The 55,624-nt window shown below is 66.0% G+C and carries 54 protein-coding genes and 2 riboswitches (1 of these 56 cut by a window edge); of the genes, 23 read left to right on the forward strand and 31 right to left on the reverse strand.

The genetic code is table 11. The features are described 5' to 3' along the window. Positions 1–125 precede the first annotated feature (125 nt). Both J7I84_RS15590 and J7I84_RS15595 read left to right on the forward strand, forming a co-directional pair. Complete coding sequence (locus tag J7I84_RS15590; RefSeq protein ID WP_214945461.1) at positions 126–1,355, forward strand: YhjD/YihY/BrkB family envelope integrity protein; 1,230 nt, start codon at positions 126–128, stop codon at positions 1,353–1,355. Positions 1,356–1,738: 383 nt separating this feature from the next. Then, positions 1,739–1,996 carry a hypothetical protein gene (locus J7I84_RS15595; RefSeq protein ID WP_214945462.1) on the forward strand — a complete coding sequence of 86 codons (258 nt, stop codon included), beginning with the start codon at positions 1,739–1,741 and terminating at the stop codon, positions 1,994–1,996. 169 nt (positions 1,997–2,165) lie between these two features. Here the strand turns inward: J7I84_RS15595 and J7I84_RS15600 are convergent, their stop codons facing one another. Both J7I84_RS15600 and J7I84_RS15605 read right to left on the reverse strand, forming a co-directional pair. Next, entirely contained in the window at positions 2,166–2,846 is a 681-nt protein-coding gene (locus tag J7I84_RS15600; RefSeq protein ID WP_214945463.1) for an O-methyltransferase, read from the reverse strand. Positions 2,847–2,906: 60 nt separating this feature from the next. Further along, entirely contained in the window at positions 2,907–3,230 is a 324-nt protein-coding gene (locus J7I84_RS15605) for a thiamine-binding protein (protein WP_214945464.1), read from the reverse strand. 123 nt (positions 3,231–3,353) lie between these two features. Here J7I84_RS15605 and J7I84_RS15610 point away from each other — a divergent pair, with 123 nt between their 5' ends. After that, a complete protein-coding gene (locus J7I84_RS15610) occupies positions 3,354–4,010 on the forward strand; it encodes a TetR/AcrR family transcriptional regulator (protein ID WP_214945465.1) in 657 nt (218 codons plus the stop codon). A 165-nt stretch (positions 4,011–4,175) separates the two neighbouring features. After that, a complete protein-coding gene (locus tag J7I84_RS15615; RefSeq protein ID WP_214945466.1) occupies positions 4,176–4,400 on the forward strand; it encodes a hypothetical protein in 225 nt (74 codons plus the stop codon). A 104-nt stretch (positions 4,401–4,504) separates the two neighbouring features. Here the strand turns inward: J7I84_RS15615 and J7I84_RS15620 are convergent, their stop codons facing one another. The 7 genes from J7I84_RS15620 to J7I84_RS15650 form a co-directional block, all read right to left on the reverse strand. Beyond that, a complete protein-coding gene (locus J7I84_RS15620) occupies positions 4,505–4,939 on the reverse strand; it encodes a hypothetical protein (protein WP_214945467.1) in 435 nt (144 codons plus the stop codon). Positions 4,940–5,022: 83 nt separating this feature from the next. Further along, positions 5,023–5,280, reverse strand: a complete 258-nt coding sequence (locus J7I84_RS15625) for a hypothetical protein (RefSeq protein WP_214945468.1) — start codon at positions 5,278–5,280, stop codon at positions 5,023–5,025. Between the two features lie 116 nt (positions 5,281–5,396). Continuing rightward, positions 5,397–5,708, reverse strand: a complete 312-nt coding sequence (locus J7I84_RS15630) for an AzlD domain-containing protein (RefSeq protein ID WP_214945469.1) — start codon at positions 5,706–5,708, stop codon at positions 5,397–5,399. Continuing rightward, positions 5,705–6,520 carry an AzlC family ABC transporter permease gene (locus J7I84_RS15635; protein ID WP_311381151.1) on the reverse strand — a complete coding sequence of 272 codons (816 nt, stop codon included), beginning with the start codon at positions 6,518–6,520 and terminating at the stop codon, positions 5,705–5,707. Before J7I84_RS15635 ends, J7I84_RS15630 begins: the two co-directional genes overlap by 4 nt. Next, complete coding sequence (locus J7I84_RS15640) at positions 6,517–6,963, reverse strand: hypothetical protein (protein ID WP_214945608.1); 447 nt, start codon at positions 6,961–6,963, stop codon at positions 6,517–6,519. Before J7I84_RS15640 ends, J7I84_RS15635 begins: the two co-directional genes overlap by 4 nt. A gap of 180 nt (positions 6,964–7,143) precedes the next feature. After that, positions 7,144–8,532: a CoA transferase gene (locus J7I84_RS15645; protein ID WP_214945470.1), complete on the reverse strand. Its 1,389-nt coding sequence runs from the start codon at positions 8,530–8,532 to the stop codon at positions 7,144–7,146. Between the two features lie 8 nt (positions 8,533–8,540). Further along, positions 8,541–9,440, reverse strand: coding sequence for a glycerophosphodiester phosphodiesterase family protein (locus J7I84_RS15650; protein ID WP_214945471.1), 900 nt, complete (start codon positions 9,438–9,440; stop codon positions 8,541–8,543). A gap of 49 nt (positions 9,441–9,489) precedes the next feature. Between J7I84_RS15650 and J7I84_RS15655 the strand changes: the two genes are divergently transcribed. Then, positions 9,490–10,851: a DUF445 domain-containing protein gene (locus J7I84_RS15655; RefSeq protein WP_214945472.1), complete on the forward strand. Its 1,362-nt coding sequence runs from the start codon at positions 9,490–9,492 to the stop codon at positions 10,849–10,851. Positions 10,852–10,974: 123 nt separating this feature from the next. On the opposite strand, the gene J7I84_RS15660 is transcribed toward J7I84_RS15655, so the two are convergent. The 4 genes from J7I84_RS15660 to cycA all read right to left on the reverse strand — a co-directional run bounded on the left by J7I84_RS15660 (position 10,975) and on the right by cycA (position 15,194). After that, positions 10,975–11,724, reverse strand: coding sequence for a LamB/YcsF family protein (locus J7I84_RS15660; RefSeq protein ID WP_214945473.1), 750 nt, complete (start codon positions 11,722–11,724; stop codon positions 10,975–10,977). Beyond that, positions 11,708–12,511, reverse strand: coding sequence for a hypothetical protein (locus tag J7I84_RS15665; protein ID WP_214945474.1), 804 nt, complete (start codon positions 12,509–12,511; stop codon positions 11,708–11,710). Before J7I84_RS15665 ends, J7I84_RS15660 begins: the two co-directional genes overlap by 17 nt. 233 nt (positions 12,512–12,744) lie before the next feature. After that, positions 12,745–13,608 (reverse strand): formyltetrahydrofolate deformylase, encoded by an 864-nt coding sequence (gene purU / locus J7I84_RS15670; RefSeq protein ID WP_214945609.1) that lies wholly within the window; start codon positions 13,606–13,608, stop codon positions 12,745–12,747. 74 nt (positions 13,609–13,682) lie between these two features. Then, the gene (gene cycA / locus J7I84_RS15675) at positions 13,683–15,194 is read right to left on the reverse strand and encodes a D-serine/D-alanine/glycine transporter (RefSeq protein ID WP_214945475.1); all 1,512 of its coding nucleotides are present in this window, start codon (positions 15,192–15,194) and stop codon (positions 13,683–13,685) included. Positions 15,195–15,347: 153 nt separating this feature from the next. After that, positions 15,348–15,445: riboswitch (glycine riboswitch) on the reverse strand. A gap of 313 nt (positions 15,446–15,758) precedes the next feature. Continuing rightward, positions 15,759–15,858, forward strand: a riboswitch (glycine riboswitch). A 153-nt stretch (positions 15,859–16,011) separates the two neighbouring features. Here cycA and gcvP point away from each other — a divergent pair. The 6 genes from gcvP (at position 16,012) to lipA (ending at position 24,639) form a co-directional block, all read left to right on the forward strand. Continuing rightward, a complete protein-coding gene (gene gcvP / locus J7I84_RS15680; RefSeq protein WP_214945476.1) occupies positions 16,012–18,864 on the forward strand; it encodes an aminomethyl-transferring glycine dehydrogenase in 2,853 nt (950 codons plus the stop codon). Positions 18,865–18,873: 9 nt separating this feature from the next. Then, positions 18,874–19,986, forward strand: coding sequence for a glycine cleavage system aminomethyltransferase GcvT (gene gcvT, locus J7I84_RS15685; protein ID WP_214945477.1), 1,113 nt, complete (start codon positions 18,874–18,876; stop codon positions 19,984–19,986). 125 nt (positions 19,987–20,111) lie between these two features. Beyond that, positions 20,112–20,495, forward strand: coding sequence for a glycine cleavage system protein GcvH (gene gcvH / locus J7I84_RS15690; RefSeq protein WP_214945478.1), 384 nt, complete (start codon positions 20,112–20,114; stop codon positions 20,493–20,495). Next, positions 20,492–21,823 (forward strand): serine hydroxymethyltransferase, encoded by a 1,332-nt coding sequence (glyA, locus tag J7I84_RS15695; RefSeq protein ID WP_311381152.1) that lies wholly within the window; start codon positions 20,492–20,494, stop codon positions 21,821–21,823. The genes gcvH and glyA overlap by 4 nt, the downstream gene beginning before the upstream one ends. A gap of 316 nt (positions 21,824–22,139) precedes the next feature. After that, positions 22,140–23,579: an L-serine ammonia-lyase gene (locus tag J7I84_RS15700; protein ID WP_214945479.1), complete on the forward strand. Its 1,440-nt coding sequence runs from the start codon at positions 22,140–22,142 to the stop codon at positions 23,577–23,579. 46 nt (positions 23,580–23,625) lie between these two features. Further along, positions 23,626–24,639, forward strand: coding sequence for a lipoyl synthase (lipA, locus tag J7I84_RS15705; protein WP_214945480.1), 1,014 nt, complete (start codon positions 23,626–23,628; stop codon positions 24,637–24,639). 13 nt (positions 24,640–24,652) lie between these two features. Here the strand turns inward: lipA and J7I84_RS15710 are convergent, their stop codons facing one another. The 3 genes from J7I84_RS15710 to J7I84_RS15720 form a co-directional block, all read right to left on the reverse strand. Next, on the reverse strand, positions 24,653–26,998 hold the full coding sequence (locus J7I84_RS15710) for a glycoside hydrolase family 65 protein (RefSeq protein WP_214945481.1): 2,346 nt from the start codon (positions 26,996–26,998) through the stop codon (positions 24,653–24,655). 143 nt (positions 26,999–27,141) lie between these two features. Then, positions 27,142–27,879: an HAD family phosphatase gene (locus tag J7I84_RS15715; protein ID WP_214945611.1), complete on the reverse strand. Its 738-nt coding sequence runs from the start codon at positions 27,877–27,879 to the stop codon at positions 27,142–27,144. 201 nt (positions 27,880–28,080) lie between these two features. Next, entirely contained in the window at positions 28,081–28,698 is a 618-nt protein-coding gene (locus J7I84_RS15720) for an alpha/beta hydrolase (RefSeq protein ID WP_214945482.1), read from the reverse strand. A gap of 173 nt (positions 28,699–28,871) precedes the next feature. On the opposite strand from J7I84_RS15720, the gene J7I84_RS15725 reads away from it, so the two are divergent. From J7I84_RS15725 to J7I84_RS15745, 5 genes are all read left to right on the forward strand, one after another. Further along, complete coding sequence (locus J7I84_RS15725; RefSeq protein WP_141158415.1) at positions 28,872–29,129, forward strand: DUF6458 family protein; 258 nt, start codon at positions 28,872–28,874, stop codon at positions 29,127–29,129. Between the two features lie 262 nt (positions 29,130–29,391). After that, entirely contained in the window at positions 29,392–30,198 is an 807-nt protein-coding gene (locus J7I84_RS15730; protein ID WP_214945483.1) for a DeoR/GlpR family DNA-binding transcription regulator, read from the forward strand. Next, positions 30,195–31,232 carry a 1-phosphofructokinase family hexose kinase gene (locus J7I84_RS15735; protein WP_214945484.1) on the forward strand — a complete coding sequence of 346 codons (1,038 nt, stop codon included), beginning with the start codon at positions 30,195–30,197 and terminating at the stop codon, positions 31,230–31,232. Before J7I84_RS15730 ends, J7I84_RS15735 begins: the two co-directional genes overlap by 4 nt. 2 nt (positions 31,233–31,234) lie before the next feature. Further along, entirely contained in the window at positions 31,235–33,343 is a 2,109-nt protein-coding gene (locus tag J7I84_RS15740) for a fructose-specific PTS transporter subunit EIIC (RefSeq protein ID WP_214945485.1), read from the forward strand. A gap of 65 nt (positions 33,344–33,408) precedes the next feature. Beyond that, the gene (locus J7I84_RS15745) at positions 33,409–33,687 is read left to right on the forward strand and encodes an HPr family phosphocarrier protein (protein ID WP_015935750.1); all 279 of its coding nucleotides are present in this window, start codon (positions 33,409–33,411) and stop codon (positions 33,685–33,687) included. A 126-nt stretch (positions 33,688–33,813) separates the two neighbouring features. Here the strand turns inward: J7I84_RS15745 and J7I84_RS15750 are convergent, their stop codons facing one another. The 3 genes from J7I84_RS15750 to J7I84_RS15760 form a co-directional block, all read right to left on the reverse strand. Further along, positions 33,814–34,245, reverse strand: coding sequence for an SRPBCC domain-containing protein (locus J7I84_RS15750; RefSeq protein ID WP_214945486.1), 432 nt, complete (start codon positions 34,243–34,245; stop codon positions 33,814–33,816). Positions 34,246–34,248: 3 nt separating this feature from the next. Beyond that, complete coding sequence (locus J7I84_RS15755; RefSeq protein ID WP_214945487.1) at positions 34,249–35,091, reverse strand: class I SAM-dependent methyltransferase; 843 nt, start codon at positions 35,089–35,091, stop codon at positions 34,249–34,251. A 187-nt stretch (positions 35,092–35,278) separates the two neighbouring features. After that, entirely contained in the window at positions 35,279–36,373 is a 1,095-nt protein-coding gene (locus J7I84_RS15760) for a Ku protein (protein WP_214945488.1), read from the reverse strand. A 40-nt stretch (positions 36,374–36,413) separates the two neighbouring features. Between J7I84_RS15760 and J7I84_RS15765 the strand changes: the two genes are divergently transcribed. Then, entirely contained in the window at positions 36,414–38,966 is a 2,553-nt protein-coding gene (locus tag J7I84_RS15765; protein ID WP_214945489.1) for an ATP-dependent DNA ligase, read from the forward strand. Between the two features lie 134 nt (positions 38,967–39,100). Here the strand turns inward: J7I84_RS15765 and J7I84_RS15770 are convergent, their stop codons facing one another. After that, entirely contained in the window at positions 39,101–39,358 is a 258-nt protein-coding gene (locus J7I84_RS15770) for a hypothetical protein (protein WP_214945490.1), read from the reverse strand. 433 nt (positions 39,359–39,791) lie between these two features. On the opposite strand from J7I84_RS15770, the gene J7I84_RS15775 reads away from it, so the two are divergent. Together J7I84_RS15775 and J7I84_RS15780 are read left to right on the forward strand one after the other, a co-directional pair. Further along, complete coding sequence (locus J7I84_RS15775) at positions 39,792–41,381, forward strand: MFS transporter (protein ID WP_214945491.1); 1,590 nt, start codon at positions 39,792–39,794, stop codon at positions 41,379–41,381. A gap of 205 nt (positions 41,382–41,586) precedes the next feature. Next, entirely contained in the window at positions 41,587–42,723 is a 1,137-nt protein-coding gene (locus J7I84_RS15780) for an FUSC family protein (protein ID WP_214945492.1), read from the forward strand. Here J7I84_RS15780 and J7I84_RS15785 read toward each other — a convergent pair. Continuing rightward, positions 42,691–43,464, reverse strand: coding sequence for an SDR family oxidoreductase (locus J7I84_RS15785; protein ID WP_214945493.1), 774 nt, complete (start codon positions 43,462–43,464; stop codon positions 42,691–42,693). The genes J7I84_RS15780 and J7I84_RS15785 overlap by 33 nt on opposite strands. A gap of 205 nt (positions 43,465–43,669) precedes the next feature. Between J7I84_RS15785 and J7I84_RS15790 the strand changes: the two genes are divergently transcribed. After that, positions 43,670–43,993, forward strand: a complete 324-nt coding sequence (locus J7I84_RS15790; protein ID WP_214945494.1) for a hypothetical protein — start codon at positions 43,670–43,672, stop codon at positions 43,991–43,993. A gap of 114 nt (positions 43,994–44,107) precedes the next feature. On the opposite strand, the gene J7I84_RS15795 is transcribed toward J7I84_RS15790, so the two are convergent. From J7I84_RS15795 to J7I84_RS15830, 8 genes are all read right to left on the reverse strand, one after another. Further along, complete coding sequence (locus J7I84_RS15795) at positions 44,108–45,073, reverse strand: NAD(P)/FAD-dependent oxidoreductase (RefSeq protein WP_214945495.1); 966 nt, start codon at positions 45,071–45,073, stop codon at positions 44,108–44,110. 72 nt (positions 45,074–45,145) lie between these two features. Continuing rightward, positions 45,146–45,475 carry a GNAT family N-acetyltransferase gene (locus J7I84_RS15800; protein ID WP_214945496.1) on the reverse strand — a complete coding sequence of 110 codons (330 nt, stop codon included), beginning with the start codon at positions 45,473–45,475 and terminating at the stop codon, positions 45,146–45,148. 15 nt (positions 45,476–45,490) lie between these two features. Further along, on the reverse strand, positions 45,491–46,810 hold the full coding sequence (locus J7I84_RS15805; RefSeq protein ID WP_214945497.1) for an acyltransferase: 1,320 nt from the start codon (positions 46,808–46,810) through the stop codon (positions 45,491–45,493). A gap of 90 nt (positions 46,811–46,900) precedes the next feature. Then, positions 46,901–47,305 (reverse strand): DUF1304 domain-containing protein, encoded by a 405-nt coding sequence (locus J7I84_RS15810; RefSeq protein ID WP_214945498.1) that lies wholly within the window; start codon positions 47,303–47,305, stop codon positions 46,901–46,903. A 46-nt stretch (positions 47,306–47,351) separates the two neighbouring features. Next, positions 47,352–48,215, reverse strand: a complete 864-nt coding sequence (locus J7I84_RS15815) for a class II fructose-bisphosphate aldolase (protein ID WP_214945499.1) — start codon at positions 48,213–48,215, stop codon at positions 47,352–47,354. After that, positions 48,215–49,681: a GntP family transporter gene (locus J7I84_RS15820; protein WP_214945500.1), complete on the reverse strand. Its 1,467-nt coding sequence runs from the start codon at positions 49,679–49,681 to the stop codon at positions 48,215–48,217. Before J7I84_RS15820 ends, J7I84_RS15815 begins: the two co-directional genes overlap by 1 nt. 168 nt (positions 49,682–49,849) lie before the next feature. Next, positions 49,850–50,749, reverse strand: coding sequence for an NAD(P)-dependent oxidoreductase (locus J7I84_RS15825; RefSeq protein WP_214945501.1), 900 nt, complete (start codon positions 50,747–50,749; stop codon positions 49,850–49,852). Between the two features lie 103 nt (positions 50,750–50,852). Continuing rightward, positions 50,853–52,337 (reverse strand): four-carbon acid sugar kinase family protein, encoded by a 1,485-nt coding sequence (locus tag J7I84_RS15830; RefSeq protein WP_214945502.1) that lies wholly within the window; start codon positions 52,335–52,337, stop codon positions 50,853–50,855. Positions 52,338–52,509: 172 nt separating this feature from the next. On the opposite strand from J7I84_RS15830, the gene J7I84_RS15835 reads away from it, so the two are divergent. Continuing rightward, complete coding sequence (locus tag J7I84_RS15835) at positions 52,510–53,214, forward strand: FadR/GntR family transcriptional regulator (protein WP_214945503.1); 705 nt, start codon at positions 52,510–52,512, stop codon at positions 53,212–53,214. Positions 53,215–53,328: 114 nt separating this feature from the next. Beyond that, entirely contained in the window at positions 53,329–53,541 is a 213-nt protein-coding gene (locus J7I84_RS15840; protein ID WP_214945504.1) for a dodecin, read from the forward strand. Between the two features lie 80 nt (positions 53,542–53,621). Here J7I84_RS15840 and J7I84_RS15845 read toward each other — a convergent pair whose 3' ends face one another. Next, on the reverse strand, positions 53,622–53,828 hold the full coding sequence (locus J7I84_RS15845) for a hypothetical protein (protein ID WP_214945505.1): 207 nt from the start codon (positions 53,826–53,828) through the stop codon (positions 53,622–53,624). Positions 53,829–53,987: 159 nt separating this feature from the next. Beyond that, a complete protein-coding gene (locus tag J7I84_RS15850) occupies positions 53,988–54,887 on the reverse strand; it encodes a helix-turn-helix domain-containing protein (RefSeq protein ID WP_214945506.1) in 900 nt (299 codons plus the stop codon). Positions 54,888–55,107: 220 nt separating this feature from the next. Between J7I84_RS15850 and J7I84_RS15855 the strand changes: the two genes are divergently transcribed. After that, positions 55,108–55,624 carry the 5' portion of an aldo/keto reductase gene (locus J7I84_RS15855; RefSeq protein ID WP_214945507.1) on the forward strand. 305 nt of this gene lie beyond the right edge of the window, so the window shows 517 of its 822 coding nt (coding positions 1–517); the start codon lies at positions 55,108–55,110; its stop codon lies off the right edge, out of view.

The following is a 55,624-nucleotide window of genomic DNA, read 5'->3' on the forward strand; positions in this document are numbered from 1 at the left end:
AAAGACAACATCCAAAACACCTGATCAGCCCATCGCGGCACCCTAAGGCAATAGTTTGATCGGCAGGCCGGCACCGCCATCCGCGGGCCGGCCTGTCCGCTTGGCCCCTGATTGAGAGGACACCCATGGCCACTCACGACGATTCCGAAACCAGCACCGCCAAGGCGGGGCAGGCTCCGGATCCAAACGATTCGAGGAAACCCGGCAACCTGCGGGAACTGGAGAAGCCATCCTGGAAGTACATCGCCAGGAAGACCCTCCGGGAATTCAGCAAGGATCAGTGCCCTGATCTGGCAGCAGCCCTCACCTACTATTCAGTGCTGTCGATCTTCCCGGCCCTGTTGGCGCTGGTGTCCCTCCTAGGGATCTTCGGGGACCCGCAAAAGACAACGTCCGCCCTGCTGGATATCGTCCAAGGTTTCGCCCCCGGCCAGACCGTCGAAACGATCCGCCCTGTGGTCCAGGACCTAGCCAGCTCCTCGGCCGCCGGGCTCACCCTGATCCTGGGCCTCCTCACTGCCCTCTGGTCGGCGTCCGGCTACGTCGGAGCCTTCGGCCGGGCCATGAACCGCGTCTACGAGGTCGATGAGGGCCGGGCCTTCGTGAAACTGCGCGGCACCATGCTCGGCGTAACGGTCGTGAACTTGCTGATCGTCGTCGCGATCGCGGCGATGCTCGTGCTGAGCGGCCCCGTAGCACAGTCCGTCGGAAACCTGATCGGGCTCGGGGGCGCCTTCCTGACGGTCTGGGACATCGCCAAATGGCCAGTGATGCTGGCACTGATCATTGTGGCAATCGCCATCCTTTACTACGCCACCCCCAACGTCAAGCAGCCGAAATTCCGGTGGATGAGCATGGGTTCTGCCATCGCCTTGGTGGTGTTCCTGCTGGCGTCGCTGGCCTTCGGTTTCTACGTTGCGTACTCCAACAGCTACAACAAGACCTACGGCGCCATCGGGGGCGTCATCGTCGCTCTGCTGTGGCTCTGGATCCTGAACATGTCGCTTCTTTTCGGGGCTGAGTTCGACGCCGAAATGGAACGGGCCCGAGAGCTCCAGGCCGGCATCAAGGCGGAGGAAACCATCCAGCTGCCGCCGAGGGATACGAAGAAGAGCGAGAAGCTGCAGAAGCAGATCGAAGAGGACGTCAATCACGGCCGGGAACTCCGGGAGCAGTACGCCTCGGAGAACGCGCAGGAGGGCTCCGGCGGAAACCAGGACGGGCAGCCTGCCGGGAACGAACAGAACGGCGTCCGGCCGGATGAGCGGCACCGTGACAGGGTCCGCGAGAAGGTACAGCACCGTGCCGCCAACGGAGAGGCCGACGACGGCGGCCAGCGCGGCGGGAGCGCCTAAGCAGGCAGGCCCAGCCGCTGCGCAGAGGGACTAGGCAGGACCTTCGAGATGGAGGAAAATTCATCTTGGAGGTCCTGTTTAGTTTTCCCGGGGGTGAAGTAAACCCGGGGTAATACGGGGTCGGCGGTGAGATGGCCTCTTCTGAGACCGAGGCCAGTCCCCCCAGTCGCCGTCGGCCCCCTCAAAGCTGCCCGGCGCCTGGACGCCACTGTTCGACGCGCAGGTGTCCAGGGCCGGCCCGGCAAGGCGCAACGGGCCGGGTCCAACTGGACAAGCACGCGGAACTGCAATAATTTCTTGAATACCTCGCCGGGATCCTCCGGAAACTGGCGGGGCCCGCTGAAGCAGACGGCGGGATTACTGTCGACCCCTTATGAGCGGACATGCCTGCTACCCATTTTGAACAGTTTCTTGCCGAAGCAGTCGTCGCGGACAGGGAGCCCGGGCTGGGACTCCGACGCGACGAACTATACGGCCTTTACACGAGCTGGTGCCTCCTGCACAAGGCGGAACTCCAGCCGGCGGCAGCCCTTTGGGAGGCCCTGCAGGATGCCGGGATCAACCCCGACAGTAATAACCTCTCCATGACCGGACCAGCTGCGGCGGACTACATCGTTGCCAGCGCTCCGGACCTGGTGTAGCAGCCCAGCCCAAACAACGGGCAGGCGTCGGGCCCGCAAGGAAATCAAGACCGTTAGGGGCATGCACTTTCTGCACATGCTGTCCTTCAGTAGGGAAGGGCTGCTGCCGCAGGGCAGCAGCCCTCTTCTGTGCTTGGCACCTGAGCATCTCCACTGCCTACTTACTGTTTCAGGGAAGGATGCGTGCCAGCGCGAACCCGTCCCAGCCCTTGGAACCGACCGTCTGGATCACGGTGGCGTCCAGCCGGGGGTGGTCGCCGAGCAGCTTCAGTGCGTCGATGATGCCCGGCGCGTTGACGGGATCCATATCCGGGTCCAGGACCGCCCCTTCCCAGATGGTGTTGTCCAGGACCACCGTGGCACCGGGCCTGCCAAGCCTGACGGCCCACTCAAGGTAACGGCTGTTGTTTTGCTTGTCTGCGTCGATGAAGATGAAGTCGAACGGCTCCCGCTCCTCTTCCTCGAGGGCAGCCAGGGTATCCAGCGCAGGCCCCAGCCGGATCTCCACCCTCTCCCCCAGGCCCGCTGCGTCGATATTGGCCCACGCCACTTCCGCATGCTGGGGCAGGTATTCGCACGTAACCAGTTTGCCGTTGTGGGGAAGCCCCCGGCCCATCCAAATGGTGCTGTAACCCGCGAGCGTCCCGATCTCCAGGATGCGGCGGGCGCCGGTGAGCTGGACCAGGAGCTTCAGGAGCTTCCCGGCGTTGGGTGCCACCTCGATGGAGGGCATCCCGGCTTCCGCCGCGGCCTGGATGGCCCGCTGGACGGCGCTGTCCGGGTGCACCACGGCATCGGACAGGAACTCCTCAGTGGCAATCCATTCCGGCCGGGGTTTGTGCTCGAACATTGCCACATTTTGGCACGCGCCGTCCTGGGGGTCCAGATAATACGGTCCCCTGTTAGACGGTTAGGGCTCCTGCGCCAGGGCGTTCTCCAGGCGGTCAACCTTCGCCGTCAACTCGCCGCTGTAGCCGGGCCTGATGTCTGCTTTGATCACCAAGGAAACACGGCTGCCGTAGCGCCCCACAGCTTCGGTGGCGCGCTTTACTACGTCGAACACTTCGTCCCACTCACCTTCGATGGTGGTGAACATGGAATCCGTATGGTTGGGCAGCCCGGACTCCCGGACGATCTTTACTGCGGCGGCAACGGCGTCGTGCACAGACGCGTCGTTGGGCCTGGAGCCTTCGCTGGGAACGCCTGACGGAGCAACAGAAAATGCAAGCAACATGCTCCCAAGTCTCCCACGCAGCTGCGGACAGCCGCAGGCCTGAACGCAGGAGGCCGCCGTCACATAAGCGCCTACCCCGCAGTAACCGTGTTGGCCGCAGGCTCCGTTGCTACCCTTTTGGGCATGAGCCTCGCAGTCGCCCGAAAACCCCTCCGTGCAGACGCAGCGCGGAACGTGGACAAGATCATCACGGCGGCGCGCCAGTGCTTCCGCCAGTTCGGGCCGGAGGTACCGCTCCAAACCATTGCAACCACCGCCGGCGTGGGCCCGGCAACCCTCTTCCGCAACTTCGCCGACAAGGAGGAACTGGTGCTCGCCGCCCTTAACCGGCAGCTCCGGCTCACCGTGGACCCGGTCATGGACGGCGCCCTTGCCGATATCGATGCGGCGGCAGGCTTACTGCGGGTCCTCGAAGCGCTGATGGCGGCAGCAAGCGACGACGCCAACCTGCTGTGCGCGGTGGCGGGCCGGCGTGAGCTCCTCACCGGAATCACAGGTTCGCTAATGGAATCCATGAGCGTCCTGTTGGCGCGCGGGCAAGGGCAGGGAAGCCTCCGCACTGACATTTCGATGACAGACATGTTCCGGCTGCTTGCCATGCTGATCGGCGTGGTGGACACGATGGAACCGGGTTCTGATGCCTGGCGCCGCCCGCTGGCCCTGGTGGAAGACGCCATCCGCACGGTCCGCCCGTCGCGTCCGCTTCCCGTGTTCGTGCCCATCCCGGCGTCCCCGGGCTTCACCACATTGCCGGGCCAGCCCGTAGCCCGGCCGGAGTAAGCCTGGCGTTCCGGCGCCACCGGTTCCATTGCCGGCCGATTCCGTTGTTAGCAGTGGGCGGGTGCAATACACTCGGAGTTGGGTTAGGCAGACAGCCCACGGCACTTCCACGTTGGAGCGACCCATGCACTTCGCGCCTGTCCCCCACACAACGGCCGCGCTGCAATGAACCATTCAAAGCTTGTGCACTACCTGTCTGATCCCCGTGGACCGGAGGAAGTCCTCCCTGCACTGACAGCCGGGGAGCTGGTGGAACTGCTTGACGCCCTGTACCAGAACCTCGATACTCCCGAGCCCGAGTTCGACGCGCAGGTCTGGTACGAGATGGGCGTGGAGGAAAGCTGCCGCAGGTCCGTCTCAGCTGAGGGCGCTGCCAACGGGGTAGCCTAAGCAACCGACCGCTCCAGCCCGCGGCTTCCGGTCAGTGCCGACCGGACGTCAGCGTCGGCCGGATGTCAGCGCCGGCGCCGGCCTGCTGTCAGGGCCGCCACTTGTCAGGGCTTGCCCCCGCTATTTTCCCCGGCGCCGGTGTCCCCACCCTGTTCGTTGCCTTCAGTCCCACGTTCGGTCGGCTGAAGATCCTGGTGCGTTGTCCCGGGGTCCCCATGTTCGTGCCCCCGGTGCTCAGGTCCAGCGTGCCCGTGGCCCTGGTATCCGTGGCCGGGGTGTTCATGGAATTCGTTTGGAACGTGGTCCTTCGCTTCCAGCAGGTGCTGCTGGAGTTTCTCTTCCGCGTCCCGGCGCCTCCGGGCGGTGTCCCGCAGTTCCCGGGTTGATTCCGAGCCGCGCGGATCAAGATAGGCGGCCCGCGACTTTGCGGACTGTTCTGCGGCGGGCACTCCAGCGCCTTGTTCTTCCCTGGCGTTCCTGCCGGTTTCCTCGGTGCCCTGGCCGTCCTGCGGCTCAACAGGCCGTGACTGTTCGTCCATCTCGATTCCTCCTTTGGTGGCCGCCTGGGTGTGGGCTGCCTCTCTTCCAGTGCACCACAGATGGCACCCTGAATGCAGGGCAGCTAGGCGTGGCCCGTGTCTGCCCGCTTGCGGATTTCCCGGCGCACCAAGGCTTGGAGGGCAGGCACGGACGACGTCGGATCCAGGTCAAGTGCCTGCCGGAGCCTTTGCGAGAGAAGTTCCAGGTCCTCTTCCGGAACGTCCGAAAGTCCGGCGAAGCGCTTGAAGAAGCGTTTCGCCGGGAGGCCCGCCCGCCGTCTGGCGTTCTTGTGGCGGACCCTGCCCGCTAAGCCGTCCGCAGGGTGCAGCTGATTTTCCATGGTGACCGTTCAATAGGAAATCGCATAGCCAACTGCATAAGCCGATCTCATAGTACAACCGGCACCCGCCCAGCAAAGTGATCTGCATCACTACATCGCCCGTCGGGCCTGCCGGGTCAGTTCCAGCCCAGGGCCCTTAACAGCGCGGCAGTGCCGGCTCCGGCGATGACCACCATCAGGAACGGTGCCCGGAATACCAAGGCGATGGCCCCCGCGGCCAGCGCCCCAAGCCTGGCGTCTGCTGCCAGTCCCTGGCCCGACACCACTGCGTTGACCACTGTCAGCGAGGCCAGCAGGCCGATGGTCATGGTTCCGGCGACGCGTGATGTCCGCGGGTCCTCAAGGAATTTGGCGGGGACAAAGTAGCCCACGAGTTTCCATGCGTAGGCAAGCACGCAGGCAATTACCAGCCAGATCCATAGGTTCATCCGCCTGCCTCCTCCGTGTCCGCGCCTTCCCGGCGCTCCACTTCCCCGTGGCCGTTCGGGCCCGGATGCTGGCCCTGGGCCTGGTGATGGCCGTGGAGGTGGCCATGAGTGCCGTAGGGTTCGACGTCGGGCTCCAGGCCCTCGTCGCGGCGCCCATGACTGAACCAGCCCACCAGGGCTGCTACAACTGCGGCCACCAGGATGGGGACGCCCGCCGGCACGAAGGGAACAGCAACTACGGTGGCCACAGCACACACCGCCGCGATGGCGATTGGCTCACGGCCCTTAAGCCGGGGCCAGAGTAAGGCCAGGAAGGCGGCGACGGCGGCCCCGTCAAGCCCCCACTGCTTGGGGTCGCCCAATCCGCTTCCGGCGAGCGCACCCACAGCCGTAAACAGGTTCCACAGCACGTAAACGCCAATTCCGGCAGTCCAGAATCCACGGCGCTGCTCGGCTGGGTCCGTCTGGCCCGTGCTGGTGGCCGTGGATTCGTCAATGGTCAACTGCGCGCCGACGTACTTGCGCCAGCCGGTGGGCCGGAGCAACGCGTTCAACTGCATGCCGTAGATGCCGTTGCGCATGCCCAGGAGGGTGGCTGCACTCATGGCGGCGAGGCCGGAACCTCCACCTGCCACCACCCCGATGAAGGCAAACTGCGAGCCACCGCTGAAGAGGAGCAGGCTCAAGGCCATGGTCTGCCAGAAGTTGAGCCCGGACGTCACTGCGAGCGCTCCGAATGACACGCCGTAAAGGCCTGTGGCGATGCTGATGGAGATACCCACCCTCACCGCGGGCGAGGCAAGCAGCTTCACACCCGTGCTCCGGGTTTACTTCCAAGGGCCGGTTTCCGCAGGGTCCAGGCCCAGAGGATCAACGGCGCCTGGAGCGGAAGCCGCACCGCATGGATCCTCCGCCGTCGCGGTGTGCCATGCGGTCCGTACGCCCCCACAAGGGCATCGACATGACCTGCCAGGAACGCGGTGAACATCGCCGTGAGGGCGGCGGCTGTCAGCTTTCGGGTGGCCGGAAGGAGAATGCCGACGGCGGCCGCGAGCTCCAGCAGGCCGCTCACGGCGATCCACTCGTCCCGGGACAGGACGGCCCACGGATGCTGGGCTGCGGCGCCCGGGGCCGTGCTGAGTTGGGTGGTACCAGGCACCGGATCCTGCCGGCACAGATATCCCGGGACGACGTCACGGTAGAAGCCGGGGTCCCTGAAATGCTTGCCTGCGCTGGCTAGCAGAAGGACTCCCATGGCAGCTGCGGACAGGTGCTGGAGGGCTGGGCTGTGAATGGATGGGGACGGAGCGGGCAGGCCCTGGGCAGCGGCGGCGGACCTGGGATAAGACATGGAACCACTCAATCACAGCCACAGCGCTGCCCAGAAACCGGCACTTGGGACAGGTTGACGGTTGCGCTGCTGCCTTGGGTGGCCTCACAACCAGGCGGGCGGCGAGCTTCCATACCGCGGCGGCGGGGACTGGTAGTCCAGCGGCCGCCCGGCGTCCAGCAGGGGCGGCCCAACGTAGCGCAGTTCCCCGTAGCTGCTGTCTTTAAGGCGATATACCGGAGCGGGCAGTTCCGCCGGGCTTTCCGTGCTGGCCGGGTTTTGCATGCTGGCGGTCAGGGAAAACAGTTCCTCCGCGGTGCGGGCCAGCGACAGGTGGGCGGCGCCTCCCATGCCTGTCTCACGGCGCACGGCCAGAAGACGGACGGCAGCCGCGGCCACCCCGTATCCGGTGGCGTGGTCCAGCGCCTGGACCGGAAGGGCACCGGGGCGCCAGCCGTCGTCGTCGTTCTCCATGCCGTACAGGTGCGCGATTCCGCTGGCCGCCTGGACAATACTGTCGAAGCCGCGCAGGCCGCTCCACGGCCCACTGCTGCCCCAGCTGTCCAGGGTGACCACCACCAGTCCCGGGTGTGCTGCCAGCAGTTTCCGTGGGTTGAGCCCAAAGCGGTCCAGGGCGCCGTGCCGGTAGCCGGTGACCACGGCATCCGCGCCGGCCAGGAGTTGCTGGAGCCGGTGCTGGTTTGCCGGGAGCCCCAGGTCGGTTGCTGCGCTGCGCTTGCCAAACGCCGTGTCCACGAACTGGTCTTCGATCTCGGGAAAGGCGGGCGGGTCGATCCGCAGGACGTCTGCGCCGAGCGCCGCCAGCAGGCGGGTGGCGACCGGTCCTGCGATCACGCGCGTAAGGTCCAGGACCCGGAGCCCGGCCAAGGGTAGGCCGTCCATGGGCAGGCCGTCCACGGGCAGGCCGCCGGTGTGATCTCCGGCGCCGGTGCCAGTGCCTGCTGCCGCTCCAATGTCCCGCAGCCCTATGCCGCTGGTGGTGCCGTCGGCATGCTCCACAGCGATCCATGGCCCTAAGCCGGCCGCACGTCCCATGTCGGTTGCAAGCCATTCGCTGCGTGTCCTGACAGCCGCGGCGATCCCGCCTTGGCCCTGGATGGCGGCCTCGGCCTCCAGCGCGGCCATGGAGCGGAGCTGCCGTTCCACCCCTTCCGCGGAGGTGGCACCCAGCGCCTGCAGGAGCCGCTTCTCGTGGTGGGGGTAGTTCGCATGCAACCGTATCCAGCCGTCGGCGGTCTTCCGGAAGCCGGAAAGCCGTGCAAAGCCCTGCGGCTTGCGCCCCGCAATCCGCAGGTGCCCGAAGGAATCAAACGCCGCCGCCGTCAGTGTGGGGGTGGTACTGAACCGGCCAGGGGTCCCCGCGTACAAATCCAGTGCCTCCGCTGCTGCTTCCACAGACTGCAGCGCCAGGCCCTCGACGTCGAGCTTCCCCGCCCACCACCGGGGCGTGGGATGCGTGGCCGCGGCCATCATGTCCGCCGCTACTTTCCCTGCGGAGAGGCCACGTGGAGCTGGTCGAGGACCAGGGCCGGCACGTTGGTGGTGATCTCCTGGATGCCCAACTCCCGGCAGAGCGCCACGTCCTCCGGGGAGTCCACAGTCCACACCCTGAAGCGGCGGCCGGAGTCCAGCCAGCGGCGGACGGTATCGGGTCGCTCCCGGACGTACTCGATGCCGGGGCCGGCCATCCCCACCTCGCGGTCGTCCAGGATCCGTTCGCCCTCCAGCTGGGTGGCTTTCATCAGGTTGGCGATGGCACCGCCGGCAATTGGCCCCACGCCCAGTCCGCCGCGGATCTCGTGGATGGTGAGATCGTCCACGAGCTGGCAGATGTACTGCGGCGGGACGGAAAGGAGCAGGTGGCGGACCGAATCCGGGCTGAAGCTCATGAAGGTCACGGCCACGTTGTCCACAGTGGAGCTTTGCGGGTCCCAGCCCTCGCTGCGGAGTACCTCCAGCACCCGGTCCTCCAGCTTGAGCTGGTAGGGACTTGGGTGCTTGAGCTCGATGGCGAGTTTCACGGGGCGGCCCGCTCCGCGGAGGAGGTCCAACAGCTCCGGGAGGGTAAGGAGCTGTTCGGACCGGGCCCCGTAGGTTTCCGGGATGCGGGCTCCCTTCCAGGACGAGAAATCCAACTGGCGCAGTTCCTCCAGCGTCCGTTCTGCCACCGGCCCCGTCCCGTCCGACGTACGGTCCAGGTTGGCGTCGTGGAGCAGGACCAAATGCTGGTCCCGGGTCAGGTGGACATCGCACTCCACCCCGTCGGCTCCGTCAGCCAGGGCCTGCAGGTAGGCGGCGCGGGTGTGTTCGGCGTATGCGCCGCTGGAACCGCGGTGGGCGAAGACCAGCGGCCGCTGCGGCACTGACTCGTCAATTGTCATGGACACACGGTAACCGACCGGCCCGCGCCTTCGGCGCTAGGCTTGGCACATGCAGGTGAACTCTGAGGCAACTACCGGGCCAACCACGCAGGAAGCACCCGCCGAAACAGCGCAGCAGCCGGGGCCCGGCACTGGGGGGGCAGGCGCCGTCGTAAGCCGCCAGCTTGGTGCCGGCGATGCCGAAAAGGCGGCAGCGCTGCGGAAAATGAAGCTGCTGGCACTGAGCCTGCTGATTGCCATGGCCGTGATCTTTGTGTTCGCGTTCGCGCTGCAGAAGGACTACCCGTGGCTGCAGTACGTGCGCGCCGCGGCCGAGGGCGGCATGGTGGGCGCTCTCGCTGACTGGTTCGCCGTGACGGCCCTGTTCAAGTACCCCATGGGCATCAAGATCCCGCACACCGCCATCATTCCGCGCCGGAAGGACCAGATCGGCGCCTCCCTGGGCGAGTTCGTGGAGACCAACTTCCTCTCCGAGCAGGTGGTCCAGGACAAGCTGGCCAGCGTCAACATTGCCCGCCGGGCAGGTGAGTGGCTGGCTGCGCCCGGCGGGGCTGACCGGGTGGCTAAGGAGGGGGCTGCGGTGATCCGCGGTGCCTTCAAGGTGTTGAATGACGACGACGTCCAGGCCGTCATTGAGGGCATGGTCCGCAAGCACCTGCTGGCTCCGCCCTGGGGACCACCTGTGGGCAGGCTGGCTGAGCGGATCTTCCACGACGGGCACCATCACACGCTGGTGGACCTGCTGGTGGACCGCGCGGCGGACTGGGTGGACGACAACCACCAGACCGTGACCCACCTGGTGTCCGACCGCTCCCCCACCTGGGTTCCGCAGTTCGTGGACGGGCTGGTGGGTGACAAGGTCTACATCGAGATCCTCAAGTTCGTGCGGGCGGTCCAGGCTGACCCCCGCCACCAGGTACGCCAGTCCATCGACAAGTACCTCAACGACCTCGCCCAGGACCTCCAGCATGATGCGGCAATGATTGCCCGCGCAGAGGACATCAAAGCGCAGGTCCTGGGCGATCCGGAGGTGCGCGAACTTGCCTCCCGGACCTGGGGCACCGTCAAGAATGCGCTGCTGGGCGCCGTGGATGATCCGGACAGCGAGCTCACCATCAAGTTCAAGGCGGCCGTCCGTGACTTTGGGTCGCGGCTGATGCAGGACCCCGAACTGGCCGGCAAGGTCAACGCCTGGATTGGCGACGCCGCGGGGTACTTGGTGCGGACCTACCGTTCGGACATCGCCGGGGTCATCACGGATACCGTGGCCCGCTGGGATGCTGAGGAAACCTCGCAGAAGATCGAGCTCCAGGTGGGCAAGGACCTGCAGTTCATCCGCATCAACGGCACCGTGGTGGGGTCCCTGGCCGGCCTGGCAATTTTCACGGTGGCGCAGCTGATTTTTGGGTAGGTTTTCGCGGCGGATGTTTTGTGGCGCTGCGCAGATTCCTTTTCGCGCCGGTTATTTGGGGTGCGAAGAGGAATCTGAGCAGCGAGAACGCGGACGACGGCGGCACGCGGTTCTGTCCCTGAACTAAGCGAAGGACTCCAACTGCACACCGGCAGCCTCAAGTGCGGCCCTTACCCGGACTGCCGCCTCCACTGCGCCCGGAGTGCCGCCATGGATACGCAGGGAGTCCGGCTGGACGGTGACCACGGACCCGTCGATGGCCACCACTTCGCCCTGCGTTGCCAGGCGCACGGCCCGCTCAACGATCGTGTCGACGTCGTGCACTATGGCATCTTCCCGGGAAAGCGGCACCAGCGTGCCGTCAGCGAAGTAGGCGCGGTCGGCGAAGGCCTCGGTGAACACCGGGTGGCCGGCCTCCTTGGCCTGCTTCAGCAGCTCCGATCCCGCGGAACCCAGGATGGGAAGGCCCGGATCGTAGGCATTCACCGCCGCAACCACGGCAGAGGCCTGCTCGGCGTCGTGGATCAGCGCGTCGTACAAGGCACCGTGCGGCTTCACGAAGTCGACGGAGGCACCCACGGCATGCGCAATGCCGTCGAGCGCTCCCAGCTGGTACAGCACGTCACCAAAAAGCTCGTCAAAGCTCATATCCAGCGAGCGCAGCCCGTAGCCGGCCAAATCGCGGTAGCCGATGTGCGCCCCTACGGTGACGTCCAGTTCGTAAGCGGCCCGGCAGCTGTCCAGCATGGTGACCGGATCGCCTGCGTGCAGGCCGCAGGCAACGTTGGCGCTGGTGGCCAACTGGAACATCGCCGGATCTCCTCCCGCGGTCCAGGAGCCGAATGATTGGCCTACGTCAGCGTTGAGATCCAAGTATGTTGCCTTCCAGGGTCAGGTTGTCCGGCCCGGCAGCCGCGGTCAGCTCCCCGGGGATGGTGTCCGGCATGGGTCCAAACGCCTCCCGGGCGTTCTTGGCCACTGCACGGCCCATCACGAGGTTACCGGCTCCGCCCACAACTGCCCCTATGCCGAAGGGGAGGGCCCGGCCAAACAGCGCCGTACCCTGCCGCCTGAGCAGGTTCTTGAGGAATGCGTGCTGAATGCTCTTCCGGACGCTGCCGAATCCCGGGATCGAGGACTTGGACAGCATGTTCCCCCACACGTCTGCGGGCTTTGCACCGCCGGCCGTCTGGCCGCTGAGCGTCCCCAGCAGGGCAGTCCCCTCCTCGCCAAGCATGATGGCCATGACCATGGTGCCGGCCTTCTCGGGGTTGGTGAGGCGAATGCCGTGGAGCTCTGCCAGCGAGGTGGCGTAGAGGGCCGTTGCTTCCAGGAAGCCAACGGTTGCGGCTGCGGAAAGTCCCAGCGACGCCACGGTTCCAACGCCAGGGACGACGGCGGTGGCACCCACCAGGGCACCCCCTCCGGCCACAGCCCGCAAGTAGTCGCGTTCCGCGATGTCTGCGAGCTGCGCGGCCGTGGCCCGCGGATGCTTCTTCTGGAGCCTGCGGATGTAGGCCACCACCAGGGGCCGCTGGATCTGGACTGCCTTCAGGAGCATGTTGTGGACGCCGGGCTTGGGCTTGCCGTCGGCATCGAACATTGCGTTATGGGCGGTTTCCTGTGCGATTCGTACTGCGGGATTGCTGCGCCTGGCCATGGTCACCTTCATTCAAATCGACCTGCAGCGGGTAGGCTGCCGTGCTTATCCATCCTATGTGGACAAACACTAAGCATGCTGAACTTTCCGCTCGGCGCCCTGGGCCATCCTGTCGCGTTGCTCCCGACGGCGAAAACTTCGGGGCTGTATTCAGATGTGCTGGTGCGGCGGCCGGCGCCTCTGACCCGTCCCCTGCACGGGGTGCGGTGCCGGCCGCCTTGATGGACCGGAAATCAGCGAAGGATGACCGTCCGGTTGCCGGACAGGACGATTCGTCCTTCAGCGTGCCAGCGCACGGCATTCGTCAATGCCGTGCATTCGGCGTCGCGGCCAACGGCGACCAGGTCGGAGGCGGAGTACGTGTGGTCCACCTCGATGACCTGCTGGGAAATGATGGGCCCCTCGTCCAGCTCGGCGTTGACGTAGTGCGCGGTGGCGCCGACGGTCTTGACGCCGCGGGCGTAGGCCTGGTGGTAGGGCTTGGCGCCCTTGAAGCTGGGCAGGAACGAGTGGTGGATGTTGATGGCCCGGCCGTCCAGCTGCCGGGTCAGGTCATCGCTGAGCACCTGCATATAGCGGGCCAGCACCACCAGTTCCACGGCGTACTGGTCCACCAGCTCCAGCAGGCGCTCCTCAGCGTCCGCCTTGGTATCCGGTGCCACCGGGATGTGGTGGAAAGGAATGCCGTGCCAGGCTGCAAGCGGCTCCAGGTCCGGATGGTTGGACACCACTGCGGCAATCTGGACCGGCAACTCACCGCTGCGGGCGCGGAACAGGAGGTCGTTGAGGCAGTGCTCGTACTTGGAGACCATCACCAGGATGGGCTGCTTGCGTCCGTGGCGCTCCAGGCGCCAGTCCATCTGCCATTCCCGGGCCACCGGTTCGAACCCGGCCCGGAGGCGGCCAAGTTCCACCTCAACCTGGGAGGTGACGTGGATGCGCATGAAGAACCGGCCGCTTGCCCTGTCGCCGAACTGCTTGATGTCCACGATGTAGCATTCCTGCTCCAGCAGGAAGGCCGCCACCGCCTGGACAATGCCAAGGGCATCCGGGCAATGGAACGTCAGCACGAATTCCTTGCCCGTTTCCGGAGCCATGGCCTGGAGCCGCCCGGCCCCGGAGAGGCGGGTCCCGGAGCTGCTGTCCTCCGACGTACGGGAGTCCGTGCCGATCACCGCCTGACCCGCTCTTCCCCCGCTGCTGCGGCGGCACCCTGACGTCCGGCTTTGCCGGATGCGCCGTCGGTGAAGGCCTGGTCTGCCTGCAGTTCAGCCTGGAACGCGGCAAAACGGGCCTGGTGTGCGGGCCGGCGGCGGAGGACAAACCATGCCGCGCCCAGAATCACGAACCACGCGGGGGTGACCAGCAGCGCCACCAGGGTGTCGGCCTGGGTGGTGAGCGCCCAGATCACGAAGGCAAAGAAGGCGAAGACCACCCAGACCATGGCGATACCGCCGGGCATCTTGAACTTCGAGGCCTCATGCAGGTGCGGGCGCCGGCGGCGGAAGGCGATGTAGCTGGCCAGGATGATCGACCAGACAAAGACGAAGCAGACGGCGGAGACGGTGGTCACCATGTCGAAGGCCTTCCCCACGTCCTGGCCGGCATACATGAGGACGACGCCGGACAGCAGCAGCACGCAGGAAAGGAACAGTGCGTTCTGGGGCACCTTCCGCCGGGACAGTTTGCCAAAGACGTCCGGGGCGTCGCCTTCCTGGGCAAGGCCGAACACCATGCGGGACGTCGAGTAAATGCCGGAGTTCGCTGAGGACATTGCGGAGCTCAGCACCACAAGGTTAACCACGGTGGCCGCGGCGCCCAGGCCCGCCAGCGAGAACATGGCGATGAACGGGCTGTGGCCGGCCTGGAACTGGGTCCACGGCGTGACAGCCATCAGGATGATGAGGGCACCGACGTAGAAGAGGAGCACGCGTATGGGGATGGAGTTGATCGCCTTGGGCAGGTTCCGCTCCGGGTTCTTGGCCTCGGCGGCGGTGGTGCCCACCAGTTCAATGCCCACGAACGCAAACACGGCGATCTGGAAGCCGGCTACGAAGCCCATGAACTCGTTCGGGAAGAACCCCCCGTGGCTCCACAGGTTGGTGAAGGTGGCAGGGCCGGCGTCGGACTGGAAACCGGTGAAGATCATGAACAGGCCAACGACGATCAGCGCGGCAATGGCAATGATCTTGATCAGCGCGAACCAGAACTCTGTCTCGCCAAAGGCCTTCACGGTGGTGAGGTTCAGCAGGAGCAGGATGGCCACGGTGGCCAGGCCGGGGATCCACAGGGGCACGCCGGGCCACAGTTCGCGGGAGTAGCCGGCGATGGCGATGACATCGGCGATGCCGGTGATCACCCAGCAGAACCAATAGGTCCAGCCCGTAAAGAAGCCGGCCCACGGGCCCAGCAGGTCTGCGGCGAAGTCGCTGAAGGACTTGTAGTTGAGGTTGCTGAGCAGCAGTTCACCCATGGCGCGCATCACGAAGAACAGCATGAAGCCGATGATCATATACACGAAGATCACCGAGGGGCCGGCAGCGGAAATGGTCTTGCCGGAACCCATGAACAGGCCGGTGCCGATTGCGCCGCCGATGGCGATCAGTTGGATGTGGCGGTTGCTGAGCTGCCGCTCCAGGTGCGGGGCTCCGCCGCCGGGGGACGTCGGGGAATGGGTCGTCATTGAGGAACTCCATCGTTCGAGCGGCACCCGGGGTGTCGCAAAGATTGGATTTCCTCCCCGCTCTGTCTGGGACCTGAGAGTTTCCACTCGCCGGGATGGCGTGCTTGCACCGTCGGTGAGCCAGGACAGGGCCTGGCTGCTTTCCAGAGTTGCCTCACCGCGGCGGTACGGGGGCCTGAGAGTTTCCTGGGGAGGATTTGCTCCTACGGCGCCTGCTGAACGTACCGGCAGGGCTCTCCCGCCGCAGGTCAAAAGCGTTGCTTGGTAAATCGGTCTTCAGTTATCAGGGGGCATCCACTTTGGCGCGGTTATCCCGCAGGATGGGTGGTGGACCCCTCCGGTGATTCCGGCCGGCGAACGGAGCGCCCAGCGTCGTTGAGCCAGTTCCGTGGCCCGGCCAGATCACGGGGTTCAGTGTGGTGTCCGTCACGAACAAAAGTCAAGCCCGGAGTTACACCACCCACTTAATGCTTTCCGGGCATGCTTCGTGACGGACGGATTTGCCTCGGGCCCTGCTTTGCCTGTACCTTGTGAGCCGAATCACCCACATTTCAATATGCCTTTCGAGCTGTGGCGGGAGAGTTCTCCCGGCCATCACCGGGCAGGCGCCGTAGGAGCAAATCCTCCCCAGGAATCTCTCAGGCCCATGTACCGTCACGGCGAGGCGACTCTGGAAAGCAGTGCTGCTCCGGCAGCGCTCACCGACGGTGCAAGCTGGCCCATGACGGGTCTGCGGAATCTCTCAGGTCCAATACAGAGCGGGGAGGGACCCGATCCATGCCGTGCCACCCGTGGCCGGCCGAACCTGGAGTTCCTCATGACGATTCAATCCCATCCGTCTGCCTTTGCAGACCGGCATATCGGTGCACGCCGCCAGGCTGACGTAGACACCATGCTCAAGGCCGTTGGCTACGACAGCGTTGACGGGCTGGTGGACATCGCCGTTCCCAATTCGATCCGCCAGTCCAAGCCGCTTGCGCTCAAAGGTGCGCTGAGCGAGGTTGAGGTGCTTGCAGAACTGCGCAGGCTGGCCGCCAAGAACAAGACAGCTGTCCAGATGATCGGCCAGGGGTACTACGACACCATCACCCCCGCCGTGATCCGCCGCAACATCCTGGAAGCCCCGGCCTGGTACACCGCATACACGCCGTACCAGCCGGAAATTTCCCAGGGCCGGCTCGAGGCGCTGCTGAACTTCCAGACCATGGTCCAGGACCTGGTGGGCCTGCCCATCGCCAACGCCTCCCTGCTGGATGAAGCCACCGCCGTGGCCGAAGCCGTCCTCATGATGCGCCGCGCCAACAAGAACAAGGACGCCCGCGACGGCAAGACGGTCCTGGACGCCGACGTGCTGCCGCAGACCATCGCCATCGTCAAGGGCCGCGCCGAGGCGCTTGGCTTCGAGGTTGAAGTCGCGGACCTGTCCAAGGGCCTCCCTGAAGGTGCCATCAACGGCATCGTGCTCCAGCAGCCCGGCGTCTCCGGCCGCGTCTTCAACCACGCAGGCGTCATCGCCGAAGCCAAGGAGCGCGGCGCGCTGGTCACCGTGGCCGCCGACCTCCTGGCCCTGACCCTGATCACCCCTCCGGGTGAGCAGGGTGCCGACATCGCCGTCGGCTCGACCCAGCGCTTCGGCGTCCCGCTGTTCTTCGGCGGCCCGCACGCCGCCTACATGGCGGTGGCGAAAGGCCTGGAGCGTTCCATGCCCGGCCGCCTGGTCGGTGTTTCCAAGGACGACGCCGGCCTCCCGGCTTACCGCCTGGCGCTGCAGACCCGAGAGCAGCACATCCGCCGCGAGAAGGCCACGTCCAACATCTGCACCGCGCAGGCCTTGCTGGCCATCGTGTCCTCCTTCTACGCCGTCTACCACGGCCCCGACGGGCTGAAGGCAATCGCCGAGCGCGTCCACAACAACGCCCGCGTCCTCGCCACCACCCTTCAGGTCGCCGGACGGGAACTGGCCACCGGGACGTTCTTCGACACTGTCACGGTCTCCGTTCCCGGCAAGGCCGCCAAGGTCATCACCGCGGCCGAAGCACGCGGCATCAACCTGCGCTACATCGACGCCGACACCATCGGTGTCTCCACGGATGAAACCACGACGCCGGAAATCCTGTCCGCGATCGCCGTCGCCTTCGGTGCCGGTCCCGTGGTGGACGCGAAGGGCTTCGACCTGCCCACAGAGGTGCTCCGTACCTCCGAGTACATGCAGCACCCGGTATTCAATACCCACCGGTCCGAAACCCAGCTCCTGCGCTACATCAGGAAGCTCTCGGACCGGGACCTGGCCCTGGACCGCACCATGATCCCGCTGGGATCCTGCACCATGAAGCTCAACGCCACCGCCGAGATGGAAGCCATCTCCTGGCCGGAGTTCGCCTCCATCCACCCCTTCGCCCCCGAGTCCCAGACAAAGGGCTGGCGTGAACTGATCAGTGGCCTGGAAGCCGACCTGGCGGAAATCACCGGCTACGACCAGGTGTCGCTGCAGCCGAACGCCGGATCACAGGGTGAGCTCGCCGGCCTGCTGGCCATCCGCGGCTACCACCGTGCCAACGGCGACACCCAGCGCAACGTCTGCCTGATCCCGGCCTCGGCCCACGGCACGAACGCGGCCTCCGCAGTACTGGCCGGCATGAAGGTCGTCGTCGTGGCCACCGCCGCAGACGGCACGATCGACCACGAGGACCTGCACGCGAAGATCGAGGCGAACAAGGATGCCCTCTCGGCGATCATGATCACCTACCCGTCCACGCACGGTGTCTATGACGCGGACGTGACCGAGATCTGCGATGCTGTCCACGCAGCAGGCGGCCAGGTCTACGTTGACGGCGCCAACCTGAACGCCCTGGTGGGCCTGGCCCAGCCCGGCAAGTTCGGCGGTGACGTGTCCCATCTGAACCTGCACAAGACCTTCTGCATCCCCCACGGTGGCGGCGGCCCCGGCGTCGGACCCGTGGCAGCCAAAGCCCATCTGGCGCCCTTCATGCCCGGCGACGCCAACAAGGCAGCCCATCAGGAAGGCCACGGCGTGGCCATCAGCGCCTCGAACTTCGGCTCCGCAGGTGTCCTCCCCATTTCCTGGGCGTACGTGAAGCTCATGGGCGGGGAAGGCCTCACCGAGGCCACCAAGGCAGCCCTGCTCGCGGCGAACTATGTTGCCGTGCGCCTGAACGAGTACTTCCCGGTCCTCTACACCGGCGAAGGCGGCCTGGTGGCGCACGAATGCATCCTGGACCTGCGCGAACTCACCGCCAAGACCGGCGTCACCGCGGAGGACGTGGCCAAGCGCCTCATCGACTTCGGTTTCCACGCCCCCACCCTGGCGTTCCCCGTGGCGGGCACGCTGATGGTGGAGCCCACCGAGTCCGAGGACCTGGCCGAGATCGACCGCTTCATCGAAGCCATGATCACCATCCGCAAGGAAATCGACCAGGTGGCCAACGGCGACTTCACCGTCCAGGATTCTCCGCTGCGCAACGCACCCCACACCGCGTCCGCCGTCGTGAACTCCGAATGGACCCGCCAGTACAGCCGTGAGCAGGCTGTCTTCCCCGTCCACCACCTCAAGCAGGACAAGTACTTCCCGCCGGTGGGCCGCATCGACGGCGCAGGTGGAGACCGGAACCTGATCTGCTCCTGCCCGCCGCTGTCCGAGTTCGAAAACTAAGGATCCCCCATGAGTGAGAACTACACCGCTCTCTACGAAGAGCACAAAAAGCTTGGCGCCTCCTTCACCGATTTCGGTGGCTGGCAGATGCCGCTCAAATACAGCTCCGAACTGGCCGAACACCACGCCGTCCGCAACGCCGCCGGGCTGTTCGACCTATCCCACATGGGCGAAGTCTGGGTTACCGGGCCCCAGGCCGGCGCGTTCCTGGACTACGCCCTGGTGGGTAAGTTGTCCGCCATCGCGGACGGTAAAGCCAAGTACTCGCTGATCTGCAGTGAAGACGGCGGCATCATCGACGACCTCATCACGTACCGTTTCGGCGATGAGAAGTACCTGGTGGTTCCCAACGCCGGTAACGCCCCCACCGTGGCCGCCGCCCTCGCCGAACGCGCAGCCAATTTCGATGTGACGGTGGAGGACGCTTCGGCGGCAACCTCGCTCGTCGCAGTCCAGGGACCCAAGGCCGAGGCCATCCTGCTCAAGCTCACGGATGAGTCGCAGCACGCCCTGGTCACCGGCCTGAAGTACTACGCGTTCAATGAAGTCAACGTGGCCGGCCACGAGGTCATCCTGGCCCGCACCGGCTACACCGGCGAAGACGGCTTTGAACTCTTCCTCCCGAATGAAGGCGCTTCTTCCCTTTGGGAGTCCATTGCCCAGGCCGGGGAAGAGTTCGGCGTTGTCCCCTGTGGCCTCGCATCCCGCGATTCGCTCCGCCTTGAGGCGGGCATGCCGCTGTACGGGAACGAACTCTCGCTCGAGCGTTCACCATTCGATGCCGGCCTGGGCCCTGTGGTGGCGCTCAAGTCCAAGGAAGGCGACTTCGTGGGCCGGGCAGCCCTGGAGTCTGCCAAGGAAGCCGGCTCAAAGCGCATGCTGGTGGGCCTGAAAGGCCAGGGCCGCCGTGCCGGCCGCGGCGGCTACCCCGTCCTTAAGGACGGCAACGTAGTGGGCGAGGTGACGTCGGGCCAGCCTAGCCCCACCCTTGGCTACCCTGTTGCACTGGCCTATGTCGACGTCGAACACGCCGAACTGGGCACCGCCCTGGACGTGGACCTGCGCGGCAAGGCTGAGCCCTTCGAAGTCGTCGCACTGCCCTTTTACAAGCGCCAAAAATAGCCCGGCGCCGGCGGGGCTGACATCCTCTGCGTGCTGCTCGTTCCTCGCTTTGACGCACGCTGCCCGATGCCAACCCCGCCGTGAACGCTCTCCACTCTTGAACCCCAAACTTAAGGAAACGCACCATGGCTAAAGTTGCCGCTGAACTGAAGTACTCCGCCGAGCACGAATGGATCGCCGCTGACGGCTCCGGCCCGTCCGTGGTGGGCGTGTCCGCTGTTGCCGCCGAGGCGCTGGGCGACATTGTGTACGTGGACCTGCCCGAGGTTGGCTCCACGGTGACCGCAGGCGAGACCTGTGGCGAAATCGAGTCCACGAAGTCCGTCTCCGACCTCTACTCCCCCGTGACGGGCGAGGTTACGGAAGTCAATGACGGCGCAATCAGCGACCCCGCGGTAATCAACAACGATCCCTACGGCGCCGGCTGGCTCTTCAAGGTCACTGTCAGCGAAGAGGGCCCGCTGCTGTCCGCACAGGAATACGCCGAAGCAAACGGCGGCGAACTGTGAGCGGCGCTTCTTCCGCTACGGGCACCGTGGCCTTCGAGCAGGTGGTCTCCCCCAGCCTGAACGCAGACCTGTCTGCCCTGGACCCCGAGATCGCGGCAAAGATCGACGACGAACTGGGACGCCAGCGCGACGGCCTGGAAATGATCGCGTCGGAGAACCACACCGCCGCCGCAGTCATGCAGGCGCAGGGCTCGGTGCTGACCAACAAGTACGCCGAGGGCTACCCCGGCAAGCGCTACTACGGCGGCTGCCAGCACGTGGACGTGATCGAGCAGCTGGCCATCGACCGGGTCAAGGCCCTGTTCGGCGCGGAGTTCGCCAACGTCCAGCCGCACTCCGGCGCGCAGGCCAACGCCTCGGTGATGCACGCGCTGATCAAGCCCGGCGACACCATCATGGGCCTGAACCTGGCCCACGGCGGCCACCTGACGCACGGGATGCGGATTAACTTCTCCGGCAAGCTCTACAACGTGGTCCCGTACCAGGTCCGCGAAGACACCCACACCATCGACATGGCCGAGGTGGAACGGCTCGCCCAGGAGCACAAGCCGCAGCTGATCGTTGCCGGCTGGTCGGCCTACGCCCGCCAGCTGGACTTCGCTGAGTTCCGCCGGATTGCCGACGCCGTGGGTGCCTACCTCATGGTGGACATGGCGCACTTTGCCGGGCTCGTGGCCGCAGGCCTGCACCCCTCCCCGGTCCCGCACGCCCACGTGGTCACCTCCACCACGCACAAGACCCTCGCGGGTCCGCGCGGCGGCATCATCCTCTCCAACGACGCCGGCATCGCCAAGAAGATCAACTCGGCCGTGTTCCCGGGCCAGCAGGGCGGCCCACTGGAGCACGTCATCGCCGGCAAGGCCGTGGCGTTCAAGATCGCTGCGTCCGAGGAGTTCCGCGAGCGGCAGGAGCGCGTTTTGGCCGGTGCCCGCATCCTGGCCGAGCGCCTGGTCCAGCCGGACGTGACGGCCAAGGGAATTTCCGTGATCTCCGGCGGCACGGACGTGCACCTGGTCCTGGTGGACCTGCGCAACTGCGAACTCGATGGGCAGCAGGCGGAAGACCGGCTTGCCGCGATCGACATCACCGTCAACCGCAACGCCGTTCCCTTCGACCCGCGTCCGCCGATGGTCACCTCGGGTCTGCGCATCGGCACCCCCGCCTTGGCCACCCGCGGCTTCGGCGAAGATGCCTTCCGCGAGGTTGCAGACATCATCGCTGAAGCATTGATCGCCGACGCCGACGCGGACCTTTCCGGCCTTCGTCACCGCGTCGAGGCACTGGCTTTGGCGCACCCGCTATACCCAGGTCTGGCACCCCTGTCCTAAGTCCCGTGCCCGCCGTGGGCCCGGCGGGCCCGGCATCCTCCGCGTGCTCCGTGGCTGGCCCCGGGACCGGCGGACCGGGCATTTTCACGCGTGCTGCTCCTTCGTCGCTTTGACGCACGCTTTCGAAAAGTCCGGCTCCGCCGTCCCCTCGTGGGCAAGTCGCCTCGGTGACGTACCTGCGGAGTGGGCGGGGCATCCGGCAGCGGGCGTCTAAGGGAGCGTCACGTCCGCTCAGCGGGCGTCTTCGCGACCGAGCCCGCAGAGGATGTCCTGCCCGCTCCACCCCCAACCACCTGTCTAGTTAGGAACCGTTCGCATGGCTGTTGGCGTTTTTGATCTTTTTTCGATCGGTATTGGGCCTTCGAGCTCTCATACTGTGGGGCCGATGCGGGCTGCTGCTGTGTTTGCTGAGGAGCTGACGGTGTCCGGGAAGCTGGCGGATGTTGCCTCGTTGCGGGTGGATTTGTATGGGTCGTTGGCCGCGACGGGGCATGGGCACGGGACGATGACTGCGGTCCTGTTGGGGTTGGAGGGGTTTCATCCGGAGCTGATCCTCCCGGAGCAGGTGGAGGAGCGGCTGGCCAGCATCGCGGAGACCGGGACCCTGAATCTGGCAGGTACTGTCCCGCTGCGGTATGGGGTGGGCGATATGGTGCTGCGGCCCTTGACGGTGTTGCCGCGGCACACGAACGGGATGACGTTCACCGTCACCGACGCCGGCGGGAATGTGCTGCACGCGGCGACGTTCTTCTCGGTCGGTGGCGGGTTCATTGTCCGGGAGGGTGAGGAGGACGCGGCGCAGCAGGAACTGGACGCCTCCAAAGAGGTACTGCCGCACCCGTTCCGGACCGCCGCGGAACTGCTGGAGCACTGCGCGGTGACCGGGCTGGGCATCGCGGACGTGATGCTGGTCAACGAGAAAGCCTCCCGGTCCGGGGAGGAGATCCGGGCGGGTTTGCTGCAGATCTGGTCCGTGATGGAGAACTGCGTGGCCGCCTCGCTGAAGCGTGAGGGGGTGCTGCCGGGCGGGTTGAAGGTCCGCCGCCGCGCCCCGGACTGGTACGAGCGGCTGCAGAAGGAGTGCGCGGACGGCCGGGACGAGGACCCGGACGCTCCCTGGGACGCTGGCCCGTTCGACCCGAGGTATTGGCAGGAGTGGGTTAACTTGGTGGCGTTGGCGGTGAACGAGGAGAACGCCTCCGGCGGCCGGGTGGTCACCGCCCCCACGAACGGGGCGGCCGGGATCATCCCGGCGGTGCTGTTCTACGCCCTGCACTTCGCCCCGGGCATGGACCAGGCCAGCCAGGCCGACCGGGAGGCCGTGGTGGTCAGGTTCCTCCTCGCCGCGGGCGCCGTGGGGGTGCTGTATAAGGAACAGGCCTCGATTTCCGGGGCCGAGGTGGGCTGCCAGGGCGAAGTCGGGTCGGCGTCCTCGATGGCCGCCGCGGGCCTGGCCGAGGTCATGGGCGGCACCCCCGCGCAGGTGGAGAACGCCGCGGAGATCGCGATGGAACACAACCTGGGCCTGACCTGTGACCCGATCGGCGGACTGGTCCAGGTCCCCTGCATCGAACGGAACGCGATCGCCGCCGCCAAGGCCATCAACGCCGCGAAAATGGCGCTCTGGGGCGACGGCACCCACCGCGTCTCCCTGGACGAAGTCATCATCACCATGCGCGAAACCGGCAAGGACATGTCCTCCAAATACAAGGAAACCGCCATGGGCGGCCTCGCCGTCAACGTCGTCGAATGCTGACACCCAGCACGCCCCGATTCCCCACGAAAACAAAGGAAACACGATCATGACCCTGGCACCTGAAGGCCGGAAGATGCTGCGGATCGAGCAGCGCAACGCTGCGGTCCCGGTGGAGCGCAAGCCGGAGTGGATCAAGGCCAAGGTCCAAATGGGCCCGGAGTTCGTCGGCCTGAAGAACCTGGTGAAGAAGGAAGGCCTGCACACCGTCTGCGAGGAGGCCGGCTGCCCCAACATCTTCGAATGCTGGGAAGACAAGGAAGCCACCTTCCTGATCGGCGGCTCCGAATGCACCCGCCGCTGCGACTTCTGCCAGATCGACACCGGCAAACCCTCCCCCGTGGACATGTTCGAACCCACCAAGGTGGCCCGCTCCGTCCAGTCCATGGCCCTCCGCTACGCCACCGTCACCGGCGTGGCCCGTGACGACCTCGAAGACGAAGGCGTCTGGCTCTACGCTGAAACCGTCCGCAAAATCCACGAACTGAACCCCGGCACCGGCGTGGAACTGCTCATCCCCGACTTCTCCGGCAACCCCGGCCACATCCAGGCGATCTGCGACTCCAAGCCCGAAGTCTTCGCCCACAACGTCGAAACCGTCCCCCGGATCTTCAAGAGGATCCGCCCCGCGTTCCGCTACGAACGCTCCCTGGACGTCATCACCCAGGGCCGGAACCTGGGCATGGTCACCAAGTCCAACCTCATCCTGGGCATGGGCGAAACCCGCGAGGAAATCTCCGAAGCCCTCCGCGACCTGCACGCCGCCGGGTGCGACCTGATCACCATCACCCAATACCTCCGCCCGTCCGAACGGCACCTGCCCGTGGACCGCTGGGTCAAACCCCAGGAATTCGTGGACCTCCAGCACGAAGCCGAAGACATCGGCTTCCTCGGCGTCATGTCCGGCCCCCTGGTCCGCTCCTCCTACCGCGCCGGCCGCCTCTGGGCCACCGCCATGCGAAAAAAAGGTCGCGACATCCCCGCCGAACTCGCCCACATCGCCGACGGCATCCAGGACTCCGGCACCACCCGCCAGGAAGCCAGCACCCTCCTCGCAGGCTAACCCGGACGAAGCTTTAGCTGTGGCCGCGCACCACGGGTATGCTCGCCGTCGGCAATCCGCTGGGGAACACCGTGGGCTCGGGCTCCACGACGGGCTCCAGCGGCACCCGCGCAGGGTCGTTGCCCACCATCAAGCGCTGGCCGCGGACGTCCACCTCAAGCGGCTCCCCGTCCTGGACCGTCAGTGTGATGGAACCGGCTTCAAGCTGGACCAGCAGCAGGCGGCCCCGGATCTTCAGGTGGAAGGTCAGCCCCTCCCACTCGGAGGGCAGGCGTGGATCAAAGTACGGGAGCGGGCCCTGGTCGCGCATTCCCGCGAACCCGCACACCAGCGAACTCCACACTCCCCCGGTAGAGGCAATGTGCACGCCGTCGATGGTGTTGCCGTGCGTGTCGTCCATGTCGATCAACACGGCGTTGGTGAAGTGCTCCAGGGCTTCCCTCGAATAGCCCACTTCCGCCGCCATGATGCCCTGCACGCAGGTGGAGAGGGTGGAGTCGCCCGTGGTAATGGGATCGTAGAAGTCGAAGGCGCGCTGCTTTTCCTGGGCCGTGAAGTCCTGCCACTGCAGGAACATGGCCAGGACCGTGTCCGCCTGCTTGAGGACCTGGTGGCGGTAGATCACCAGGGGGTGGAAGTGCAGGAGCAGCGGGTACTTGGACCGCGGCGTGGTCCAGTCCCAGGCCTCCAGGGTCATAAAGTCGTTGTCCTGGGAGTGCACCTGCATCCGGTCATCGAACGGCAGCTGCATGCGCTTGGCGGCAGCCTCCCACAGCTGGCGCTCCTCCTGGGTGATGCCGGCATGCTCAAGCGCCGCGGCTGCGCGGAGGTTGAAGCGGGCCATGACGTTGGTATACAGGTTGTCATTCACCACTGCCGTGTACTCATCAGGGCCGGTGACGCCATGGATATGGAACAACCCGTCCTTGCCGAAAAAGCCCAGGGAGATCCACATCCGGGCGGTTTCGATCAGCAGTTCAGCGCCCATTCCATCCCGGAACGCCGCATCGCCGGTGGCCCAGAGGTACCTGTTGGTGGCAAAGGCAATCGCGGCCGCGATGTGGAACTGGGCCGTACCGGCGGCGTAGTAGGCGCTTGCCTCAAGCCCGTTGATGGTGCGCCACGGGAAGAGGGCGCCGTCAACGCTCAGTTCCTTGGCCCGGATCCTGGCCTCCGGAAGCATGCCGTGGCGGAACTCCAGGACGTGCCGGGCGCCGTCGGGATTGGTGTAGGTCAGGTACGGCAGCAGGTACACCTCCTGGTCCCAGAAGTAGTGCCCCTCGTAGCCAGATCCCGTCACGCCCTTGGCGGGAATGCCGGCAACATCGGCGCGCGCCGTGGCCTGGGCCAGCTGGAACAGGTTCCAGCGGATGGCCTGCTGAAGCCCGGGCCGGCCGCCCGCAACCACGATGTCCGAAGTGGCCCAATATCCGCGGTAGTGGGCCATGCTCTCGGCAAAGATGTCATTCACCGGGCGGAGGGCTTCCTCGGCCACGGCCGCGGCATCCACGTCCGGGTCCTGGATGGTGCGGCCGGCCGCGTAGCTGACGCTTTTTTCCAGTCGGAACGGATCGTCGGCTTCAACTGCAAGGACATACCGGACGGTGCTGTCGTCCTGGTCCACCACCGTTTCGAACGGCTGGTGCCCGGCGGAGGTCCAGTGGTCCACCGCGATGCCCACCCGCTGCTTGGACTCCGCCGCCTCCCAGGACAGCCGCAGCGAGCCGTCGCCGCCGTCGAGCCGCACGGGGAGCAGCACCCGCCCTGCGTGCCGGCCGGCCCGGCGGGGATCGTGCACTGAATGGTCTTCCACCGGCTGGTCCTGGCGGTTGATGACTGCGGAGGTGACGTCCAGGGAGATTTGCCGGTCCGCAGCCACCTCCAGTGAGATGCCGAGGCTGCCACGGGATTCGTAGCCAACCGCCCGGCGTTCAGTGGTGGTCACCGTGGCGCCGGACCGGCACTGCCAGCTGATCCGGCATTCGTAGATCCCGGTGGAGAAGTCCACGGCCCGCCGGTAGTCAATGACCTCCGATTCGGCGAGACTGAGGCTTTCGCCGTCCACCACCACCGTGAAGTTGTTGGCGTCCGGGATGTAGAGGATGCGCTGGCCCGTCCGGGCAAACCCAAAGGCGTTCTCGGCGTGCTTGATGTCCCAGATTTCGTGCAGGCCGTTGATGAAGCTGCCCGGCAGTTCGGCATCGGCCGCCGCCCAGTGGGCGCCCCGGATGCCCAGGTGCCCGTTTCCCAGGGCAAACAGGGTCTCCAGGGTTCCAGCGCCATCGGTTTCGTAGCGCGATTCAACGAGCTGCCAGGGAGTGTCGGGGAACCGTTCGCGGTCCGCGGTAATCAATGCCATGGTTGGGGTCCTTTTGGCCTTGCTGTACTGCCGGGCTGGCCGGCACAGATTATTCGGGGGAAGGGCGGTACTGGGATGGGGTGCTGCCGGGGAAGCAGCAGGGTTGCCCGGGGAAGGCAACCGGCGTTTTTTGATGCACGGGTTTAGGGAATGAGTTCCTGAAGGTCGTTGACCACCAGCGTGGCTCCCGCGTCGATCAGCGCCTGCCGCCCGGCTCCTCTGTCCACCCCGATGACGGAATGGAACGATCCCGCGTGTCCGGCCTGCACTCCTGACACTGCGTCCTCCACCACCACGCACTCCGGGCTGGAGAGGTCCAGCAGTTTGGCCGCGTATTCGTAGGTGGCCGGGTTGGGCTTGCCGGGCAGGCCCTGCTCCGCGGCCACCACCCCGTCCACCACCACTGCGAAGTGAGGGCTGAGTCCAGCGGCTTCCAGGACAGCGGGGGCGTTGCGGGAGGATGAGACGACGGCGACCTTGAGACCGCGCTCCAGCGCGGCGTCGAGGAAGCGCACCGAGCCTGGGAAGGGTTCGACGCCGGCACTCACGATCTCATTGAAGATCGCGTTCTTCCGGTTGCCCAGGCCCTGGACAGTTTCGTGCGCGGGGAGATCGTCCAGCGGGCCTTCCGGCAGCGTGAGCCCCCGGGAAGCCAGGAAGTCGCGTACCCCGTCAAAGCGGGGCTTGCCGTCGATGTGGTCGAAGTAGTCGCTTTCCCGGTATCCGGGTACATCCGGGCGGGAGGACAAATACCCGTCGAACAGTTCCTGCCACGCACGCTCGTGCACGGTAGCAGTGGGCGTCAAGACCCCGTCCAGGTCGAACAGGATTGCTTTGGCGCCGGTCCAGTCGGCGGCCTCAGCTGCAGTTTCCAGTGTCATCGGCAGTGCGGTGTCCTTTCGGTTGGTGGACAGCCGGCCCTGCCGGGCAGCCTGAAGGAGGGTTCTGCTGCTCTTCATGCGCGCAGCATCACTTCCTTGTCCGCCCACTGCAGGACCGATCATGGCCTAGACGAGTGTAAGCGCTTGCAAATTTCGCTGGCAACTGTTTTTTCGCACCCACGGCCGGCGGCGGCTACACGTTCAGCGCAGCACGTAGTGGCGCAGGAAGGCGCTGACGTCCACCATCTCGGTTTTGGACATGGCGTGCCCCATTCCCGGATACGTACGGGCCGTCAGCCGCGTGTTCTGTTCCAGCCATTCCGCGGTGTAGTCCACTGCGTCCTCATTGATCACCAGGTCCGCCTTGTCCCGGCCCCAGAAGAAAGGCGGTTTCACTGCAAAGGAATCCGTCACTGAGAGGAGTTCGTTGTTGAGTACGAATCCGGACAGCCCCACAACGGCCTTGTAGTCATCGGGGTGCAGCCGCAGGAGCGTGCTGGCCATCGCCATGCCTTGGGAGTACCCCATCAGGGTCACGCTGCTGTGCTGGCCCTGGACGGAGCTGATCCATGCCCGCACCGCGTTGGCGGCCGAAATGACATCCGCGAAGTCGTTGGCCAGGAAGTAGTCCAGCAGGAACCAGCCCCAGCTGTCGCCGATGGGCATCGGAGCCCGTAGTGCGGCGAAGGTGAACTCCGGCGGCAGGTACTCGAAGAGGCGCACCATCCGGGACTCGTCCGTACCGTATCCATGCATCATCACCAGCAAGGGAGTGCCGGCACGCTGGTCTTCCGGTTTGGACCAAACAACTGTTTCCACTGGTCAAGCCTACCGACGGAAGCACGCCGCCCCGGCGGAATGATTGAATCCGGAATCACTGGGAGGTAGCGTGACGCTTGACAGACAGCAGGCTTAGCTTTTGGCAGTGCAGGCACCACCCTTCCGTAATGCCCTACCAGGGCCGCGCAGGACGCGGCCATAAGGAGCAAGTCATGAGAATCGGCTCATCAATCTTCCTCATCGCCCTTGGGGCCATCCTTGCCTGGGCGGTTGCTCCCGGGCTGATCCCCTTCGTAGACCAGCAGTTGGTGGGCTACATCCTGATGGCCGTGGGCGTGATCGGATTGATCGCTTCACTCATCCTGGCCTCCCCCGGCCGCAGCCGCCGGGTGAGCGAGTCCCGCTCCGTCATCGATCCCAACACCGGCGAGCGCATCACCCGCCACGAAAGCCGCGACGGCGGCATCTAACCCAACCAGGACCAGGGCGGCGGCCCTGGGTAACCACTGAACCCGACGAGCCGGGCTGGAGCGTACATGCATTCCAGCCCGGCTTTTTCGTGCATCCGCCGGGACCCTCGCAGACGATCTTGTTTCATGTGGGTTTCCATTGACAAACCAACAGAAGCAAAGATAAAGTCAAGTAACTCAACATTGATGTGATGCCTGTCACGCCAAGCCGGACGGCTGGCCAGGCTCACACCTACAGCAGGACCTACGCAACGGAGGGTACGTGTTCGCCGAAGAGCGCCAGCAACAGATTGCCGAGCTTGTAGCCGGCAGCGGCCGGGTCAGTGTGACCCTGCTGGCTGAGCGCTTCCGCATCACCACCGAAACGGTGCGCCGGGACCTCGCTGCCCTCGAAAACGCCGGTACCGTGCGGCGTGTCCACGGCGGTGCCGTTGCGGCCGACCGCTTCAGCACCACCGAGGAAAGCGTCACAGAACGGGCCATCCAGCGGCCGGACCAAAAGATCCGGATCGCTGAAGCCGCGCTTGCCTTGATTCCCCGGAACTCATCCGCCAGCGTCCTGATGGATGGTGGTACCACCACCGAGGTGCTTGCCGACCTCCTGGGCCGCCGCACCGCCGTCGAGCCTTCCGACGGAACGGACCCCCAGCACGAACTGGTGGTGATCACCCACGCAGTACCCATCGCCAGCAAACTCTCCAACGTTCCCGGCATTGCCCTGCAAATCCTGGGCGGGCGGGTTCGCGGCCTCACCCAGGTGGCTGTGGGACAGGCGACGGTGAACGCTGCCGCCCGGATCCGCCCTGACATCGCGTTCATCGGGACCAACGGCATCCACGCCACCTTTGGCGTCAGCACTCCCGATCCTGAAGAAGCCGCCGTCAAGGCAGCCTTCGTCCAGTCGGCACGCCGCATTGTGGTGCTGGCCGACTCCTCCAAGCTGGACACGGAAACCCTGGTCCAGTTCGCCTCCCTGAAAGATCTGGACACCTTGATCACAGACAGTGAACCCGGGCCTGAACTCGCAGCCGCCCTGGAAGATGCCGGCGTGGACGTGGTGGTCGCATGATCGTCACCTTCACGGCCAACCCCAGCCTTGACCGCACCGTTGCCCTCCCCGGCCCACTGGAACGTGGCGAGGTGCAGCGCGCCGTCTCCGTCCGCCAGGAGTCCGGCGGCAAGGGCGTCAACGTCTCGCGCGCACTGGTGGCCTCCGGACTGGAGTCCCTTGCCGTCCTCCCCGGCGCGGACAGCGATCCCGTCCTGGCCGGCCTGCGCGAAAGTGCGGTTCCCTTCGTTTCGTTTCCCATCGATGAGCCGCTGCGCACCAATGTGGCGCTCACCGAGCCCGGCGGCGTGACCACAAAAATCAACGAACCCGGGCCCGTCCTTGCCGCGGACCAGCAGGAAGCCCTCATCAAGCTGCTGCTGGAAAGCTCCCGCGGCGCCAGCTGGGTGGTCCTGGCGGGCTCGTTGCCGCCGGGGTTCCCGGAGAACTTCTACGCCACGGTGGCCCGGCGGATCCGGCAGGCGGGCAACGGCACAGCGCCGCTGATCGCCGTCGACTCCTCCGGGGCGCCCCTCGCCGCTGCCCTGACCGACGACCGGACCGCCGGCGCCGGAATGCCCGACGACGGCACAGGCATTAGCGGAACAACCACGGGTTCCGGGAAACCGGACCTCCTCAAGCCCAACGCCGAGGAACTGGCTGAACTGGCCGCAGCCGCCGGTTTTACCCCGGCCTCCGGTGACGAGCTGGAAGCGGACCCGGCAGCCGCCGCAGCCGCCGCAGCCGCCGTCGTACGTTCCGGTGTGGGTGCTGTGCTGGCAACTCTCGGTTCCAAGGGAGCTGTCCTCGTCACGGCCGACGGCGCGTGGCTGGCCACGCACCCGCCGGTCGCCGCGGTCAGCACGGTAGGCGCGGGCGACTCCGCACTTGCCGGCTACCTGCTTGCCCATGGCCGGGGCGCCGCCCCGGCCGACTGCCTTCGTCAAGCGGTGGCCCATGGTGCCGCCGCTGCCGCGCTGCCGGGTTCCACTGTTCCGGCAGTACACCAAACCACCCCGGATGCCGTAACCATCACGGCCCTTCGAAAGGATTGACAGTGACCCAGCTCATCACCACGGACCTGGTCGAGCTCGACCAGAACCTGGGCAACGCCCCCGAGACGGTGATCCGGCATCTGGCAAGCAAGGTAGCTGCCGCCGGACGCGCAACAGAAGTTGAAGGCCTTTTCGCGGACGCCTACGCCCGCGAGCAGAAGACCGCCACGGGCATCCCCGGCGGCATCGCCATCCCGCACTGCCGCTCCGCCGCCGTCACCGTACCTACGCTGGCCATGGCACGGCTGAACCCGAAGGTTGACTTCGGCGCCAAGGACGGCCCGGCGGACCTGGTGTTCTTCATCGCCGCTCCAGACGGGGCGGACCAGGAACACCTGAAGCTGCTGTCCAAGCTGGCCCGGTCCCTGATCAAAAAGGACTTCACCGCGGCCCTCCGCAACGCCTCTTCCCAGGCCGAGATCGTGGAGCTCGTGGACGGCGCCCTGGCGGACAAGCCGGCCTCACACGCCGCTGCGGCTCCGGTTGATGCAGTCCCGGTAGGCGCCGGAGTCGGCGCAGCGGGTGCCGCCGCCTCCGCAGGTGCCCCGTCAGGGGCTTCGGCAGCTGCTTCGGCAGGTTCCGCCGGCCGCGGACCCAAGCGCCTGGTGGCCGTGACCGCATGCCCCACCGGTATCGCCCACACCTACATGGCCGCCGACTCGCTCGTGGCAGCTGCCAAGGAAGTGGGCGTGGACCTGCAGGTGGAGACCCAGGGTTCCTCCGGCGCCAAGGCACTGGACCCCGCCGTCATCGCAGCGGCGGACGCCGTGATTTTCGCCGTGGACGTGGACGTGCGCGGCAAGGAGCGCTTTGCCGGCAAGCCGGTCATCAACGCCCCGGTCAAGCGCGGCATCGATGAGCCGGACAAGATGGTGCAGGAAGCCCTCGCCGCAGCGGACAACCCCCATGCCCGCCGGGTCCCGCATTTCGGCGCTGAGGAACAGGCTGAGCACGAGGCTGAGGAAAAGGGCGAGCACATCGGCCAGAAGCTCAAGAAGGCCCTGCTCACCGGTGTCAGCTACATGATTCCGTTCGTCGCCGGCGGTGGCCTGCTGATCGCGCTCGGCTTCCTCATGGGCGGCTACCTGATCACCAAGTACGCGGACACGATTGTTGTCCAGAACAGCCTGTTCAACCTGCCCACCCAGTTCCCGGACAACGCCTGGGGCCCGCTGGGCGCCTACCTCGGCGCGGTGCTGTTCAAGATCGGCGCATTGTCGCTTGGCTTCCTGGTTCCGGCCCTGGCCGGCTACATCGCATACGCGATCGCTGACCGTCCGGGCATCGCCCCCGGTTTCGTCGCCGGTGCCGTGGCCGGATTCATGGGCGCAGGCTTCCTGGGCGGCATCGTCGGCGGCCTGCTGGCCGGCTACATCGCCCACGTGGTGGGCCGCCTGCAGGTGGCACGCTGGCTTCGTGGCCTGATGCCCGTGGTGATCATCCCGCTGCTGGCCTCGCTGGTGGCGTCCGGCCTGATGTTCCTGATCCTCGGCGGCCCCATCGTCGCCATCACCAACGGCCTCAACTCCTGGCTGTCCGGACTCACCGGGGCAGGCGCAATCGCCCTCGGCGTGATCCTGGGCCTGATGATGTGCTTCGACCTCGGCGGCCCGGTCAACAAGGTTGCCTACTCCTTCGCCGTCGCCGGCCTGGGTGCCGCCACCATCGACAACCAGGCACCGTGGCAGATCATGGCAGCCGTCATGGCCTCGGGCATGGTTCCGCCGCTTGCCATGGCGCTGGCCTCCACCGTCCTGAACAAGAAGCTCTTCAGCCTCGCTGAGCAGGAAAACGGCAAGGCAGCCTGGCTGCTGGGAGCCTCCTTCATCTCCGAAGGTGCCATCCCCTTCGCCGCAGCCGATCCGCTGCGCGTCATCCCCGCCAGCATGCTGGGTGGGGCGGTGACCGGGGCCATCTCAATGGCTGCCGGCGTCGGTTCCAAGGCACCGCACGGCGGACTTTTCGTCTTCTTCGCCATCGACAACTTCCTGATGTTCGTTGTTTCGATCGCCGTCGGAACGGTAATTACCGCCCTCTCGGTCATCGCCCTCAAGCGCTGGGCAGTCAAGAAGACCGTTGATACGGTTGAACCGGTTCCCGTAACCGTCTGAGCCGGTTTAGCCACAGACCTTCCCGGCGCTGAACCATCAGCACGCCGAAAGACAAAGGAGCAAAAATGCCAGAACGCACAGCAACCGTTGCCAGCCGCGTGGGCCTGCACGCCCGTCCCGCCGCTATCTTTGCCGAGGCAGCCGGGGAGTTCGACCTGGACATCACCATCGCCCGTGAAGGCGAGCCGGCGGACGAGGCCATGGACGCTGCCAGCATCCTGTCCCTCATGAGCCTGGGGGCCTCACACGGTGACGTAGTGGTCCTGCGTGCAGAAGGGGCCGGTGCGGACGACGCGCTGGAGCGGCTCGTGCAGATCCTCGAAACGGACCACGACGCCGAGTAGCACCCCGGCTGCCTGACAGCAGCACAGCGAGCCGGCCGCCGTCGGGCTTTCCCTCATCAGGGGAACGTCCGACGGCGGCCGCTTGGCTTTAAGCGCCATGTCCACCAACCAAGGGTGCCGGCAGGGTCAGCCGCGCTCGGCGAGCGCCTTCACGTCTGCCAGGAGCTTGTCCCACATACCCTTCGAGTGCGCCGCGGCTTCCTCGCTGGGGTTGTTGTCCTGCGCCAGCGACAGCCGGGTGGCGCCGCCCTGGTCCTCGAGCGTCCATTCGAGCGTGTGGTAGTTCTCGGGTTTGTCTTCCTGGCCGGACAACGGGCTGAAGTGGGTGTGCACCAGTTTCCGTCCCGGTTCAACCGCGAGGATCCGGCCTTTGTCCTGGTAGGTCTTTCCCTCCCATTCGCCCTGCCATGTGATGGGGCTTCCGACGTTCCAGTCCGTCTCCAGCGTGGTCCCGAACATGAACTCCCGCACGGCCGACGGGTCCGTGATCACCTCCCACACGCGTTCCGGACGGGCGTTAATGGCGGTGGTGGAGGTTGCCACATGGTTTGCCGGCATGGTTCAGGCCTTCCTCGCCGTGAAGAGCAGGTACTCCCATTCCATCTGGAACGGGGTATCGCCGTGGGCATCGCCGAAAGAATCTGCAAGATCCGTGAGGGCCTTGTCGAGGGCCTTGACCTTGTCCTGGTCCTCGCCGAGGAATTTGTAGACGGAGATGAGGGGCCCGTAGTGGGACTTGAAATACCTGACGAAGTCCGCAGGCTGATGGAAGCTGCTGACGGCAAGGTTCTGCCTGCGCGTCTGGATGCCGGTGACCCTGTCACCCAACAGTTCACGGACGTGCTCCTCGCTGCCCCAGAGCGGCGACGGCTGCGCGCCCGGCGGGGGCGGCGGGGCAAAAGGCTTCATGGCAGCAAACATCTGTCCGACGAATCCCTCCGGCGTCCAGCAAAGCAAGCCGATCGAGCCTCCGGGTTTGCAGACCCGGAGCAGTTCGTCGGCGGCCGCCTGGTGGTGGGGCGCGAACATCACGCCAATGCAGGACATCACCGCGTCGAACTCCGCGTCACCGAACGGCAGCGCTTCCGCGTCACCTTCCTGCCACTCCAGGCTCACACCCCGGTTGGCCGCCTCCTTGCGACCCGCCTCGAAAAGTTCGGGGGTGAGATCACTGGCCACCACTTTGGCGCCCATCATGGCCGCCGGGATTGCCGCATTCCCGGTTCCTGCCGCCACGTCCAGCACCCGTTGGCGGGGCCGGATGCCGCTGGCCTCCACCAGGACCGCGCCCAGTTCCAGGAGCATCTCGTCCGCGAGGGCAGGGTAGTCCCCTGACGCCCACATGGCGCGGTGCTTCTTCTTAAGCTCGCGGTCCGACTCCACTGCATCGGTTTGCTGGCTCATGTCCGTGCCCCTCTACGTGTCCGGTCCAAATGGGTGACAGCACGCTGTTGGCACAGCGGAGGCCGTGATGCGACTCATTGTGGACGCGATGGGGGCTGCTGTAAAGGCAGGACTGCCCGCGGACACGCCGGCCGCGGCGCCCTACTGTTGTTTCGCTTGCGTCGCCCTGCCAGGGCGCAACGGCGGGTCAGGCAGGCTTGCGCGTCCTGGTGGTCTTGGCTGCGGGCTTTTCGGCGGTCTTGGTTCCCGCATCCTTTGTGGCCGTGGACTTTGCTGCAGCGGACTTGGATGCCGTGGATTTGGCGGAAGTTGAGGTGGACTTCGCGGCCGAATTGGCGGGAGGCTTTGCATCGTCCGTCCCGGTCTTGGCGGCGGTCTTCGAGGCTGCCCCCCTGGTGCCGGAGGCTTTGCGTGCCGGTTTGGCAGCCTCGGTTTCGTCGTCACCGGCGTCCGCTTCGTCGTCGGACGCTCCGCCTGCGGAAGCAGCCTCGCCGCCGCCGCGTTTCCTGTCCAGGCTCCGTTTGAGCGCCTCCATGAGGTCGATGACTTCTCCCTTGCCGCCCTCGCCCGCTTCGACGCCGAAGGTTTCCTCCGTGTCCAGCGATTCGCCCTGCTCGAGCTTGGCCTCAATCAGCTGGCGGAGCTGCACCTGGTACTCATCCGTAAAGGAGGTGGGGTCGAAATCGGCGGCCATGGATTCCACCAGCGCCGCTGACATGTCGCGTTCCTGGGCGGAGATCTTGATGGCAGCGTCAAGGGACGGAAAGTTCGCCTCGCGCACCTCATCGGGCCAGAGGAGTGACTGCAGCACCAGGACGTCGTCCTTGATCCGGAGGGCACCCAGCCGGGTCTTCTCCCGCAGTGCGAACTGGACGACGGCCACCCGGTCCGTATCCTCCAGCGCCCGGCGCAGCAGCACATAGGCCTTGGGTGACTTCGAATCCGGCTCCAGGTAGTAGCTTTTTTCGAACATCATGGGTTCAAGCTGCTCTGACGGGACAAACTGCACCACTTCGATCTCGTGGCTGTTCTCCGCGGGAATGGACTTGAGCTCATCCTTGGACAGCACGACGGTGCGGCCGTCCTCCTCGAACGCCTTCTCGATGTCCGAGTAGTCCACCACCTCGCCGCACACCTCGCACCGGCGCTGGTAGCGGATCCTGCCGCCGTCGGCATTGTGGACCTGGTGCAGACTGATGTCATGATCCTCAGTGGCGCTGTAGACCTTAACGGGCACGTTGACCAGCCCGAACGCGATGGCACCTTTCCAGATGGCTCTCATCCCTACAGTCAACATCAGACCGGGCCGGAGGTGAAGACCCGTGGCAAGTAGCAGGGAACGTGTCCGGGTTGCAGGACGCGAGCTGACGCTCACCAATCTGGACAAGATCATCTATCCCGAGGCCGGCACCACCAAGGCGGATGTGTTGGCCTACTACGCAGCGGTGGCCCACGTCCTGATTCCGGCCGCGGCCAACCGTCCTGCCACGCGCAAGCGGTGGGTTAATGGGGTGGGCACCGCTGACCGGCCGGGTGAGGTGTTCTTCCAGAAGGACCTGGAGGATTCAGCTCCCGGCTGGCTGCCGCGGGCGGCGATCACGCACAAAGACCGGACCATTCACTATCCAATGGTCAACGACGCCGCCACGCTGGCCTGGTTCGGCCAGATCAATTCACTGGAAATCCACGTGCCGCAGTGGCGGGTGGATCCGCACGGCCACCAGCTCAATCCGGACCGGCTGGTATTGGACCTGGACCCGGGAGACGGAGCTGGCCTGCCGGAATGCCGCGAGGTGGCCCTCCTGGCCCGGTCCATCCTGCAGGACGTGGGCCTGGACCCGGTCCCGGTGACCAGCGGAAGCAAAGGCATCCACCTCTACGCGGCCCTGGACGGGACCCAGACCTCGGACCAAATCTCCGCCTTCGCCCGGGAGCTGGCCCGCGCCCTCGAGGCGGACCACCCGGACCTCGCCGTCAGCGACATGAAGAAGTCGCTGCGCAAGGGCAAGGTGTTGGTGGACTGGAGCCAGAACAATGCTGCGAAAACCACGGTGGTCCCGTACTCGCTCCGCGGCCGGCCCACGCCCATGGTCGCCGCACCGCGGACATGGCGGGAAATCGAGTCCCCCGAACTCAGGCATCTGGACTACCAGGAAGTACTGCGGCGGGTGCTGGACGGCGCGGACCCGTTCGCCGCCGTCGTGAACGCTGCGGCAAGCGCGGCGGACGGTGGGGCGGACGGCAGCCCCGAGCAGGAGCACGACGTCGACCCCCGCCTCGGCAAGTACCGCTCCATGCGCGACCCCGGCGAAACACCGGAGCCGTTCGCGGGCATTCCGGCCGGCGGCAACAGCTTTGTCATCCAGGAGCACCACGCCAGCCGCCTGCATTACGACCTACGGCTGGAACATGAGGGGGTCCTGGCGTCCTGGGCCCTGCCCAAAGGCGTCCCGGAGTCCGGGGGCAAGAACCACCTGGCTGTCCAGACCGAGGACCATCCCATGGACTACCTCACCTTCCACGGGACCATTCCCAAGGGGCAGTACGGCGCAGGCGTCATGACCATTTGGGACACCGGCACCTACGAGCTGCATAAGTGGATCAACGGCAAGGAAGTCATCGTCACCCTGACGGGGTCGGAAGGCGGCGGCCTGGGCGGCAGCAGGAAGGTGGCACTCATCCACACCGGCCGCGGGCAGGGCAAGGAAGCTGAGGGGCAATGGCTCATCCACCTGATGGACCAGGAACATCCAGGCGGACGACGGCGGCCCACGGCTCCGTTGGCACCGGCAGCACAGGCGGATGACCCGGAAGAGGACGACGGAGCACCCGGGCAACAAGCGGGCGGTAAGCAAGTGGCCGAACCCAGCGCCGACATTGCCAGCGATCGCGACCCAGGCCCCGACCCCGACCCCGACCCGCTGGAGTACCGGCCTATGATGGCCACCGCCGGGAGCACTGCCGATCTGCGGGGCAGCACGTGGCAGTACGAGCTCAAGTGGGACGGCGTCCGCGCCCTCCTGGTGGCGGACCGGGAGAAGGTCCGGATCTTCTCCCGCAACGGCAACGACGTCAGCAGGACCTACCCCGAGTTCACGGACCGGGGCTGCTGGCCGGAGCAGCCGTTCGTGGCTGATGGTGAGATTATCGCCGTCGGGCCCGGTGGAAGGCCTGACTTCGGCCTGCTGCAGGGGCGGATGAAACTTACCCGTGCGGCCGACGTCGCCAAGGCCCGCACCTCGATCCCGGTCCAGCTGATGCTGTTCGACCTCCTCTTCGACGACGGAAAGGACCTCCGGCGCCTGCCGCTCAGTAAGCGGCGGGAGCGACTGGAGGGTTTTTTCCAACCGTCCGGCTGCCCGGCGGACCTGTCCATGGTGCTCGCGGAGCGGGTGGAACTCCTCCTCGAAAGCGTGCAGGAGCTTGGCCTTGAAGGGGTGATGGCCAAGAGGACGGACAGCCGCTACGTGAGCGGCCAGCGGACCCGGACCTGGATCAAACTCAAGACCGAACAGACCCAGGAAGTGGTGGTAGGCGGCTGGCGGCCGGGTAAAGGAGGCCGCCAGGACACGGTGGGATCGCTGCTGGTGGGCATTCCCGACGGCGGCAAGCTCCAGTATGTGGGCCGCGTCGGCTCCGGTTTCAGCGCCCGGGAACTCACGGAACTCCGGCAGACGGTTGAACGCCTTGGCCGGAAGACCTCACCATTCCATGACGTCCCGCGCCCCGATTCCGCCGATGCCCACTGGGTGTCACCCGAACTGGTGGGCGAAGTGACCTACAGCGAGTGGACGGGGCCGGGCAGGCTCAGGCATCCGCGGTGGCGGGGCTGGCGTGTGGACAAGGACCCGTCGGAGGTGGTCCGGGAAGGCTGAACCCCGCAGGGCCGCCGCCAGTTCGACGCGCGCGCGAATCCATGACGCGCAAATTACCTGACGCCCCCATATTTCGGAGGCGCCAGGTAATTTCCGTGTCGAAATTGACGATGTGCGTCGCGGACAGCCCGAGACTACGAGGAATGCGGCATCTGTGGCCGCCCGGTGCGGTGGACCGCCGTCACTGCGGCTTCGTGGCCCATCCTGCCATGGCCGGCGCCCCGGTCCTTGGGGTGCCGCCGCTTCCCGTAGCCGTCCGGCCACCCGCCCTGGTCTGCCAGGGGAACGTCGCCGGCTGCGGCGGGGCCGGGCGTCACCGGAGTATCCATCGCAGCCGCAAGGTGGTCCGCAACCTCAGGCCTGATGTGGAACTGGCTGGACTCTTCACCCATTGTGCACTTCCCTTCTTTCCTTCGTTCTTCCTTGAAACGAAACGCCAATCAAGCGCCCGGGCGCGCGTGGACTACAGCCCGGAAAGAAGTGTGTTCATCGCTCTACCATAGGCACGTCCGAGGCTCCTGTGAACCCCTCCAAAGACAGTGGCAGCGGTCACTTTCGGGACCGGATCGACGGCAGAAAGAGCCCGGAAAGGGGCCACGGCTGAAAAAATTCGGTAACGGTGCGGTTCCTCAGCCTGCTTCCCAATGATGACGCGGAAAAACCGGTGGAAAAAAGCTCCGGTTCGCGCCCGTTCCAAGCGTATAAACGGGCGCATCCTAGGCTATCCGGCAAGCCTGCGGTACCAATTTCCCGTAAAATTGAAGGCCTGCCCGGAGCGGGGCAGCTACAAGTCGCAAGCAAATGACCTCCACAGGAGTTGCCCAAATGCCCACAGACCGAAGCAGGACAGACTCTTCAGCAGGCGCCACAAACGCCCGCGGAACCGACCCGGCAGCCGCCCTGGCCGCCAAGAAGCCCAGACTGCTGCCACGCCGCAGGCTCAAGGAATCCGATGTCAACGTGGTTGACCAGCCGATGCTCAAAAAAGCACTCGGCGGAACCATCGTAGGCAACACCATGGAATGGTACGACGTCGGCGTTTTCGGCTACCTCATCACCACCATGGGCCCGGTATTCCTTCCCGAGTCGGACCCCACCACCCAAACGCTGTTCCTGTTGGGAACCTTTGCCGCCACCTTCATCGCCCGTCCCCTGGGCGGCGTGATCTTCGGCTGGCTCGGCGATAAAGTGGGCCGCCAGAAGATCCTGGCCACCACGCTGATGATCATGGCGGCCAGCACCTTCGCCGTCGGCCTCCTGCCCGGGTACGCCCAGGTTGGGCTCTGGGCAGCCGCGCTGCTGGTGCTCCTCAAGGTTGTCCAGGGCTTCTCCACCGGCGGTGAGTATGCCGGCGCCACCACGTTTGTCAGCGAGTACGCCGCCGACAAGCGCCGCGGCTTCTTCGCCAGCTTCCTGGACCTGGGCAGCTACATGGGCTTCGCCATCGGCGCCGCACTGGTGTCGGTCCTGCAGCTGATGCTGGGCCAGTCAACCATGGAGGACTGGGGATGGCGCATCCCGTTCCTGGTGGCCGGTCCGCTGGGCCTGATTGCCGTTTACTTCCGGAGCAAGATCGAGGAATCGCCGCAGTTCCAGGCCACCCTTGACGCCCAGGAGGAGAACGCCAAGAACGCCTCGGCGGGTGACGCTGCCGCGACCAAGGGACCCGTGGGAATCGTCAAGGCCTACTGGCGCCCCATCGTCGTTGCCATGGTGGTTGTGGCCGCTGCCAACACGGCCGGTTATGCGCTGACGTCCTACATGCCGACGTACCTGACCGACGCCAAGGGCTACGACGAGCTCCACGGCACATTGCTGACCATCCCCGTGCTGGTGGTCATGAGCCTTTGCATCCCGCTCACAGGCAAGCTCTCCGACCGGATCGGCCGCCGCCCGGTGCTCTGGATTGGTGCAATCAGCACCATTGTACTGGCCATACCGGCGTTCCTGCTGATCGGCATCGGCGCCATTTGGTCCACCCTTGCCGGGCTGGCCCTGATTGCCTTCCCCGTGACCTTCTATGTGGCCAACCTGGCATCGGCCCTGCCGGCCCAGTTCCCCACCTCCAGCCGCTATGGAGCAATGGGCATTGCCTACAACTTCGCGGTCGCCATCTTCGGCGGGACCACGCCGTTCATCGTGGCCGCGCTGATCAGCGCCACCGGCAACGACATGATGCCCGCCTACTACCTGATGGCCACATCACTGGCGGGCGCCATCGCCATCTACTTCCTCAAGGAATCCGCTAACCGCCCGCTCCCCGGATCGATGCCCAGCGTCGACACTGAGGCGGAAGCGAAGGAACTGGTGGCTACCCAGGACGAGAACCCGCTGATCAACCTGGACGAACTGCCGTTCGAAACCCAGGACGGCACCGACTCCCAGGCACACCGCGGGGTTCCGGCCGGGGCATAGTCCAAGCCGCCGCCCGGGCACTCTTGTAGCCCACGCTCACAGGCCCGTCCCGCGTGCTTCCTTGGGGGAACTACGCAGGACGGGCCTTTGCGTGCCTGCCGGATGTCCCCTTGTGACTGCGGCATGTGACTCCCCCTGGACGCGGTGATACCTTCGCAAGGGCCTTCGGGCTGCAGTAAGTCAACAAACAGGACAGGTCGAAAACATGAAGCGCATAGTGGAGCAGTTGCGCGCTCTCCACAGGCTGGAACCTGCCACCGGCGACCAACTTGCCGCGCTGCGCGTGGCCCTCAGCGTAGCTGTCCCCTCGCTGCTCCTGCTGGCCGCAGGCCAAACCGACCTCATCATCTACGCTGTGTTCGGCGCGCTGACCGGGATGTACGGCCGCTCGGAACCGCACCAGCTGCGGCTGCGCCACCAGGGCCAGGGTGCCCTGGTGCTGCTCAGCGGCGTGGCAGTGGGAGTAACGCTGTCCGTCAACCACATCCACTCCTGGTGGCTGGTGGCCGTGGAAGCCACCCTGGCCGGAGTCGGCTCGGTGTATTCGGACCGGGTGCGGCTTAAACCAAACGGACCCTTCTTTGGCATCCTCGCCCTGGGCGCATGCGCTTCCGTTCCCGCCGCAGTCCCTTGGTACCTGGCCATCCTTATCGCGGCGGCATCATCCGTGTTTTCCATCCTGATTGGCTTCAGCGGCTGGGTGCGGCGAAGGTCCTGGGAACCGGGGGCGGCCAGGCAGGTGCCGCGCCTCTCGGCGGCAAGGCGCCGCGAACTGGTCATCCACGCTGCACGGTATGTACTGGCGGTGGGCGCTGCCGGGACAGTGGGAGTCATCAGCGGCACGGGCCACCCGCACTGGGCCATGGCCGCGGCTGCCGTACCCCTGGCCGGAGCTGACCTGCCCAGCAGCGTCCGGCGGGGTGTCCACCGCGTCGTGGGGACGCTGCTGGGACTGGTGGTGACCGCCGTCGTCATCATCCCTGGCCCCTGGACCCTGGCGGCGCTGTACCCACCGCTTCAGGAGCCGCTGCACCGGGCGGCTGTGCTGACCCTTCTGGTCATTCTCTTCCAGTTCGCCACTGAGCTGTTCATGACCAGGCACTATGGCCTGGCCATGGTCTGGTTCACCCCGGTCATCCTGCTGATAACCCAGCTGGCCTCCCCAGTCGAGCCGCGGGTCCTGATACTTGAGCGGGCCGTGGAGACATTGGTGGGCGCGCTGCTGGGGATCCTGGTGGTGCTGGCTGTCCGGAGGCCCGGTTCGCGGCCGCGGAAAGTTCTTCCCGGGCTTCCGGCCGGGCGCGCGCCCCTACTTCGGCTTCCGCGCCGGCCCGGCCATTAGCCGCGCCGGAACCACCTTGGCCACTGCGGCAACCATTTTGTAGCGCTTGGACGGGATGGACACCGCCTTGCCGCGTTCGTTGTCCGCAAGGCCTTCACTGACCACCCGTTCCGCTCGGAGCCACGTCCAGGACGGGGCCACCGACTTGTCCATCCCCATCCGGTCGTGGAACTCGGTGTGGGTGAAACCCGGGCAGACGGCCGTGACCTTGATGCCCCGTTTGCGGTAAGCCAGGTTTGCCCACCTGCTGAAACTCACCAGCCACGCCTTCGCCGCAGAATAGGTTCCCCGGGGCAGGAACGCGGCCACGCTGGCCACGTTGATGATCCTGCCCTCCCCGCGCTCCAGCATGCCCTTGAGTGCCGCGTGGGTAAGCACCATGGAGGTTTCCACGTGCAGCTTCAGGTGGCTCCTCTCCTCCGCCGCGTCGTTGTCCTCGAAGTTGTGCAGCAGGCCGATGCCAGCGTTGTTCACCAGGATTCCCACCGGCCGCCCAGCGTCTTCAAGGCGTTCGACGACGGCCGCGACGTCGCCGTCCTGCGTCAGGTCCGCGGGAAGCACCTCAGCCGTGATCCCGTAGCGGCGCCGGAAGTCCTCCGCCGTCTCGGCAAGCCGGGAGGCGTTGCGCGCCACCAGGACCAGGTTGTGCCCCTGGGCGGCGAGTTGCTTTGCAAACTCGTGGCCCAGCCCGGCGCTGGCGCCGGTGACGAGTGCTGTTGTTCGGATGCTGGATGGCGTCATGCTGCAAGCCTAGCCAGAGAGGCGGCAGGATGGACCGTCCTGGCAGTGGCAGCGCCGGCGCGGGTGACCCCCGTTTCCCGAACGCGACTTGTGCATCAAATAGTAAGCATGCTTTGCTTACGGGGATAGATGAACCTCCGCAAGCAGTTCGCGGCGGGGCTGCCAACGCCGGCGGCTCCGTGAAAGAAGCCCAGGGAAGAACATAATGACCACCGCAACGGACCACCAGCTGACCGCGTTTGGGGAACGCGCTGAGGCAGCTGAACAGCTCTTGACCGCCACCGTACCCGTGGACGCAGGGCTGCTGATGACCCTGAATTCACGCATGCACTGCCGAACCCCCATGGAGCGTGTTGACCACGAGGAGCTGCCGGTCCGGCAACCCGTCTACGTTGACGGAAACTCCGTTGTTGCCCTGCGGCCGGGGTCCGTTCCGGAGAGCGTGGTCACCTACCGTTGCGCCTGCGGTTTCACCATCGACGATCCTGGCACGGCCATGACCGTCAGTGGGCCGGCCCTGGCCAGCTGACTGGCTCCGCTTGGCTTTGAGGCCCCTGCCGGCTGCATAACCGGCAGGGGCCTTGTCGGCTCGGCCAACACCCCGGAACCGGCCCAACACCTCGACCCGACCCATACCCGCGTGCTATGGCCCAACAGGAACCCTGGCGGCCTCAACCGCCAGCCGGGTGTCCGCCATGACCAGGTCCGCGTTGATGGCCTCTGCCGCGCGAAGGCCGGCGGCGGCCGCGGTTATGACCTGCGCGGTAACATCCGTGGCGTTACCGGCGGCCCATACGCCCGGGCAGGATGTCCGGCCACTATCGTCCGCTTCCAGGCGCGTCCCCGGGCCTTCCTGGAGGGCGGCTGGCTCCAGTCCCAGGCGGTGCAGCATGTTGGCCTTGCTCACGGTGGCAGGACTGACCGCCAGCACGTCCAGGGCCACGGTCCCTCCGGAGTCCAAGGTGGCGCCGGTAAGCCGGTCGTCCCGAACAGCCAGGGACCGGACCTTTCCCTCCAGCACCTGGACGGAAAGAGCTGCCAGCTGTTCTGCCTGGTTCGAGCTAAGTTGCAGGGCGTCATTGAGCAGGAGGGTCACGTCGGAGCTCCACTGCCGGAACGTCAGGGCCTCCAGGACGGATTGGGAGCCGGCGGCCAGGATTCCTATCTTTTGATTCCGGATTTCCCATCCGTGGCAGTAGGGGCAGTAGAGCACATCCCGTCCCCAGCGGTCGGCAACCCCGGGAAGGTCCGGCAGTTCATCGACCATTCCGGTAGCGATCAAGAGGCGCCGCGCGGCCCGGGTGGAACCGTCGTCCATTGCCAGGATGAAGTCGTCTTCCCGGCCGCTGGCTGACCGGACCAACCCGGTAACCATCGTCCCGCCGTACCGGGCCAGTTCTTCCCTGCCGGCGGCGATCAGGTCCCGCGGGCTCATCCCCTCCCGGCTCAGGAACCCATGGACGCTCCCGGCTCCGAGGTTCCGCTGTTCCCCGGCGTCGATCACCACCACCGAACGCAGCGCCCGCGCCAAGGCTACCCCCGCGCTCAAACCCGCCGGTCCCCCGCCAATGACAGCAACATCGAATACGTCGTCCTGGTTTTCCGCCATATTGAAGGCGTACCCGGGGCGGCCCGGGGAATAACGGATGCCCCAACCAGGGACGCGTCAGCGCACTAAGTCTCAGCCCTCCGGCCAGTCCACGAATTGCTCGTAGCCTTCGTGCTTCCGAAGGTAGCTGGACATAAAGGGGCAGTGCGGGATGATGCGCTTGCCGGTGGCTACCACGTCATCCAGGGCAAAGTGGGCCAGGACCTTACCCAGGCCCTTGCCCTCGAAATCCTGTCCCGTCTCGGTGTGGGTGAAGTCGATGTGCCCGGGAAGGTCGTGGAAGAAGGCCTGGACTGCCAGCCTGCCGTCCACCAGGAGTTCGTACCGGTGCTGCGCGTCATTGCGCCGCAGCGAGACATTTGCGGTGAACTTGTCCTCGGCGGACGTGGTGTTCTCGGTCATGGTTCGACACTGGCACTACTTCAGTCCACTGGCAATGGTCCTTCGGCCATGGCGGCGCCAGTTCGGTTGCCGGCGCCGCAGCGGAAAGCCGCCCAGCAGAACGATCGCCACCGAGAAACACACAGTGCCCGCCGACAGCAGTCCCAGTGACAGCCCGTTAAGTGCGGCGTCCGCCACGGGGATGAAAACCACCACGACGGCGGCCCCCGCCACGGCGGGCCGGCAGCGGAAGGCGCGTGCCGCCGTCGTCCGTTCCTCCAAGTGTCCAAAGGCCGCAGCCACTGGCAGAAGCAGTAGGACCAGCACAAGGACCACCAGGGGACGGGACCACCACCATTCAGGGGTGCCGGAGAGCGGTTTGGGGATCGGCGCCAGGAGCAGCAAGCCGGACATGGCCGCCAGCAGGGGCAGATGCCAAAGGTAGACCGTCAACGACCTGCTGCCGGCCAACGTCAGGAGTTGGCCGACCCAGCGGATCCCGGCCAGGGGTGCCAAAACCGGCCGGGCCAGTTCCATCGCGGCCAACTGCGGGACGGCCAGGATCACCAGGGTCAGGTTGGGCGGGTTGAGGTTCACCAGCATGTTTCCCCGGTACAGGCCCAGCCCCGTCACGAGTCCCAGAAGTAGATGTGCCGCCACCGCCATACCCAGCAGCCCCGAACGGGAAAGGCGGGAAAAGTATCCATCGGCAGCAAGGAAACCCAGTTGCTGGACGGCGCACCATACGAAGACCAGGTTGATGTTGGCAAGGTCCGGCAGCGCGCCCCGCAGACAGTCGACAGCAACCACCAGAGCGGTGAGCAGGCCGATGGCCAGCCAGGGTGCGCGGGCATGGAGCGCCGCCAGCACCGGAATGTTCAACTGCGCCGCGAGGTAGGCTGCCAGGAACCACAGGGGCATGGCGGCACCCGTCGCTATCAACTGGATGACCTGCTGGTCCACCCCGAGCAGTGCCGCCACGGACAGGCCCGCCACCATTGTGGCAAGCAGCGCGGTAGCCGGACGGACAAGGCGCAGGAGCCTGGCGCGCACGAACTGGGCTGCCGTACCGCCGCCCGCCTTGAGGCGGCGCCAGGACTGCAGCCCGGTCACCCCTCCCGTGACGAAGAACAGGGGCATGACCATGAAGATCCAGATGACGGGCTCGAACCAGTCCTGCAGCGCCAAGGTGTTCTCGGTGGTCACGGTACCGTCCGGGTGCAGGACCGGACTGACCATCATGGAGTGGCCCACCACCACCAGCACCAGGCAGATGAAGCGGGCAAGGTCGATGGCCGGATCACGGTCTGCCGTGTCCGGCCCGGTTCCTGTCCGCCGCCTGCCGGTGCTGCGCATGGGACCTACAATGGCTCGACGCTGTCCACGGCACTATTGTGCCCCTGTTGCCTCCGCCGTCTAAGGGACTTTAGGGTGCAGTTGCGCCCTTTACTGCAGCACCGCCAGCAGTCCGAGCACGACGGCGAGCAGCAGCGTGCTGCCCTGGGTTGCCGCGGCCCGGAGGTACTTGCGTCCGGTGAAGGCCAGGATGGCGGCCGCCAGCAGCATGGAACCGCAGCAGGTGAAGAGGAGGGTCCAGCCCGCCACGTCCTGCCCCGATCCCGCGCCGCCGAACGCCACGAGCCCCACGCCGATGAACGCCCCAATGGCCAGGAACAGGTTGTAGAAGCCCTGGTTGTATGCCAGGGACCTGGTGGCCTCGGCGTCCGATTGGGAGGCAACCCCAAACCGCTTCCAAGTGGCGGGCCGGGTCCAGGTGAGGGACTCCATGGTGAAGATGAAGACGTGCAGCGCGCCGGCAAGGAAGGCAAAAAGAAGGGAGGCCAGGATCATTGCTCGATCCTAGCCTCCCCGGCCCACCGGCCCGTCCGCGTTGTAGCTACCGGGCCAGCGTCGACAATGTGGTGGCTGCAAAGCCCTTCGCTGACTTGTTCCACAGGGCCAGCAGGCCCTGCAGGTTCTCGCCGTCAGCACGGTGGGCGGGCAGCTGGTCCTGGAGGGTGGCCAGCACGCCGGTCCGGAGCTCGGTGTTGAAGTTGACCTTGCCAACGTTCATGGCCGCGGCCTTGACCAGCTCTTCAGCGGGGATGCCGGAGGCGCCGTGCAGCACCAGTGGGATGTGGATCCGCGCGGCAATGTCCTGCAGCGCGTCCCAGCGCAGCCGTGGCTCGCCCTTGTACTTGCCGTGGACGTTGCCCACTGCGACGGCCAGCAGCTGAGCGCCGGTGCGGGTTACGAAGTCCTCCACCTGCGCCGAATCAGTCAGGCCTGCGACGTCGACGCCGGACTGGTCCGCCGGCTGGTCGGCGGAGAAGGCACGGTCCTCGTCGCCGGCCAGGCCGCCCAGTTCGGCTTCAAGCACCACCTCTGGGCCCAGCAGTGCACGGGCAGCCTGGACCAGCGCAATGTTGTCCTCGTAAGGAAGGGAGGAACCGTCCGCAAGGACGGAATCCGCCCCTGCCGCGACGGCGTCGGCCATGACCTTAAGGTCGGAGGCGTGGTCCAGCTGCACCGCGACGGGGACGGTAGCGGCGTCGGCCAGGCCACGGAGCGCGGCAATGAGCCGGAGGCCGTTGGCGGTGGCAGCGGTCTTGGGTGCCACCAGCAGGATCACGCCCCGGCCCGATTCCTCGGCAGCGCCCACCACGGCCAGCGCGGTGCTGAAGTCGTAGCAGGTGAACGCAGGAACCGCGGAACCCTGCTGCAGGGCGGAGATGACCAGGTGGTCAAGTCGAGTATGCATCAGGCGCCCAGCCCTCCTACCAGGATCCAGGCAACAAAGGTCAGCGCGAAGCCGGCCAGGCCCAGGATGGTGGTGAGGACGGTCCAGGTCTTGAGGCCGTCGGAAACCGTGAGGCCGTAGTAGCGGACCACCACCCAGAACCCGGCATCCGTCACGTGGGACAGGCCCAGGGCACCGAAGCCGATGGCAATCACGATCACGGCGATCTGCGCGGGGGTGTAGCCGCCGCCGCTGACCGCTGCTGACAGCAGGCCGGTGGTGGTCACGATGGCCACAGTGGCCGAACCCTGGGCTGCCCGCAGTGCCAGCGAGATGATGAAGCCCAGCAGCAGGAGCGGCACGCCCAGTGTGTCCAGGGTCTTGGACAGTGCCCCGCCGATGCCGGAGACCTGCAGAACGTTTCCGAACACGCCGCCTGCGGCCACCACCATCAGGATGGAGGCGATGGGTGGGAGGGAACCTTCGAAGATCTCGCCGGTTTCCTTGAACGACCAGCCGCGGCGGACGGCCAGCAGGACGAAGGACAGCGCCACGGCCACCAGCAGTGCCAGGAACGGGTTGCCGACGAAAGATGCCAGGCCGTACAGGGGGTCGGTCTTGGGGATGATGAGCGTGCCCACGGTGCCGAGCAGGATCTGGACGATCGGCGCCGCGATCAGGAAGATGATCAGGCCCGGCCGCGGCGGAGCGATGGCGGCGGCGCCGGGGCCGTCCTGGCCCACCTTGACCAGTGACTTGGAACCGAACTCCTCTACCTGGGTCTTAACGGCCGGCAGCAGTTCATAGTCCTTGCGGTTCATGATGGATGCCACCCAGTAGGAAAGGAAACCGAGGGGCACGCAGATCATCAGCGAGATCAGGGCAATGAGTCCGATGTCCGCACCGAGCACGCCCGCGCCGGCCACGATGCCCGGGTGCGGCGGGACTGCTACGTGAATGGAGAGCATGATGCCGGCCATGGGCAGGCCGAACTTGACCGGATGGACCTTGGCGATCTTGGCGAACGCGTACACGATGGGCACCAGCACAATGATGCCCACCTCGAAGAAGACGGGAATGGCCACCAGGAAGCCGACGGCGGTCAGCGCCACGGCCACGCGGCGGGCACCGAGCTTGCGGGTGAAGTGGTCCGCGAGGGACTGGACGCCGCCGGACACCTCGATCATGCGGCCCAGCACGGCGCCGAGCGCGATCAGGATGGCGACCTTGCCCATAGTGCTGCCCACGCCGCTGGAGACCACCGTGAAGATGTCCTGCAGTGGAATGGTGGCGGCCACGGCCACCAGGATGCTGACGGTGAGCAGGGCCACAAAGGCCTGGATCTTGAAGCGGATGATCATCACCAGCAGGATGGCGATGCCCACCGCCGCGATGGTGAGCAGTACCGGAGTGCCCAGCTCAACGGCGGGTTTGATGGCAGGTGCATCGGCCGCCCGCTGTATCAGCGGGTTCATCAGGTGGTTCACGGGGAGCTGTCTCCTTTGGCGTGCCGGCCCCGGGGCAGGGCGGCATCAGGGAAGGGTGGGGTGGGGATAAACGTTGCGGGACTGCGCCGGCAACGATGTGAGGTACGACGGCGGCGGAGGGGGGACCGCCGCCGTCGTACCTTTATGCCCGCGAGGGCAGGAGGTGGCCTACTTGGTGCGCTTGGCGGGCGCGACCACTTTGATGACGGCAGAGTCGTCGGCGGCGGCGAGGCCCTGGGCCTGGCCCAGGAGGTAGAGCTGCTCCGCGGCCGCGGCAACGGGGGCTGCCAGGCCGGCGGCGCGGGTGGCCTTGCCCACGATGCCCATGTCCTTGACGAAGATGTCCAGGCGGGACAGGACCTCGGCGCCTTCCTCGTTGTAGGCCTCGAGGATGCGGGGGCCGCGGTTGGAGAGCATGAAGGAACCGGCCGCTCCGGCTTCCAGGGCGGCGAGGGTCTTGGCCTGGTCCAGGCCCAGCGCGTCGGCCAGGGCCAGGGCCTCGGCGGCGGCGGCGATGTGGACCCCGCAGAGGAGCTGGTTGACGGTCTTCAGGGCCTGGCCGTCGCCGGGCTTGTCGCCCACCACGGTGAGGGTGGAGGCCAGCAGTTCCAGAACGGGGGCAGCCTTTTCGCGGGCTTCGGGGGACGCTCCAACGACGATCAGCAGGTCGCCTTCGCCGGCGCGCTTGGGCCCGCCGGACAGCGGGGCGTCCACCAGGTCCACACCGTATTCGGCCAGCTTGGCCACGGTGGCGGGGATGGCGTCGGTGCCAACGGTGCTGCCGAGGATGACGACGGAGCCCGGTTCCAGCACGGACGCCACTCCGTTCTCTCCAAAGAGGACGTCGTTGAGCTGCTCACCATTGCGGACGGCCAGGAGGACGGCGTTGGCGCCCTTGGCGGCTTCGCGGGCCGTGGTGAACGTGGCGATGCCGGCTTCCCGGGCGAGTTCCAGGCGGGGCTCGGCGATATCAAAGCCGTGGACAGTCAGCTGGGAGGCCAGGCGGGTGGCCATGGGCAGGCCCATGGCCCCGAGGCCCAGGACGGTGACGGTGTAGTTGCTGGTCATGGTGTTTCTCCGTTGAATTCTTGCGAGGGTTGGGAGCCGGTGGGTGGGCCCACGCCGGCGAGGGACCCGGCCCGAGCTTGCGAGGGCTGGGAGCCGGTGGGGCTTAGAATTTGTTGCTGAGCTTGCGGGTGACCTGGGCCAGGGAATCGTCGTCGCCCACATTCCCGGCAAAGACGATGTACGGGATGCCCTTGGCGGGTCCGTCCACCGGTTCCCAGAGGGAAACGATGCCCGGCAGCATGGGCCCGCGGACAATGGCGTGGCGGATTTCCAGGCCGTGGGCTGCCACGTCGGAGGACGTGATGCCGCCCTTGGCGATGACGAACCGGGGCGGGAAGGTCTTCAGGGTCCGGTTGACCACGTCCACGACGGCGGCGGAGACGGTCCGCGCGATGCGCAGGCTTTCGGCGGGGTCGTCGGTCTTGATGAGCAGGCGGCTGGTGTGGACGATGACGTCGCCGGCGCGGAGGGCTTCGACGACGTCGGCCACGGTGTGGTCCAGATGCGCCTTGGCGTCCGGCTCGGCACCGAGGAGTTTCTCGACGTCGATCTCGATAATGCGCGCGGAGCTGTGTTCCGCCGTGAGGACGTTGAGCTGGCGCGTGGTGAGGCCGACGTGCGAGCCCACCACGATCAGGCCGCCGGCCTCCGAGGGCGTGTTCCCTGCGTAAGCCTCTTCGGAGGTCAAGGCGGTGCGGATTTCCTGGCCGATGCGGCCGCGGACGAACGGCGGCCCCACACGGTACAGGAGTTTCTTGCCGCGGCGTTCGGCTTCTTCAAGGCCCAGGGCCAGGGCGCGGAAGTCATTCTCGGTGACAATGTCCGCCACGATGGGAGTGGAGTCCGTGGCCGGCTCGATGGCGTCGGCGATGGCCTTGGCGGAGATGGCCGGGTCCTGCACGGGGGCGCCGGCCCGGATGATGTTCAGGTCCAGGACGATCACCGAGTCGGCCGGGTACTTCCCCTGCGACTTCTCAGCAACATAGTCGGCCATGACGGACGTGCTGAAGCCGAACGACGCGTCCTTGGCGAACTCGGTCTCGGAGACGGGGACCAGGGTTCCTTTGGTTTCTCCGGTGCCGCGCATGTAGTGGACGCCGCCAATGGTGAGCCGGCCGGCGTCGGGAAAGGCTGGGACCAGGACAACGCCATCGGTCTTTTGACCGCTGACTTCCGCAACCGTGGCTGCGATGACGTCCGGCTCCAGGGGGAAGTGGCCGCGGAGGGTGGAATCGCTGCGGCTGACGAAGCCAAGGCGCAATGACTCCGGCGATCCTGCTGCCGCCAGGGCGTTGCGGACCACTTCCTCGTTCCGGGCTGCCGCTTCGGCAGGGTCCAGGCTCCGGGTGTTGGTCAGGACGTACACGGCGGGCTTGCCCTGGCCGAAGGCCCAGGTGAAGTCTTCCACTTCCCAGCGGGTGAGCACGGGCAGGTCTGCCACGGACTGCGTGCCGGTGGGGTCGTCGTCGAGCACTACCAGGACGCGGGGAACTGCCGCGTTGGAAGCGGCCAGCGTGCGGGTAACCAGCCCGGCAGGAATCTCGAGGTCTGCCGGATAGGCGGCCAGGACGTCTTCTTCATGTGCCACGGTGCACTCCGTTGTGTCGCGATCCGGGTTACCGGATCCTGATGTAAAGGTAACTGTAAGATGTCTGACATCTCGCATCTGGAAATCAGTGTGGCACACGGCATACGGACGCGCAAGTACACTTGTCTGACATATCGGCCAGGCGTCGGCCGGAAGAGTGATCGGGGGCAACATGGCAAGGAAGTCGCTGGTGGGCGTGGTGGCCGACGAGCTGCTGGACCGCATCATCGAAGGCGAGTTTCCGCCCGGTTCCACCGTTCCCGGCGAGCATGAATTGAGCGCCCGCCACGAGGTCAGCCGCATGACCGTGCGCGAGGCGATGAAGACGCTGCAGGCCCAGCGCATCCTGAGCGTGGAGCGGGGCCGGGGAACATTCGTCAATCCCTTGAGCCGCTGGGCCTCGCTGGAAGCCGTGCTCCGCGCCGCCTCCGAGGGCAAGAACGACGCCGATGCCTCCATCCAGCTCATCGAACTGCGCAGGATGCTCGAAACGGGAGCCTGCGAGCTGGCCGCCGGACGGATCATGGAGGAGGACATCGCCTCCCTGTTCAACTACATTTCGGCGATGAAGGCCGCCCACAGCATCAATGACGTCGCAGCTTTCGTGGAGGCGGACCTCGCCTTCCATGACGTCATCCTGCACGCGTCAGGGAATGTCTTTGTTTCGGTCCTGTTTGAGCCGCTGCACCGGGTGCTGGAAAAGCGCAGGGCTGAGACATCCGCGGTTCCGGCGATCCAGGAGCACGCAATCGGCCATCACCAGAACATTGCCGAAGCCCTGGAATCGCGCGATGCCTCCCGGTCACGGCAGGCCATGGATGCGCACATGCAGCAAACACTCGATGACCTGAAGCAGCTGGTCCTGGAAGCGAAGTAGCCCCTGGCGCCTGCTGCCCTGATTGTCCCAGGCCCCTGTTCAACGCTCCCGGAGTCCTACTAGGCTTCAGGGACGGCCCGCATCCGGGAGCAACGATGATCACGAGGAGCGAAGTTGTCCAACCACACGTACAGCATTTCTGAAATTGTCGGCACCTCCACCGAGGGCGTGGACGACGCCGTCCGCAACGGCATTGCCAAGGCATCCCAGACCCTGCGGAACCTCGACTGGTTCGAGGTCAAGGAGGTCCGCGGCCACCTGCAGGACGGGAAGGTGGCGGACTGGCAGGTCACCATCAAACTCGGCTTCCGCCTGGAAGAGCAGTAGCCACGCAACAGATAGACCCGCAGCCGTCGCCGCCGGACTTGGCCGACGATAGCTGCGGGTCAGTTTTGTTTAAGCGGTCCCTAGTTTGCCGTACCGGGGCTGCGCCGCCGCCAGACTGTGGGCACGCCGTCGAACGCGGGAAAGACATGGCCCTCAAAAAAGGACAGGACGGTGTGCGGGTCCAGGTCCGGGCTCCAGAGTCCCGATGCAGGGCAGTGCGAACCGGTGGCGGTGGAGGCGGGGCCGGCGGATGCCTGGCGTTCCTTCAGCAGGGCGATGCGTTTCATCGTTGAGACCATCCTGGGTTTAAGAAATTGGCGTGGCGAAAGCGGGTACTCCCACCCTAGGAAAGGGTCGGCCCCGGCCCAATGGGCGGGTGGCCAGAATCCCCCCTCCGTGCTGGACGAATGTACAGTGGCGCGCTTCTGGCTGAACGGGGTGCCCGTTCAGACAGCCGCGTCACCTTGGGCCAGTACAGCTGAATCCCGCTCCTGGTCATCGTCCGGCACGGCACCAAGGCTTCCCAGCAGGGCCAGGGCGTCCGACGACGGCGAACCCGGCCGTGCCGAATACACCCTCAGCGTCTGGTCGGGATCCTCCGGCAGGACCAGGTTTTCAAAGTTCAGTTCCAGGTCCCCCACGGACGGATGATGCAACCGGACGGTCCCGGCGGCCCGCGTGGCCACCCGGTGCCCGGCCCACCACTGGCGGAAGTGTTCGCTATGCACAGCCAACTCGCCCACCAGGCGGCTGGCCTGGGGATCGTTGGGATGCCGGCCCACGTCCAGCCTCAGGGATCCGGTTGCTTCGGCGGCCACCGTCTTCCAGTCCCTGAATAATTCCCGTGCCGCGGGATCCAGGATGGTCCAGCGGGTCAGGTTCCGCTCCGCGGGCGGCAAGGCCGGGAAATTGGCAAACAGCAGGAAAGCCATCCTGTTGCCGGCCAGGACGTCGTTGCGCCGGCCCAGCACCATGGCGGGGACCTCCCCCACAGCGTCGAGGAGTTGGCGCAGCGCGGGCCGAACACCCTGGGCGGCATTGGCTCCGGGCTCGCGCGGGCCACCTGCGCAGTTCTCCAGGAGGTCCAGCATGTGCGCGTGCTCGCTGCTGTCCAGTCGCAGCGCCCTTGCAACGGCATCCAGGACCGTGCGGGACGGGTGGATGTTGCGGCCCTGCTCCAGCCGGACGTAGTAGTCCGTACTGACCCCGGCCAGCCTGGCAACTTCCTCCCGCCGCAGGCCCGGAACCCTGCGGGCCCCCGTGCTGGGACCCGTCCCGGCGACTTCCGGGCTCAAGCGGGACCGCATAACTTTGAGGAATTTTCCGAACTCGGCGCTTTGACCCATGCAGACCATTGTGCCTGCGTCGGGCGGTCCACTCTACAACGAAGGTAGGACTGGCAGTCCTAGGAAAAACAGGAACAGCTTTGTTTGCTGACTTGGTGGCGGAAAGTGCATAGGCTCAAGAGTGAGCCGGTGGAAACCGCTTTCTCACCCGGTCGAGCAGCCGGCAGTACATTCCAGCACCATATCTTCCAGCAACACCTCCCACAGAAGGAGCACCCCCATGTCAGAGCTGACACTCAACAACGGCGTCACCATCCCGCAGCTCGGCTTCGGCGTCTTCCAGGTCCCGCCGGAAGAAACCCAGCGGACAGTGGAGGACGCCCTGGAAGCGGGCTACCGCCACATTGACACCGCAGCCGCCTACCGGAACGAAGCCGGAGTCGGCGCAGCCCTCGCCGCCACCGGGATCGCACGCGAGGACATTTTCGTTACCACCAAGCTCCGCAACGGCGAGCAGGGCCGGGCGCAGGAAGCATTCCAGAACAGCCGCAAGGCGCTGGGACTGGACTTCATCGACCTGTACCTCATCCACTGGCCAGTCCCCTCACAGGGACTCTTCATCCAGGCCTGGAAGGAGATGGAGCGGCTGTACGAGAACAAGGAAATCCGCGCCATTGGCGTCTCCAACTTCCTCTCCGACCACCTGGACACCCTGCTGGAGTCCGCTGAAACCGTGCCGGCCGTCAACCAGATCGAGCTTCACCCCAGCTACCAGCAGGCTGACCTTGCCACCAAGT

The sequence above is a fragment of the Arthrobacter sp. ISL-85 genome (assembly GCF_018613675.1).
GTDB lineage: Bacteria > Actinomycetota > Actinomycetes > Actinomycetales > Micrococcaceae > Arthrobacter.

Excerpts from the sequence above, each read along its gene's own strand:
- J7I84_RS15590 (WP_214945461.1), top strand. The coding sequence starts at position 126 with ATGGCCACTCACGACGATTCCGAAACCAGCACCGCCAAGGCGGGGCAG.
- J7I84_RS15595 (WP_214945462.1), top strand. The coding sequence starts at position 1,739 with ATGCCTGCTACCCATTTTGAACAGTTTCTTGCCGAAGCAGTCGTCGCG.
- J7I84_RS15600 (WP_214945463.1), bottom strand. The coding sequence starts at position 2,846 with ATGTTCGAGCACAAACCCCGGCCGGAATGGATTGCCACTGAGGAGTTC.
- J7I84_RS15605 (WP_214945464.1), bottom strand. The coding sequence starts at position 3,230 with ATGTTGCTTGCATTTTCTGTTGCTCCGTCAGGCGTTCCCAGCGAAGGC.
- J7I84_RS15610 (WP_214945465.1), top strand. The coding sequence starts at position 3,354 with ATGAGCCTCGCAGTCGCCCGAAAACCCCTCCGTGCAGACGCAGCGCGG.
- J7I84_RS15615 (WP_214945466.1), top strand. The coding sequence starts at position 4,176 with ATGAACCATTCAAAGCTTGTGCACTACCTGTCTGATCCCCGTGGACCG.
- J7I84_RS15620 (WP_214945467.1), bottom strand. The coding sequence starts at position 4,939 with ATGGACGAACAGTCACGGCCTGTTGAGCCGCAGGACGGCCAGGGCACC.
- J7I84_RS15625 (WP_214945468.1), bottom strand. The coding sequence starts at position 5,280 with ATGGAAAATCAGCTGCACCCTGCGGACGGCTTAGCGGGCAGGGTCCGC.
- J7I84_RS15630 (WP_214945469.1), bottom strand. The coding sequence starts at position 5,708 with ATGAACCTATGGATCTGGCTGGTAATTGCCTGCGTGCTTGCCTACGCA.
- J7I84_RS15640 (WP_214945608.1), bottom strand. The coding sequence starts at position 6,963 with ATGGGAGTCCTTCTGCTAGCCAGCGCAGGCAAGCATTTCAGGGACCCC.
- J7I84_RS15645 (WP_214945470.1), bottom strand. The coding sequence starts at position 8,532 with ATGATGGCCGCGGCCACGCATCCCACGCCCCGGTGGTGGGCGGGGAAG.
- J7I84_RS15650 (WP_214945471.1), bottom strand. The coding sequence starts at position 9,440 with ATGACAATTGACGAGTCAGTGCCGCAGCGGCCGCTGGTCTTCGCCCAC.
- J7I84_RS15655 (WP_214945472.1), top strand. The coding sequence starts at position 9,490 with ATGCAGGTGAACTCTGAGGCAACTACCGGGCCAACCACGCAGGAAGCA.
- J7I84_RS15665 (WP_214945474.1), bottom strand. The coding sequence starts at position 12,511 with ATGGCCAGGCGCAGCAATCCCGCAGTACGAATCGCACAGGAAACCGCC.
- purU (WP_214945609.1), bottom strand. The coding sequence starts at position 13,608 with ATGGCTCCGGAAACGGGCAAGGAATTCGTGCTGACGTTCCATTGCCCG.
- cycA (WP_214945475.1), bottom strand. The coding sequence starts at position 15,194 with ATGACGACCCATTCCCCGACGTCCCCCGGCGGCGGAGCCCCGCACCTG.
- gcvP (WP_214945476.1), top strand. The coding sequence starts at position 16,012 with ATGACGATTCAATCCCATCCGTCTGCCTTTGCAGACCGGCATATCGGT.
- gcvT (WP_214945477.1), top strand. The coding sequence starts at position 18,874 with ATGAGTGAGAACTACACCGCTCTCTACGAAGAGCACAAAAAGCTTGGC.
- gcvH (WP_214945478.1), top strand. The coding sequence starts at position 20,112 with ATGGCTAAAGTTGCCGCTGAACTGAAGTACTCCGCCGAGCACGAATGG.
- J7I84_RS15700 (WP_214945479.1), top strand. The coding sequence starts at position 22,140 with ATGGCTGTTGGCGTTTTTGATCTTTTTTCGATCGGTATTGGGCCTTCG.
- lipA (WP_214945480.1), top strand. The coding sequence starts at position 23,626 with ATGACCCTGGCACCTGAAGGCCGGAAGATGCTGCGGATCGAGCAGCGC.
- J7I84_RS15710 (WP_214945481.1), bottom strand. The coding sequence starts at position 26,998 with ATGGCATTGATTACCGCGGACCGCGAACGGTTCCCCGACACTCCCTGG.
- J7I84_RS15715 (WP_214945611.1), bottom strand. The coding sequence starts at position 27,879 with ATGACACTGGAAACTGCAGCTGAGGCCGCCGACTGGACCGGCGCCAAA.
- J7I84_RS15725 (WP_141158415.1), top strand. The coding sequence starts at position 28,872 with ATGAGAATCGGCTCATCAATCTTCCTCATCGCCCTTGGGGCCATCCTT.
- J7I84_RS15735 (WP_214945484.1), top strand. The coding sequence starts at position 30,195 with ATGATCGTCACCTTCACGGCCAACCCCAGCCTTGACCGCACCGTTGCC.
- J7I84_RS15745 (WP_015935750.1), top strand. The coding sequence starts at position 33,409 with ATGCCAGAACGCACAGCAACCGTTGCCAGCCGCGTGGGCCTGCACGCC.
- J7I84_RS15750 (WP_214945486.1), bottom strand. The coding sequence starts at position 34,245 with ATGCCGGCAAACCATGTGGCAACCTCCACCACCGCCATTAACGCCCGT.
- J7I84_RS15755 (WP_214945487.1), bottom strand. The coding sequence starts at position 35,091 with ATGAGCCAGCAAACCGATGCAGTGGAGTCGGACCGCGAGCTTAAGAAG.
- J7I84_RS15760 (WP_214945488.1), bottom strand. The coding sequence starts at position 36,373 with ATGAGAGCCATCTGGAAAGGTGCCATCGCGTTCGGGCTGGTCAACGTG.
- J7I84_RS15770 (WP_214945490.1), bottom strand. The coding sequence starts at position 39,358 with ATGGGTGAAGAGTCCAGCCAGTTCCACATCAGGCCTGAGGTTGCGGAC.
- J7I84_RS15775 (WP_214945491.1), top strand. The coding sequence starts at position 39,792 with ATGCCCACAGACCGAAGCAGGACAGACTCTTCAGCAGGCGCCACAAAC.
- J7I84_RS15780 (WP_214945492.1), top strand. The coding sequence starts at position 41,587 with ATGAAGCGCATAGTGGAGCAGTTGCGCGCTCTCCACAGGCTGGAACCT.
- J7I84_RS15785 (WP_214945493.1), bottom strand. The coding sequence starts at position 43,464 with ATGACGCCATCCAGCATCCGAACAACAGCACTCGTCACCGGCGCCAGC.
- J7I84_RS15790 (WP_214945494.1), top strand. The coding sequence starts at position 43,670 with ATGACCACCGCAACGGACCACCAGCTGACCGCGTTTGGGGAACGCGCT.
- J7I84_RS15795 (WP_214945495.1), bottom strand. The coding sequence starts at position 45,073 with ATGGCGGAAAACCAGGACGACGTATTCGATGTTGCTGTCATTGGCGGG.
- J7I84_RS15800 (WP_214945496.1), bottom strand. The coding sequence starts at position 45,475 with ATGACCGAGAACACCACGTCCGCCGAGGACAAGTTCACCGCAAATGTC.
- J7I84_RS15805 (WP_214945497.1), bottom strand. The coding sequence starts at position 46,810 with ATGCGCAGCACCGGCAGGCGGCGGACAGGAACCGGGCCGGACACGGCA.
- J7I84_RS15810 (WP_214945498.1), bottom strand. The coding sequence starts at position 47,305 with ATGATCCTGGCCTCCCTTCTTTTTGCCTTCCTTGCCGGCGCGCTGCAC.
- J7I84_RS15815 (WP_214945499.1), bottom strand. The coding sequence starts at position 48,215 with ATGCATACTCGACTTGACCACCTGGTCATCTCCGCCCTGCAGCAGGGT.
- J7I84_RS15825 (WP_214945501.1), bottom strand. The coding sequence starts at position 50,749 with ATGACCAGCAACTACACCGTCACCGTCCTGGGCCTCGGGGCCATGGGC.
- J7I84_RS15835 (WP_214945503.1), top strand. The coding sequence starts at position 52,510 with ATGGCAAGGAAGTCGCTGGTGGGCGTGGTGGCCGACGAGCTGCTGGAC.
- J7I84_RS15845 (WP_214945505.1), bottom strand. The coding sequence starts at position 53,828 with ATGAAACGCATCGCCCTGCTGAAGGAACGCCAGGCATCCGCCGGCCCC.
- J7I84_RS15850 (WP_214945506.1), bottom strand. The coding sequence starts at position 54,887 with ATGGGTCAAAGCGCCGAGTTCGGAAAATTCCTCAAAGTTATGCGGTCC.